We start from the raw sequence: 57671 nt of genomic DNA, 5'->3' as shown, positions 1-57671 counted from the left end.
ATAGTTTTCTAGAACCAAAAAAAATTGGTAATCAGGGTTTCACAGAAAAAAATAAGTTATTCCATTCTTTTATATAATTGAAACAATCACTGTAGATTCGTTTTACACGGTAATATTAAATAAAATAACAACTAAAAATATTTCTTTAGATAAGCATGTGTTATTACATTAAAAATTTCAAGAAGTCATGTATTATCACACTGTTGTGAACAATAATTAATACACAAAAGAACTAAACTATGGAACATTTAATTTACATAAATAATTGTACATCCTAATATGCATTTTTATTTTTCAACGATTACTTTTGAGGTTTATTCAAGTCTTACAAAGTTTCTACAAATAAACTTCCAACATCCAATACTTATTCTCAGCCATTAACTTGGAATAAATTGATCCGCGAAAAACAACACAGAAATAATAAACCTAATACATTTTATTACTTAAGTAGAGATAAAGGCTACAAAAAAATGCCTAGTTTTGATCTCTACGCAGGTTTTTTCGGTATTGTACAATCTCAAATGCCTTTTTAGTACTTCTTTATGCCAATCCTCTTCCGTTTTCCCATTAATCAATGCTTGTCTGGAATACTCTGTAGAAAACTCATGAATTGAATATAAATCATTAGATTGTATTTCTTTCTTAGTTGCACTTACAAAAAATCAATAAAGGTATCTGTGTTAATAGGAATTACATCCACAACCCCACCATATATTTTAGAATTCTGATGTGACAATGTGTAAAAGTGATGAACAACAGAATCATTTAACAAATTCGCTATAAACAATCCAAAGCTTGGTTTCTGACGTTGCTTCTCGCCAATATGTCTACTTACTGGTTCACCTTACATCTCATATTATTTTTTACCTGTTGAAAGCGTTACTTCAATCCCAATTTTAAAATTACCGTGATCATCAACGATATCGCTTTGTCCTCCAGATGCTGTGGAAATTAGTAGTCCTGTATCGTCAACAATAAAATTGCCTTGAATACGTCAATGATTAATCACTGACATAGCTCTCCAAACATTCCATTCAAATAGTGTTGGACGCATACTAGATGACTGAATTTGTTTGTCTCTAATTGCTTTAAATAATTCGAGAATATCATCTATATCTTTTTGACTTCGATTTCTAAGTCTGTTCGTTTGTTGAGTTATTTTCAATTTCCTTAAAGTTAACAGTCTTTTACTTAATACTTTTTCAAATCAAATACAGTTAGTCCCTTATCAACACTAACGAAATATATAGTAATTTCAAATTGAAAAAACTAAAAAAGAATAATATTTAAATTAAGGGAAAAAATAAATTCAGACAAATTTTATCACAGTTTTATCACAGTATATATTGTTTTAAACCATATTTTAGCAATTCAACTAAACTTAAATCTTGATATACAAATAAAAGTAATTCAAACTAATCTTTCTACTACAGAGTGGGAATAGCCTAAAATCACAAGGTTCAATAGAATCAAGGTTTTTTAAGGCGTTTGTAGAGGTATAAAACAGCTTAAAAACGGGTTAGTTCGGGTTAAGTGTCCCCGAACGGTCCCCAAAAACTAAAATAAAGAGCTTAGGACAAATGTCCCAAGCTCTTTAAAAATTTTATTCTAAATTAGCTTTATACTTTATATATATGTCTTCAAGCTAATACTAATATAGAAAATAGTAATTTAAACACTGACGATGAAAAAATAAATACTTTAGATGAAGAAAAGAAAAATATAGAAAGGGATAATGTTGAAAAAGAAAATAATACTACAAAAAAAGTGAATGATATAGATCTTTCGCATCTAGACACATCAATACACATCAATACAGCCTGAAGAAACACAGATACATGGAAAAAACTTAGTAAATACTATTGAGTAAAAAAAGTTAGAATATAATCAAAAGTTCACACTAATAACTTGTATCAATAGGTTAAAAAATATAGAAAAAGTCTATTTTCTGTAAAAAAAGCTCTTTGTAATAAAGATTAATGATTTATAAAAAATTAAATCTGGGACAGAATGAACCTTAATCTGTCTCATATTTTTAGGATATACATTTCATTGCCTTCTTACAGGTATTCTTCGCTTGTATAGTTTCATAAATTATAGATCCAACAAAAAAACGATTAGGTCCGACTAATCGTTTTTTTATATTTTCTGAGGAAAAATTTCCGCTTAAACTGAGTCGCTCACCAAAAGTTAGACCTAAAAATCTAACATGAAGCCCCTCTTTTATTACTAACACTGAAAACTATATTGATGGTAAGCTCGAATTAATGTTAGATAAAATTGAAGATAAAAAAATTTATCCAACAAACATCAATGATTATATTCCTATTCCACACATTATTGATGGATTCTATTTAACAATCAAGAGTTATGATGTTGATTAATAAAGAAAAAAATATTTGGCACAAATATAATAATATTTCAATCATTTTTTATGAAATGGATATCAGAAATTATTGATGATAAGTAAAAAAATAAGTGAATTAACTAATTTCACTTATTTTTTAGAAATGATGACCCCAAAATAGCCATATTCCATTTTATGATTTTAATCAGAAAGTCTTTAAGGATCTTGTTCCCTAAGGAATTGGGATTCACCATAGATTTTTCCAGATTTCAAGCTCTCTATAGAATAGCTTAAAATTTGAAAAGATTGTTGATAACTCACATATGTCTTAAAAATATCAACAAATTAAACTTTATTTTTTAAATTCGCCGATAGTAAAATTAAGCTAGACAACTAAATAAGTCATTTGTGCTACACTCAAAATAGTTCCAACCAAAGAATTATAAGGAGTGAAGACAAATGACCTATAATCATCTTACACCAAATGAACTCGTAATGATAGAAGCTTATTTTAATATGAGCCAACCTGTTACGATGGTCTCTAAGACTTTAAATCGTTCTAGACAGGCAATCTACAATGTTTACAACTTTCTGAAACAAGGAAAATCTATCCGTGACTATTACCAACAGTATAAAGAAAATAAAACGCGTTCCCATTCATTTGCCTACAGAACAGCATGATTACATTCAAACCATGGTGGCTCAGGGATGGACACCCGATGTGATTATTGGTCGAGCTGAGCTTCCTATTTTATGCTCTGTTAGAACACTTTATCGTCAGTTTAAAGCGAATCAATTTGATTGCTCAACCCTACCGATGAAAGGGAAACGAAAGCCCAACGGGCATAAAGAACGTCGCGGAAAGCAAGCGTTTAAACGCAATATTTCAGAACGATCTACTGACTACCCTGAATTCCAACAAGAATTTGGGCATTTAGAAGGTGACACAATTGTTGGCGTTCATCATAAAAGTACCATTATTACTCTAGTTGAACGCCTTTAAAAAGTGATTATTACATTAAAACCCGGAGGCAGGAAAACACGATATATTGAAAAAGCGACAATTGATTGGCTACAAAAGATTCCCAAAAACTTGTTCAAATCCATTACCTTTGATTGTGGAAAAGAATTCTCAAACTGGAAAAACGTAAGTAACGCCACTGATATTTCCATCTATTTTGCAGATCCAGAAGCACCCTCACAACGAGGGTTAAATGAGCATTCTAATGGCCTATTACGTAAAGACGGACTGCCTAAAACAATGGATTTCAACCAAGTTGACCAAGCGTTTGTTTCGGCTGTCGCCTCCAAAAGAAATCACCTGCCAAGGAAATCTTTGAATTACCGAAAACCATTAGAAGTATTTTTGAGTTACATAAATGAGACACAATTGTCTAGTTTAATTTGACAAATCAAAATTCTAAAAAAACAATTTAAACACCCGTTTGAAATCTTTATTTTCTGTATTACTCCATCCCAACCATCTGCTATACAAATTCATAGTCCTTTTTAAACGGGGGGTGCGGACATAATCCTGGACAATTCATAATAGGTTTATTTTTTAATAAGAAAAAATCCCAAAACAGTGCTCTATGGTATTAGTCTACTCATTTTATCTATTATTCCATTTTTCTTTTAACGTTATTGTGGGTAATTCCTGGAATTTTAGGTATTATTGCATGATTAATGCTTCTAATAAAAAAATCTTAATTAGATAATTTAGAAGACATGAAACGAAATAATCAATTAAAAACTAAATAAGTTTTGAGAAATGATAACTGTTAGTCAATGGAAGACACGTAGATAAGAAACTACGTGTCTTTTATTTTTTATAGCTTTTTCGAAAAAAAGCACTCTCTGATTGTTGTATTAGTGGAAAGGGGAAAAGAAGCATATTTATCATGTCACAAAACTACAATGAAATATCTATACAACACCAATTTGATGCCTACTGCAAAAAAGTATTACGAAATGAAGCCAAGTTTATTAGAAAACGAAATGCTAGAATAAAAGAAAATGAGAAACCACTGAATGCTGTAAATGAAGGTAAGTATTCACAAACTAATTTTGATTAACAAGTTATCTATTTCTTATTTGGAATGGAGATACTAGTTTAATATCAAAAGTTATCAGCAGTCATAATTAGTTATCCGATGTAAAAAGTACAAACAATAGTTGCTATGCAGAATAGTTTACGAAATATATTACATAATAAGAAAATAAGCGATTTTTTTGTGATCAGAACAACCATTTAATTTAAAAAGAATTAAAAGTTAAATATTTTTGAAATATTTTGGATGAGTAGCTAAAACAATATTTTGTTCATTAAGCATTAAATGAAGATGCAACGATGTTAAAAAGTTGGCTTCTTCAGGATCTTGTTTTGTTAATGCTTCAAATAGTTGATTATGTTGTTCCATAATTTTTTCCCACTTTAATCCTTCCGTTTTTACTCGTAGCCAACGAAATCGTTCTAAGTGTGTATTGTTATTTTCTAACCATTGCCATACTTCTTCTCGCTCTGCAATTTCAAAACAAGCTTTATGGAATAAATTATCATTATGAAAAAAACTACGAGCATTTTTTTGACTAACAGCTTTTTCTTGTTCTGAAATTATAGTTTCTAAAATCTGTTTTTTTTGGTTATTCATTTTGGCACAACACTCTAACATAATTTGTCGTTCCAAATGTTCTCTGACAAATCGAGCATTTTTGGCCGAATCTAGATCAATTAATGAGATATAATTTCCGCTTTGAGGAATTGTATCAACAAGCCCTTGTTGACGAAGTTTTATTAATGCTTCTCGTATTGGAGTACGCCCGATGGAGAGAGTACTTTCTAATTTTTTTTCTGAAACTTTTTTACCAGGTTTTAAGTCAGCATAAATAATTTGCCGACGAATAGATTGATAAGCTTGATTTTGGAGACTAGTTTTAGTTGTCATAGTTAAGGCCTCTCGAAATTTCATTTTTAAAACCGATGTTTTAGTTCTCTGTTTGTTATATAGTATCAAATTCAAAAGTAGTATACCAGTTGTTTTGAAAAGAATATTCAAATAGTTTGAAAGAGAAGTTGCTTTAATAATTTAGTTATAAAAAATACAACAATTCTGATATGGTAGAAAAACTCTTATTTTAGATATTTTTTCATTGACAACGGTTTCATTAACTCGTACAATGCAATTACAGGATAAACTAACATATCAGTTTAGGAGGGTAAGTATGATTTCAATTAAAAATTGGCAAGATTCTATCAAAGAATTAAATGAAATGCAGATTCAATTACCGTACTTTGATGTCAAGATGGTCAAGGAACAAGGACAGCAACATCCAGTGTGGCTTCATTTTGGAGGAGGAAATCTTTATCGAGGATTTCATGCAGAAATTGCTCAATGCTTAGCAGATAAAAATGAATTAGAATCCGGAGTAGTTGTGTGTGAAACATTTGATGAAGAAGTAGTAGAAAAAGCTTATCATGACTACAACAATGACATTTTGGAAATTGTTATGAGTGGAGATGGTGAACTCAAAAAAAGGCTTTTGGCAGTAACGGCTGATAGTTTATATTGCAATCCGAAGAATATAGCGGACTATCAAAGAGTGGTTAAATATTTTGAAGATCCTAAATTACAGTTTACAACGTTTACTATTACTGAAAAAGGATACAGTTTAAAAGATTCTAAAGGGCAATTCTTTTCGGTAGTTGAAGCTGATATCAAATCTGGACCTACCAATCCTCAACATACGATGAGTATTGTAACATCCTTGTTATATAGCAGATTTAATGCTGGAGAGTTACCGATAGCGATGGTTTCTACTGATAATTTCTCACAGAATGGTCAACGTTTTCAAGATAGTATTTTTACGATTGCAGAAGCTTGGCAAAAAGAAGGATATGTTTCTGAAAAATTTATTGCTTATTTAAAGGATAAAGAAAAAGTGACTTTTCCTTGGAGTATGATTGATCGAATTACGCCAAATCCTTCAGAAAATGTCAAGGAAGATCTATTGATGATGGGGTTCGAGGATTTAGATATCATTCACACAAAAAAACATACTAATATTGCTGCTTTCACTAATACTGAGGTAGTTCATTATTTAGTTATTGAAGATAGTTTTCCAAATGGCCGGCCTAAATTGGAAAAGGCTGGTGTGATTATGACAGATAGAGAGACGGTTGATAAAGCAGACATCATGAAGGTTACGACAAGCTTGAATCCACTTCATACGGCTTTGGCAGTAACAGGTTGTCTGCTAGGATATCAATCAATTTCAGCAGAGATGCAGGATGATGATTTGGTTGGTTTAATTAAAGGAATAGGTTATTTAGAAGGTTTATCAGTAGTTGAAAGTCCAGGCATTATTGATCCAAAACAATTTATTGATGAAGTAATCAATAAACGTTTGCCTAATCCCTATATTCCAGATACACCACAACGGATTGCAACAGATACTTCTCAAAAAGTAGCGATTCGCTATGGTGAAACAATTAAAAAGTATGTCGAAAAAGACGGAAATGCAGAAAATCTAACATTTATTCCTATCGCTATTGCTGCTTGGTTACGTTATTTACTGGCAGTCGATGATCAAGGGGAAAATTTTGTGCCAAGTCCTGATCCGTTATTGGTAGAGTTGCAGGATAAATTATCAGTATTGAAATTAGGTGAACAAGATCCTTCAAAGATTCATTGTGCGGTACAGGAAATTTTAGAAAATAAAGAAATCTTTGGTTTAGATTTATATCAAGTTGGGGTAGGAAAGAAAACTGAAAAAATCTTTTGCGAAATGTTAGTTGGTCCTCAAGCAGTTCGTAAAACAATCAATAAATATATAACAGAAGTTGGAGGAAAGTAACTATGGAAATGACTTTTAGATGGTATGGGGCAAATGAAGAAAAAATCTCACTACAAGAAATTCGTCAGATCCCAGCCATGAAAGGAATTGTTGGAACATTAATGGATATACCAGCCGGAGAGGTTTGGCCGAGAGAACGAATTAAATCTTTAAAAGATGAAGTCGAAGCCAATGGACTTACCTTGAAAGTTATTGAGAGTGTTAATGTTCATGATGATATCAAAATTGGTTTACCAACACGAGATCAATACATTGAGAATTATAAACAGACGATTCGCAATTTGGCAGAATTTGGGATTGAGGTTATCTGTTATAATTTTATGCCAGTCTTTGATTGGGTAAAATCAGATTTGGATTATCGTTTAGATGATGGGTCTTCTACGTTAGCCTATATTTCAAAAAATATCCCTACTGATCCAGAGGAAATTATTAGAAAAGTAGAAAATTCTACTAATAATTTTGAATTGCCGGGTTGGGAACCTCATCGGTTATCACAAATCAAGCAATTATTAGAAGCCTATAAAGAAGTTGATGAAGAGAAATTACGAGAGAACTTTGCATATTTTCTCAAAGCAATTATCCCGACATGTGAAGAAGTTGGGATTAAAATGGCAGTTCACCCAGATGATCCACCATATTCCATTTTCGGATTACCTCGTATTGTTAAAAATCGTGACGATTTAGATTGGTTGTGTAATGTAGTGGATTCTCCTTCTAATGGTATTACATTATGTACTGGAAGTATTGCAGAACGACCAGATAATGATGTTTATGAAATTCTATCTGAATTTTGTCAACGGGATCGGATTCCTTTTGCACATGTTCGTAATATCAAATATTTAAGTGACAATGGACTCGATTTTTACGAAGCGCCGCATAAATCAGAATATGGTTCTCTAGATATGTATAAGATATTAAAAACAATGTACGATAATGGATTTAATGGCTATATTCGTCCAGATCATGGTCGGATGATTTGGGGAGAAACCGGTAGACCTGGTTATGGATTATATGACCGAGCTCTAGGTGCAGTTTATTTAAATGGTATTTGGGAAGCACTTGAAAAGGGGGCGAGTAAATAATTATATAATGGAGTCTATTTAGAGGAAAAATTTTCTCTTCTAAAAACTAAGGAAAGGAGTGTTTAAATATGTTTTTAGATAAGAACTTTTTATTAGAGAATGAAATAGCTAAAAGACTTTTTCATAAATTTGCAGAACACCAACCAATCATCGATTACCATTGTCATTTAGACCCAGCATGTTTGTTAGAAAATAAGCAATACAAGAATTTGACTCAGGTATGGTTAAATGATAAAGGAGCTGGAGATCATTATAAATGGCGATTGATGCGAGCTAATGGGATAGAAGAAGAGTTGATCAGTGGTGCAGGTAATGATTATGAAAAATTTTTAGCTTTTGTAAAAACAGTGGAGAAGGCGCCAGGTAATCCTATTTTTGAATGGTCTCATTTGGAATTACAACGTTACTTTGATATTGATTTGACAATTTCTGAGAAGAATGCACCAGAAATTTGGCGACGTGCCAACGAAAAAATCCAAACGGATTCCTATCGCCCGAAAGAATTGTTGGAGATGATGGATGTGAAAGCCATCTGTACAACGGATGATCCTACAGATGACTTGCGGTATCATACTGAGCTTTCTAAACAGGATAATTCTTTCAAGGTATTACCTACTTTCCGTCCAGATAAGGTCTGGAGTATCAAATCACCAGGCTTTTCGAACTATATTTTAAAACTTAGTCAAGCAGCGGGTATATCAATCAAAAACTTTAATGGGTTGAAGCAAGCATTGAGCCAACGAGTGGATCATTTTCATCAAATTGGCTGTCGATTAGCAGATCACGGTTTGAATACTTATTTTTATGAAATAGCAGATGAAAAAATACTTGACAATCTGTTAATAAAAGCTTTAGCAGGAAAAACGGATTTCCATTTATCAGAAATTGCACAATTTGTTACAGGTATTCAATTACATTTGATGTCTGAGTATACAAGATATGGTTGGACGATGCAAATGCATTTAAATGCTTTAAGAAATAATTCAAGTATATTAAAGGAACAAATTGGAGTAGATGTCGGTGGTGATTCGATGGGGGATCAAGCTAGTTTGACACAAAATGTTGTAGCATTGTTCGATACCGCTGAAAAGAGTGGGTGCTTACCAAAAACAATTTTATATTCATTAAATCCAACTGATTGGCTTCCACTAGCAACAGCAATGCAAAGCTTCCAAGGGGGTATGATTCAAAAAATCCAATTGGGATGTGCTTGGTGGTTCAATGATACAGCTGAAGGAATGCGTCAACAGTTGACTACGATGGCGCAACAAAGTTTGTTGTCGAATTTTACAGGTATGTTGACTGATTCTCGAAGTTTTCTAAGCTATCCTCGTCATGAGTATTTCCGTCGAGTATTATGTCAATTACTAAGCGAGTGGGTTAAAGCAGGTCGAATTCCAGATGATGAAATGTATCTTAGTCAGATAGTGGAGAATATTTGTTATCGTAATGCGTATAATTATTTTAATTTTTTTGAATCGGAAGTAGAAAATAATACTTGAAATAAAAGCTTAAATTTATTCTTTGTAAGTTAGTACAACTAGATAAAGTATGTATCCATAAAAGAAGGAGATAGATATGAAAAAAGTAGAAATTTTAAGTAAGTTAGAAGCGGCTGGAGTCATTGCGGTTGTACGTGGGAAAAATAAGGATGAGGCCATTAAAGCAATAAATGCAATTATTGCGGGTGGAATTAAAGGGATTGAACTAACTTTTACAGTTCCGAATGCTGAAGAAATAATCAAAGAAATTGCTAAAAAATATGCTGATCAAAAAGATGTAATAATTGGAGCCGGTACGGTTTTAGATGCGTTTACTACTCGTATCGCAATTATGGCTGGAGCAGAATACATTGTTAGTCCATCTTTTGATCGTCAAACAGCTGAGATATGCAATTTATATCAAATTCCTTATCTACCAGGTTGCATGACAATTTCAGAAATGAAGGAAGCACTTAAAGCTGGAGCAGATATCATTAAATTATTCCCAGGTTCTGCTTTTGGTCCATCCATTGTAAAAAGTTATAAAGCACCATTTCCACAGCTGAATATTATGCCTACTGGAGGAGTAAGTCTAGATAATATAGTAGATTGGTTCAAAGTAGGTGTTGTTGCGGTTGGTGTAGGTGGTAACTTACTGGCTCCTGTTGAAAAAGGTGATTTTGAAGAAGTTACTCGAATAGCTAGTAAATATATGGATAAATTTCGTGAGATAAAGAACTATTAAATTTATGAATATTTTTTTCAAACAGGATTTAATAATGGATCTTTCCCCTACGTTCAATAAAAAAGTTTAGCATTTCTATTGACAATCTGCGGAATGCATTAAATGAAAACGGTTACCATAGAGAGGAGACAGGTTATATGGAAAAGAAATTTGGTCTACGAGATAAAATAGGTTATATGTTTGGAGATGTTGGGAATGACTTTACGTTCATTTTTGCTAGTTCATTCTTGATGATTTTTTATACAAAGGTTTTAGGTATAAGTGGTGCTGCGGTGGGTACTTTGTTTTTATTAGCTAGAGTTGTTGATGCATTTTCAGATTTAACTATGGGACGAATCGTTGATATTACAAAGTCAAAACCGCAAGGTAAATTTAAACCTTGGATTTTGAAAATGTGTGGACCGGTTGCATTGGCTAGCTTTTTAATGTATCAAACTGCGTTAGCACCAGCACCTATGAATGTAAAACTCATCTATATGTATATCACCTATCTTTTATGGGGCGGAGTTTTTTATACAGCTATTAATATTCCATATGGATCAATGGCATCAGCTATTACATCTAAGTCTGAAGAGAGAACATCTTTATCTACTTTTCGTAATATGGGAGCGACTTTAGCAAGTTTATTTATTGGGGTCTTAACACCATTATTTATTTATACAAAAGATGCTCAAGGAAATCAGATTGTTCGTGGCGGGTCAACTTTTACGATAATTGCTGGAGTATTTTCAATTTCTGCGGTAATTTGCTATTTGATTTGTTATAAATTAACCACGGAAAGAGTTAAAATTGAAGAATCTAAAGAAAAAGTGTCATTTGTTAAATCAATTAAACAATTATTAAAAAATAAGGCTCTCATTGCTATAATTTGTTCGGCTATTTTTCTTCTTTTAGCACAATTACTAATAATGAGTATGAACAACTATGTTTTCCCTGACTTTTACAATAATGCAAAAGGGATTATAATACTTAATTTTATTAATCCTATATTGATTTTAGTTTTAGTATCTCCAATGAGTGTTTACTTATGTAATAAATATGGAAAAAAAGAGATAGCCTCAATAGGAATGTTCTTTTCTGCTTGTGTATACTTGTTAATGTTTTTTTTGAAAATAGAAAATATGTATATTTTTTTATCATTAAGTGTACTCGGATTTGTTGGATTGGGAATTTTTAATATAGTTATATGGGCAAATATTACAGATGTAATTGATGATCAGGAAATAAAAACAGGTCAACGGCAAGATGGAACAATCTATTCATTTTACTCATTTGCAAGAAAAATTGGTCAAGCTTTAGCGGGTGGTATTGGTGGCTGGACATTATCAATTATAGGTTATGATTCGCTGGCAAAAGTACAAACAGGAGATGTTTTAGATAAGTTGTATAATTCTTCAACATTGATTCCAGCAATTTGTTTTCTTGTTGTAGGATTAATTTTATTTTTCCTCTATCCACTATCTAAAGAAAAAGTATTAGAAAATTCTGATCTATTAAAACAAAAACATAAATAGGAGGAAAATATGAGTAATTGGGTATTTTGTATTGATTCGGATGGTTGTGTCATGGATACAATGACTTATAAACATAACCTTTTTTTTGGTCCAATTGCTGCGGAAATTTTTGATATACATCAAAGAGAAAAATTTCTGAAAGACTGGAATAATATTAATTTATATTCGGAAACTCGTGGAATAAATCGATTCTTAGGTTTAATTAAAACATTAGAAAAAAATGATGTAACATCAATTGGTAGATTAAAGCAATGGGCATCTGGAACAAAAGAATTATCTAATCGATCTTTGAATAAAGAGATAGAACGATCTGAATCAGATGATTTACTAAAAGCTTTAAAGTGGTCAGAAGAAGTTAATCGACAGATCAGTGAATCTAATGGACTAGATAAACCATTTTTAAACGCTTTGAGTACCATAGAAAAATTAAAAAAATATGGAAAAGTAATTGTGGTAAGTTCTGCTAATAAAGAAGCGGTTCAAGAAGAATGGGAAAGACATGGATTGCTACAATTAGTTGATGAACTTTGTTGTCAAGATAAAGGAAAAAAAGAGGATATTATTCGAAGCGTAAAAGAAAAAGGATATGAGTTGGATAAAATATTGATGATTGGTGATTCACCTGGAGATTTAGAAGCTGCAAATAAGACTAAAGTTTTCTTTTATCCCATTTTAGTTAATAAAGAAAAAGAGTCATGGAAATATTTAAGTAATGAGGTTTTACCTGAATGCTTATCAGGAGACTATTTAAATAATGAACAAAAATATATAGATATTTTTTGGAAAAATCTTGAAAATAAATAGAGGAGAAAGAAAATGAATATAAAAGTAGATTTAAGAAACAAACCATATAATTTAGATGAGGAAGCAATTACTTGGGTTGAACAAACCATTGATTCAATGACCTTAGAAGAAAAAATTGGTCAATTATTCGTTAATATGGGTTCTAGTAGAGATAAAGGGTATTTAACAGACATGGTAAATCAATACCATATCGGGGCCGTACGTTATAATCCAGGAACTTCTGAAGAAGTATATGATCAAAACTTTATTCTGCAAACTGAAAGTAAAATTCCTTTATTAATTGCTGCTAACACAGAAGCAGGAGGGAATGGAGCTTGTACAGATGGAACAGAAGTGGGGGTAGAAGTTAAAATTGGTGCCACTAATGATGCTAAATACGCTTATGAAATGGGAAGAGTTTCAGGTGTGGAAGCTTCAGCAATTGGTTGTAACTGGAGTTTTGCTCCTATTGTAGATATTAATAAAAATTGGAGGAATCCTATTATATCTAGTCGATCTTTTGGACAAAGCCCTGATAAAGTTTTAGAACTTAGTTTAGCTTATATGAAAGGTATTCAAGAGACTGGAATTTTGCCCGCAGCTAAACATTTCCCTGGTGATGGTATTGACGAACGAGATCAACATCTATCTTTTAGTATTAACAGTTTAAGTACAGAAGAATGGGATAATTCTTTTGGAAAAGTATACTCGGGCTTAATAGAAGCTGGATTACCTTCAATTATGGCAGGTCATATCCATATGCCAGCTTATTCAAAACATTTTAATACTGATCTGAAAGATGAAGATTTACTTCCTGCAACTTTATCAAAAGAATTAATCACTGACTTACTTAGAGGAAAACTCGGATTTAATGGATTAGTAGTTACTGATGCTAGTCATATGTTAGGGCTGACTGGGGCAATGAAACGATCAGAATTATTGCCAACTTCTATTGCGGCTGGATGTGATCTATTTCTTTTTTTTAATGATCCAGATGAAGATTTTAATTATATGATTGAAGGCTATCACAAAGGAATTATTTCAGAAGAGCGTTTACTTGATGCATTAAGAAGAATTTTAGGATTAAAAGCTAAACTAGGTTTGCATAAAAAAGAAAAGAACAAAATTTTGTTACCAAAGCAAGAAGCTATGGAAAAAATTGGTTTAATTGAAAATAAATCCATTTTTAAAGAGGTAGCTGATCAAGCAATTACATTAGTTAAAGATAAACAAGATATTTGGCCTATTGTACCAGAAAAATATAAAAGGATTTTACTGGTAGATGTACATGGGGTAAAAGGTGGCTTTGGTGAAGTAGTTGCTGGAAATAGACCTCAGGCCATTGATTTATTGAAACAGATTTTGTCAGCAAAAGGATTTGAAGTTGAGAAATACATTTCACCTGAAGAAGAATTGATAGGATTATCACAAGAAGAAAAAATTAAAAATATAGCTGGAATATATGCTGCTAAGAGACCAATAAAAGATTTAACTGAAAAATATGACTTGATCATTAATGTGGCTAATGTTAACCCAGGTACAGTTCAAAGAATTTTTTGGCCAGCAAGTAAAGGTACTCCGGACATTCCATTTTATATTCATGAAATTACGACAATTTTTGTGTCTGTACAGTGCCCATTTCATTTAGCTGATGTACCTCAAGTAAAAACTTATATCAATACTTATGATGGAAAGCAAGAGACTTTAGAAGTATTAGTGGATAAACTAATGGGCTTTTCTGAATTCAAGGGAATAAGCCCAGTTGATGCTTATTGTGGTTTAAAAGATACATTTATTTAATATTTAGATAGGAGTGCTTTATATGTTATATCCCATTATGACAGAAACGAGGCAAGTAATTGATTTAAATGGTCTTTGGAGATTTAAATTGGATACAAATAATAAGTTACAAGAAGAACTTGCGTTAGAATCGATGGATGAAAAAGATAGTTATTCAATTTCAGTACCGTCTTCTTATAATGATTTATTTGAAACAGAGAGCATTAGAAATCATGTTGGATGGGTTTGGTATGAAAAAGAAGTGACTCTTCCAAAAAGATTATCAGAAGAAAGATTAGTTCTTCGTTTTGGATCTGCAACACATGAAGCAAAAGTTTTCTTTAATGGAAAGTTAATTAATCAACATAAAGGTGGGTTTACTCCATTTGAATCAGAAATTAATCAGTTTATAAAGGATGGAAGTAACAGAATTACAGTGGCCGTAAATAATATTATTGACGAAAGTACTTTACCTGTGGGTATTTACAAAGAAACGATACAGGAAAATGGAGACATAAAAAAAGAAAATTTGGTTAATTTTGATTTTTTTAATTATGCAGGCATTAATAGGCCTGTTAAACTATATACAACCCCAAAAGACTATATAAATGATGTCGCTATTAATACAAAGATAATTGATTCAGATGCAGATGTAGAATTTAAAATCGATACAGAATGGACCGGCAAAATCTTAATAGTAATCTATGACGAAGAGGGGCAACTTATAGCAGAGGTTAAGGGAAAAGAAGGATTGATTCGACTTAAGAATCCAAGACTTTGGGAACCTCTAAATGCTTACCTATATAGCATGAGAATTAGTCTAATTAACGAAAATACTGTGATTGATACGTACACAGAAGAATTTGGTATTCGCAGTGTTTATGTTTCAAATGGTAAATTTTTGATTAATAATAAACCTTTTTACTTTAAAGGATTTGGTAAGCATGAGGATACGTATATTAATGGTCGTGGTTTGAATGAGGCAGTAAATATTAAAGATTTTAATTTAATGAAATGGATTGGTGCTAATTCATTTAGAACTTCACATTATCCTTATTCAGAAGAAATTATGCGGTTAGCAGACCGAGAAGGTATGGTAGTTATTGATGAAGTACCTGCAGTAGGATTGCATTTGAATTTCATGGCTACTTTGTTAGACGATAACGCAGAAAAACATGACACGTGGAAAGAAATACGGACAGAAAATGCTCACGAAGCAGCGATTAAGGAATTAGTAGAACGCGATAAGAATCATCCGAGTGTCGTAATGTGGTCTATTGCAAATGAACCAGATTCGGATTCTGAAGGTGCTAAAGAATACTTTGAACCTTTAGTTGAATTGACTAAAAAACTTGACCCTCAGAAGAGACCTGTTACAATCGTTACTTATTTAAAATCAACACCAGATATTTGTAAAGTAGGAGATATTGTGGATGTTTTATGTTTAAATCGCTATTATGGATGGTATGTTTCAGGTGGAGATCTAACACATGCAAAATATCTGTTGAAGAAAGAGCTAGATGGATGGATGAAGAGATGTCCTGATACTCCAATAATGTTTACAGAATATGGTGCAGATACAGTAGCTGGACTCCATGACACAGTACCAACAATGTTTACAGAAGAATATCAAGTAGCCTATTATGAAGCAAATCATGAGGTAATAGACAAATGTGATCATTTTGTTGGTGAGCAAGTGTGGAATTTTGCGGATTTTGCAACAAGTCAAGGGATTTTAAGAGTGCAAGGAAATAAGAAAGGAATCTTTACTAGAGATAGAAAACCTAAAATGATTGCTCACTATCTAAAGAAACGATGGTTATCAATACCAAATTTCAGTTATAAAAAATAATTTAGCTTTTATAAGAACATTCAAAAAAACGATTAGCCTAATCTAATCGTTTTTTGTTTTTTTATAGAAAGGTTTTCTGTTTAAAGAAGGATGATTATTTTTGTGTTTTTTTCTAGTTTTTTCGAAAAAAAGGGGCTTTCTGATTGTTGTATTAGTGGAAAGGGGAAAAAGGAGCATATTTATCATGCAACGAAACTACAACGAGAAATCTATACAATATCAATTTGATGCCTACTGTAAAAAAGTATTACGAAACGAAGCTAAGTCTATTAGGAAAAGAAACACTAAAATAAAAGATAATGAGGAACCATTGACTGTTTCAAATGATGGCAAGTACTCCCAAACTCATTTTGATGAGCAAGATGTCTATTTCTTATTTGGAATGGAAATATTAGTTTCAGATCAAAAGTTATCAGCAGCAATTGATCAATTATCGGATATAAAAAGGAAGATTATCCTACTTTATTATTTTGCAGGTTTTAACGATACTGAAATTGGTAAAATTCTCAATATGAGTACGAGTGGTATCTGGTATCAACGAACGAGGGCAGTTGAACAATTGAAAATGGGGTATGACCTATGGTAGATAAGTCAAAAAAACGGCAGTACTCATTAGTTCCACTATCCATTATTCTATCTGCTCTAGAAGAAGATCCAATTTCGATGAATATGATACTCAAACATTATCATAGTTATATAGCTAAGTTATGTTTAACAAATGGATTTAATGAGGTGGGTCAATTTATTACCTATGTGGATGAGTATATGCTAAGACAGCTAGAAATTAAATTAATAGAAGCGATCTTAAAATTTAAAATTAACTAACTAAAAAAATCCCCTTTCCACTTTTTCTGTTTAAAAGAATCTTCTAATAGTTAAGAGATTAGTGGATTCTTTTAGGTAGAAAACCTATTGATCATTGAAAACTAAATACATTCTATCAGTACGTTAACACTTCAAGGAGCATATTTTAGTTGCGCCATGATTTCTTACTATCAAGAAGGAGCAATAAACATTCTAAAATGATTTTTATAGTCAATAAAAAGCGATGATTTGAAGTTGGGATAATGATACTTCCGTAAAGTTCGCCGTAAACTTGGGGAGAGGTGAAATTCCTATGTGCTTTTGACAAAAGCAGCTGATTAAGAATTACTTCCATATGTTGATTTCAACATTTTTTCTATTATTTTTAAGACCAAATTCAGTGAGACAAATAGCATCATGTAAATTTAGTTTTTCTATTAAACGTTCTCCACTTTTTAGTTTTTTTATAGTACTCAAATTTAATCCTGTATGTTTAGAGATCTCATTTGCAGTATGGTTTTGTAAAGTTTCCCGGATTATTGTTATATTAGCAATTTCATTATTCATAATTATGTTCCTTTCTTATCAAAAAAATCAATGACTACAGTGGGCTTTTAGTAAAAAAAAGGGGTACTACAGTCTCTTTTGAAAACAAAAAAATACAGTATATACGTTTTCTAAATGCTAAGCACCAACGTTTACACTGTATTTAAGGGTTTGGCACCCAATGGGCTGTGAGGGGCTCGAACCCGCGACCCGATGATTAAGAGTCATCTGCTCTACCAACTGAGCTAACAGCCCAAATTTAATACTTTGTTATTCTAACACCTAAAATAAAAAAGTGCAATACTTATTATCAGAATTGGGAGTGAATTTTATGGATTTTCAAGATTATGAAAAAATATTTGAAAGTTATCCATCGATAATGAAAATTACTGATTTAACTAAAATGTTGAATATTGGAAAAAACAAAGCTTATGATTTGCTAAGAGATAGATCAATAGAACATATAAAAATTGGAACAAGATATAAAATTCCTAAAAAAGCTGTCATTGATTATATATTAAAAACACAAGATACAGGTAAAAAGCATGCTATAATAGAATAGTCAAAATTTTGCCGATATTTTCAGTTTAAGAGGAGAGATTGAATTGAAATTAAGAGCAAACATAATTGAAAAAAGAGGAACATTACAAGTAGTTGTATCTTACAAAGACTCTAACGGAAAAATTAGACAAAAGTGGAAAGATACAAAATTAAAAAAGAAAGGAAATAAAAAACGAGCAGAAAAAATTAGAGATGAATTTTTACTAGAATTGGAGAGTCAATTAGCTATGGAATGTGAATGTGCTAATCCCAATTTATTGTTTTATGACTATTTACTTAATTATTTGGAAGTGTCAAAAAAACAAGTAGCATTTAACACATATGTTGGGTATAAGCATTACGTCCATAATCGAATTTACAAGTTTTTCTATCCTAAAAAAATTAAACTAATTAGGTTAAAGCCTTATCATTTACAAGATTTTTATCAATATATGCTTAATGATGACTGTACAGCTAATACGGTTATTCATTATCACGCATTTATACGTAAAGCTCTTCAAGAGGCTTTTATTACAGAATTGATAAGTACAAATGTAGCAGATAAAGTAAGCAAGCCAAAAAAGAAACAATTTGTTTCGCAAGTTTATAATCAACAAGAAATCTTGGAATTACTTGATATTTTGTCAGAAGAAAAGCTCTATTTAGTAGTTCTTTTAACAGCATTTTATGGATTGCGAAGAAGTGAAGTTTTAGGATTAAAATGGTCTGCTATTGATTTTTTTAACAAAAAAATCGTGATCAACCATGTAATCATAGAAAATCCAGAGAATATGTCCCAGTTAATAAAGAAAGATCAAACAAAGAACTCTTCCAGCTATCGTACGTTGCCTTTGGTTGAAACGATTGAACGAGCATTAGTAAATCAAGCTAAATGGCAACAAGATAATCGTATTCTTTTAGGAGATGATTATATTTTAGAAGATAATGAGTACGTATTTACTATGGAGGATGGACGTTTGATGAAACCTCAATATGTAACACATCGTTTGAGTAAGTTGATTAAGAAAAATGGATTGAAAAAAATTCGATTTCATGACTTGCGTCATTCTAATGCTTCAATAATGTTAGATAGTGGGCAGAATATGAAATCCATTCAAGAATGGTTGGGACATGCATCATATTCGACAACTGCTAATTTATATACGCATTTAACCGCAGGAGTAAAAGATCGTGCAGCAGAAGCTTTAGAAAACGCATTTGGGTTTAAAGAATAAAAAAACAAGAAACAATATCTTTGTGGTATCGTTTCTTGTTTTTAGACTTTTTTTCGTTGGCAATTTGTTGGCAATATATTGCCAACAAAAAATTCACAAACTAAAAACCTATTTATAAAGCTTTATAAATCTTTTTTCACAAGCAGAGCATTTGGTTAAGAGTCAGATGCTCTAACCAACTGAGCTATGCCCCCGTTGTATAAAATGGCTTTTCAGCTACCTCAATATTGTAGCACTCCGCTATTATTTATACAAGAGGGAATTTTTTTCAGTTGTTATTCTTGTGAAGATTGTTCTTTTTTTACAGGACAAGCTGTTTGACAATCTTCACAACTTTCCCCTTTTTTGATTCGTCGATAGGTGATGATTCCTGCTGTTCCAAAAATTAAAATGGATAAAATAATTGTTGCCATCCGTTATTACCCTCTTTCTAAAGAAGTGATTGCTTGGACACTTTCTTTGCCTGGCTTTGGTTTTCTTATAAGGAAATAAAATCCAGCTAAAACAACACCCATCGCTAAAAAAGTCCCCAGAGTTAGTGTGCCTTTTTCGACTAACACATGGCCTAATTGATAAATCACAAAACTGACCATATAAGCCAAACCGCATTGATAACCAATGGCTCCTAATGTCCATTTGAGGTCTCCCATTTCACGACGAATTGCGCCAATTGCAGCAAAACAAGGTGCACATAATAAGTTAAAAGTTAAGAACGAATAGGCCGCGACTGGCGTAAAGGTGTGTTGCAGTGCGCCCCAGACTTCTACCCCGTTTTCAGAAACATCTTTCACATTGCCAAATAAAATACCTAAGGTACCAATAATATTTTCTTTCGCTATCAATCCTGTAATTGTGGCAACTGCCCCTTGCCAATTACCCCAGCCTAATGGGATAAATAGCACCGCCAACCCTTTACCTAGAAATGCTAGAATACTTTGACTTTCTGGAACGGGTTGAAACGTCACAGAATAATGTGACATGAACCAAATGAGAATACTGGAAACAAAAATAATCGTACCTGCTTTTTTTACAAATGAGCGACATCGTTCATAGGCATGCCGAACCACACTTCTAAGCTGTGGCAAATGATAGGCGGGAAGTTCCATAATGAATGGTGCTGGATCTCCCGAAAAATGCTTGGTCTTTTTTAAAGCAATTCCTGATAACACAATGGAAGCAACCCCTAAGAAATAAGCAGAGGGCGAGACCCAACTTTGGTTAGGAAAAAATGCACCTGCAATCAGAGCGATAATTGGCAACTTCGCCGAACATGGCATAAAAGTCGTGACCATAATAGTCATTCGCCGATCGCGTTCGTTTTCAATCGTTCGACTAGCCATCACGCCTGGGACCCCACAACCTGTCGCAATTAACATTGGAATAAACGACTTACCAGATAGGCCGAATTTCCGAAACAAGCGATCCATGACAAAGGCAATCCGGGCCATATAGCCACAATCTTCTAAAAAACCTAAACATAAAAACAGGACGGCCAGTTGTGGTAAAAATCCTAACACCGCCCCAACACCTGCAATGATCCCATCTAAAATTAAACTTTGCATCCATGGCGCTACTTGCCATTGCGCCAACCAATTTCCCACAAATTGAGGAACCCATTCCCCAAAAAAGACATCATTTAACCAGTCTGTCCCCATTGTACCAACCGTTTGAATAGATAAGTAATAGACCAACCACATCACAAACGCAAAGATTGGCAACGCCAACCACCGATTGGTTACCACTCGGTCAATCTTATCACTGTGAGTAAATGTCATTTCTGTTTTTTTCGTCGCACACAAAGCAATTAATCGAGCAATAAAGGCATAGCGTTCATTAATGATAATCGCTTCACTTTCATCTTGAAAGATTTTTTCAGTAATTTGAATGACTTCTTCAATTTCTTTTTCTTGAAAAGAACTCAATAATAATTGCTCTTTGGTTCGAACATCTCGTTCAAAAAGTTTTAAACTATACCAACGCTGTTGCGTTTCAGGAACAGTATTCCCTAAAATATCAACAATTTCAGCAAGTGCTGCTTCTAAGCGATTATCATAAGAAGGATAAATAACCTCTGTCTCTATGGCATTCGCTCGCTGCTTACTTTGTTTTAAAGCATGATCCAACCCACGATTCTTCAAAGCACTAATCTCAACAACAGGCACGCCTAAGCCATAACTTAACTTTTCACTATTCAATGTTTGGCCGTTTTTTTCCAACAAATCCATCATATTTAACGCACAAACAACCGGTAATCCAGTTTCAATTAATTGTGTTGTTAAATAAAGATTCCGTTCCAAATTGGTCACATCGAGAATATTCAAAATCACTGAAGGTTGGTCCTCCAAAAGATAATCTCGTGCCACAATTTCTTCAGGCGTATAAGGAGAAAGAGAGTAAATCCCTGGCAAATCTTGAATAATGAGTGTCTTATCTTTCTTTGCCACCCCCTCTTTGCGTTCCACAGTCACCCCTGGCCAGTTTCCAACATATTGGTTGGCTCCTGTTAACATATTGAACGTTGTCGTTTTACCGCTATTAGGGTTGCCGGCTAGTGCAATTTGCTGAGTCATTCGCTTTCCTCCTTTTCAACCAAGATTAGTTCCGCTTCACTTTTTCGTAACGTTAGTTCGTAGCCACGTACATTGATTTCAATTGGATCAGCTAAAGGAGCTACTTTGCGAATAAAAATTACTGTTCCTTTTGTTAAGCCCATGTCCATCAACCGACGTTTCACCGCTCCTTGTCCGTGGATACCTACTATTGTAGCGCGTTCTCCAACTTTCAAGGTATCTAAGGAGACCCAAACTTTCTCATTCGCCGAGCGCTCCTCCACATGAATCGCTTGTAAAATCGTATCTGTCAGCGCAATTCGACTATTATGTAATAAAACAATACCATTTTGATTCTGATAATTGACAAGGACAACTGCTTGGCCTGCAACGACACCTAAATTGTTCAGATGTTTCTTTGTCTGAATATCTGCTTGGACGCTTTCGACTGTATAGACTTTCCCAACTTCTGCCTGCGCTAACGTAATCATTTACTTTCCTCCATGTGAAAAAGTTTCAAACGAAAATGAGAATCGTTCTCAATTAAAAGAATACGCTTGCTTACACGGAAAGTCAATGAATTTCTGGATGTATCTCCTGTTTTCTTCTATTTTCCTTCTATATAGAGACACTTTTTTCAGGTTACTATTTTTGAAAAAAGTCAGCTCTTGTTTTTTATGTTACTAGCTACTATAAAATTCCACTCATTCAATAACAAATCCGCTTATTTTTTCTTCTTGTGCCTAACTCAAATGTCAACACAATATTTAGTGTTTTTTCACTAAATGTTCTCTTTCAAAATTTTAATTTTTTTGTTTGTCAAACACTGACCAATGTGTTTTTTCTCCTAAAAACGAGGATTCACGTGTTTTCATTTTTCTTTCAAAAACACAAAAACTAGTATTATGAGAAAAACGCACCACAATATATAGTGTTAAAGTGTTGACTTTTTTCTACATAGATTTATACTAGTCTATGTAGAAAAAAAGAGGAGGAACTTTCAATGAACGTAAAAATCTTTTCAAAAAATAACTGTATCCAATGTAAAATGGCGAAACGTTTCCTAAGTGAAAATAACATCGCTTTTGAAGAAATCAATATCGACGCACAACCAGATGCTATCGACTGGTTAAAAGAACAAGGGTTCCAAAGCGTACCGGTAATCACATCTGAAGCAACAACCGTTGTTGGCTTCCGTCCAGACCAATTAAAACAATTGGCTAGCTAAGATGAAACTTGTTTATTTTTCAGTCACCGGTCAAACAAGGCGCTTTATTAAAAAATTGGATTTGCCTGCTTATGAACTTGAGCCAGCGAATCCTTTTTTTGAAATAAATGAGCCTTTTATTCTTGTCATTCCTACCTATGATGCAGAAATTACAGAGGTAGTGAATGACTTTCTTGATTATAAAAGTAACCAAAAACTGTTAGTTGGTGTAGCTGGTGGGGGCAACCGTAATTTTGCTGAATTATTTGTCTATACCGCCAAAGATATTGCCCGCGATTACCACGTTCCGCTTCTATACTCCTTTGAGTTTAGCGGAACAGACGAAGACGTGGAGACCTTTAAGAAAGTAGTGGAAGAAATTGAGTCTAAAAGAAATTAAAGATGTCAGCTATTTCAAACTGAATAACGAGATTAACCGTCCTGTTGATGGTCAAATCCCTTTAAATAAAGATAAAGAAGCACTCGCAGCCTTCTTTAAAGAAAATGTAGAACCGAATACACGTAAATTCAGCTCTGCTGAAGAAAAAATCAACTTTTTAATGAAAGAAGATTTTATTGAAACTGAATTCATCAAAAAATATTCAATGGACTTTATTGAAAAATTATATGCTTTCTTAGATGAACAACATTTCCAATTCAAGTCTTTCATGGCGGCTTATAAATTTTATTCTCAATACGCTTTAAAGAACAACGCCGGAACAGAGTATTTAGAAACATATGAAGATCGAGTTGCCTTTAATGCCTTGTATTTTGCGGATGGCGATGAAGAGTTGGCTTTAACATTGGCGGATGAAATGATCCATCAACGGTATCAACCAGCCACACCTTCTTTCTTAAACGCTGGGCGTAAACGTCGAGGTGAATTGGTTTCTTGTTTCTTAGTTCAAGTAACAGATGATATGAACAGCATTGGGCGTTCAATTAATTCTGCCCTTCAATTATCACGAATCGGCGGCGGCGTAGGAATTACTCTTTCCAACTTACGTGAAGCGGGCGCACCAATCAAAGGTTATGATGGCGCAGCAAGTGGTGTTGTCCCTGTTATGAAATTATTTGAAGATAGCTTTAGCTACTCTAACCAACTAGGTCAACGTCAAGGTGCTGGTGTGGTTTATCTAAATGTCTTCCATCCAGATATTGAAATGTTCTTATCTGCTAAAAAAGAAAACGCTGATGAAAAAATCCGTGTAAAAACGTTGTCTCTTGGTGTTATTGTTCCAGATAAATTTTACGAATTAACACGTAACAACGAAGATATGTATTTATTTAGTCCTTATAGTGTGGAACGTGAATATGGTGTGCCTTATTCCTATGTAGATATTACCAAAGAATATGATAACCTAGTGGCCAATCCAAACATACGTAAACGTAAAATTAAAGCCCGTGACTTAGAAAATGAAATTTCTAAATTACAACAAGAATCTGGCTATCCTTATATCATCAATATTGATACAGCTAACAAAAACAATCCGATTGATGGCAAGATTATCATGAGTAACTTATGTTCTGAAATTCTTCAAGTTCAAACGCCTTCTGTTATTAATGGGAAACAAGAATATGAAGTTTTAGGAACAGATATTAGTTGTAACTTAGGTTCAACTAACATTGTTAATTTAATGGAAAGTCCTGACTTTGGAAAATCTGTCCGCGCTATGACGCGTGCGTTAACTTTTGTAACAGATGCTTCTGAAATTGATGTCGTGCCAACTATCCAAAATGGAAATCGTTTAAGCCATACAATCGGACTAGGCGCAATGGGCTTACACACCTTCTTCGCTAAAAATCATATGGAATACGGCTCTGAAGAATCATTAGACTTTACAGACATTTATTTCATGTTATTAAATTACTGGACTTTAATGGAAAGTAACCAAATTGCGAAAGAACGTAACCAAGTCTTCCATAATTTTGAAAAATCAGATTATGCTTCTGGTGCTTACTTCGATAAATATATTGAAGGCAACTTTACACCAAAATTTGATAAAGTGAAAGAAATCTTCAAAGACATTCAGATTCCAACGGCTGAAGATTGGGCTGCGTTACGCGATGCTGTGAAAAAAGATGGTCTTTATCATCAAAATCGTTTAGCCGTAGCGCCAAATGGTTCAATTTCATATATTAATGATACTAGTGCCAGCATTCATCCAATTACTCGCATGATTGAAGAACGTCAAGAGAAGAAAATTGGTAAGATTTACTATCCAGCGCCTTATTTAGCTAATGATACAATCCCTTACTATACTTCTGCTTACGACATGGATATGCGCAAAGTGATTGATGTCTACGCAACAGCGCAACAACACGTTGATCAAGGAATGAGTTTAACCTTGTTTATGCGTTCAGAAATCCCTGAAGGCTTGTATGAATGGAAAGAAACACCAAAACAAACAACCCGTGACTTAAACATTTTACGTCATTATGCGTTCAACAAAGGGATTAAATCAATTTACTATATTCGTACATTTACAGATGATGCTGAAGAAATTGGCAGCAATCAATGTGAGTCTTGCGTGATTTAATGAAAAGCACTTAAATAAGGCGTTCTGCTTGAGCGTCTTATTTTTTAGGAATGTTCTCTTTTTAAACAGGACATTTTCAGATATACTGGACAAAGAAGAACGGCTGCATGCTCCTATTTGGACTCTGTAGAACGTTTTAAGCGAAGAAACGAGACAACTAGTCAAACAGACTGCTGTCCCAGCATACAGGAGGAATAACCATGGCAACGTATTATGAAGCAATTAACTGGAACGCCATTGAAGACGTCATTGATAAATCCACTTGGGAAAAATTAACCGAACAATTTTGGTTAGATACACGGATTCCGTTATCCAATGACTTAGATGATTGGCGGACTCTTTCCGATTTAGAAAAAACTACTGTCGGCTACGTTTTCGGCGGTTTAACTTTATTAGATACTGTTCAATCAGAAAGCGGCATGGATCAACTGAGAAATGATGTGCGGACGCCCCATGAAGAAGCCGTCTTAAATAACATCCAATTCATGGAATCTGTCCATGCCAAAAGTTATTCTTCTATCTTCAGTACATTAAATACAAAAAAAGAGATTGATGATATTTTTGAGTGGACAAATACCAACAAACATCTGCAATATAAAGCAGAACGGATTAACGAAATTTATAAAAACGGTACTCCGTTAGAGAAAAAAATTGCTAGTGTATTTTTAGAAACGTTTTTATTCTATTCTGGGTTTTACACTCCTCTTTACTATTTAGGAAACAATAAACTAGCGAACGTCGCTGAAATTATTAAATTGATTATCCGTGATGAATCAGTGCACGGCACGTATATTGGCTATAAATTCCAATTAGGATTTAATGAATTACCAGAAGATGAGCAAGATAAACTAAAAGACTGGATGTATAATTTACTTTACGAATTGTACGAAAACGAAGAACGTTATACAGAAGAATTATATGATGACTTAGGTTGGACCGAAGAAGTAAAAACCTTTTTACGTTACAACGCCAACAAAGCTTTAATGAACTTAGGTATGGATCCCTTATTTGCGGATACAGCCAATGATGTGAACCCGATTGTAATGAATGGTATTTCGACAGGAACTAGCAACCATGACTTCTTCTCCCAAGTAGGAAATGGCTATTTACTAGGAACAGTTGAAGCCATGAAAGATGATGACTATCTTTACGGTTTAGATAAATAGCAAAAAGCTAGAAACGATCAACGTTTCTAGCTTTTTATTTTACCAACTTCCTGAGGCACCGCCACCGCCGAATGAGCCGCCACCGAATGAACCACCACTGCCGCTACCAGAACTACTATGATTAGACGGATTGTATTGTGAGTTTAAATAAGCATACGTCAAAACACTACCATCATAACTATATAAAGTATCTCCTACTAATAAACGCCCAAAAGATTGTTTTTTTGCATTTGGATATATACTTAGTAAAGAACCACGCTTTGTGGCACGTCTTATTTTCCCTTTTGTGGCAAATAACGTTGCTCCATTAAGATATAAACAATAAAAAGAAGTCTTTTTCATCTTATTTAATACTTTCTTTGTCTGTTCTGAGTTATTTAGGACAGCCTTTGTTGGTAAACAATTCAAATAATCTTGATACATTTTTTTAACAAGTTTTCTTGTTCTTAAAATTTGTAAAATATAAACAGCACAAATGAGCATCCCAGCAATACTTGCCATTAAAAGAACATTTCTTTTCGTTGTGTTAGTGTTTAACTCTGCTTGTATATTTGTTAATTCATTATCCACTTGTGCGGTTTTTGAATTGATTGCAGCCGATACTTGATCAATAATTTTATTGAGACCTGTATTATAATCCTCGTCTCTAAAAGCCTCTTTTACTTCTTCATTATTAATAATATCATCCGCATAGCTATCCGTTAAAATACTCTCTAAGCCATATCCAACTTCCAAGCGAGACTCGCGATCCTCAATTGCCATTAGAAAAACCACACCATTATTTTTTTCACGATCCCCTACACCTAATTGATTAGCAATCTTATTGCTGTAAGATTCAACAGATTCCCCACTAGGTAACGCAGGAACGGTAATAAGCATAAATTGTGCGCCATTCGCATTTTCCAACAATTGTTGATTCAATTGAAACATTTTCTGTTTAAGTTGATTTGAGACAATACCTGCATTATCTGAAACATAGATATTAGCATCATTAATGTTCAACTGCCCATTCGTTCCAGTAATTGTCACTAATTCATTTTCACCAGTTATTTCTTGTTTAGAAAAGTTATTTATTGTTGTCTGGGTTGACGCTTCAGTCATTTTCCCTGCTAAAATATCGTCTCTCTTTTTTTGTAAGGCATGTTGCTTCTCTCTCAGTGCAGTTTGTTTTGCTTCATAGGAGATTCCCTTTCCTTCATACCAAGCAGCCATTCCTAATATTAAAATCATACTTAAACTAATTACCACAACAATCGTTGTATTCCGCTGATGCTTTTTATAAAACAAACGAACTTTTTCTTGAATTTTTTCGACTTTTTTATCCAACCTTCCTCACTTCTTTCTTTTTAACCCAAATTTTCTACAAATTTTTTATTTAAATTCCACTTGTGGTACTTCTTTTCCCTGCTCTGTCGCAACATAGTTAGTTTTCTTCTCAAATCCTAAAAGTTTTGCAATTATTTTATCAGGGAATTTTGAAATCTGTTGGTTATATGTTTCAACAGCTTGTATATAGTTACGGCGTTCAACAGAAATTCGATTTTCAGATCCTTCTAATTGAGTCATTAAGGTTTTGACATTTTCAGAAGAAGCTAACTTTGGGTAATCTTCATTCAATACTGTAACAAAATTACCTAATCCTTTTTCAATTTGCTCATTTGCTTGCCCTTTTTCAGAAGAAGATTTTGCTCCTGCGTATGCTTTACGTGCTTCCGTTATTTCTTTTAAAACTTCTTTTTCTTGAGTCATACTGCCTTGAACACTACTGACAAGATTCGGAATTAAATCAGCCCGTCTTTGCATTACATTCTCTACTTGTGACCATTCTGCTTCGACTTTATTATCTAAAGTAATCAATTGATTATAAGCTTTCATCACAAATGCACCAATAATCACAACGACAACAACAATAATACTAAGAAATTTATTTTTTTTATTCATCTTACTTATCACCTTTCTTTCTAACTCGTAATACAATCATAACTCTTTTGTAATCTTTTTGAAATATTAAACTTAAAAAATCAGTCCTAGGTACTAGAAGAAAACCGCCATAAGCATTTTAACTTATAGCGGTTGTCATTAATTATAAATAGATGTTTCTACACATTAATCAATCGTAATTTTGTTACATTATTTGAAACAGATAGATCTTCGATAACATCGGCATACGTTAGGCCTTTAGGCAAATCAATAGTATAGATATTCGTATAGATTTTTGTATCATCCACCCAAGAAACATTGAAATTCACATCATAAATTTCAATATGTTTTTCTTCAAAATACTGATTAATAAATTCTTTGGTTTCTTGTTTATGTTGATAGCGAATTTCTAATTTTTTGATTGTTGGTACGTGAATAATTCGTTTGACAATGGTTAAGGCAAATAATACACCGATAAAACTTGTTAAGGCAATCGTATAGTAGCCCATGCCCACCGCGATCCCTAAACCAGCAACGGTCCATAGTGACGCTGCTGTCGTCAATCCGGTGACACTTTGTTTCGTTACAATGATGGTTCCAGCACCTAAAAAGCCGATTCCACTTACAACTTGTGCAATCAACCTTGCTTGATCTGAACGAATGACCCCCGTCAAAGCCGGATTAGCTAACGCATCTTTCAATGCATTGATTGCAATTTGCGACTGAATTAACGCAATAATAGCCGCGCCCATACAAACTAAAATGTGAGTGCGCATCCCTGCTGGGCGATTCTTATATTGTCTTTCAAAACCAATTGCGCCACCCATCACCATCGCTAGGACTAACCGTAAAATAATTTCTGGAATTGTTAGCTGTAACATCCTTTTCACCTCTTCTTCTATTACTTCCAGTATAACAAAAAAAGAACTTGAAACATAAGGAAATCCTTATGTTTCAAGTTCTTTTTCATCAACGATTATAATTTACTTGCAGCTGCATCATCAATGATTACAACAACATCTTGATGGTTTTGTAATGCACTTGCTGGCATGTCTGTTGTTACTGGTCCGTCAATCATTCCTTTAATGGCCTCTGCTTTTGCTTCGCCATAAGCCATTAAAATCATTTTTTTACCTTTCATGATTGAGCCAATCCCCATAGAAACAGCACGTGTTGGGACATCTTCTACTTTGTCAAAATAACGTTTGTTTGCGTTGATTGTTGATTCAGTCAACTCAACGACATGTGTTAAGCTATCTAGAGGTGTGCCTGGTTCGTTGAAACCAATATGTCCATTTTGACCAATACCTAAGATTTGGATATCTACTGGATGTGCATCAATAATTTTTTCATATTCTGCGGAAGCAGCATCTAAATCTTCTGCTTTACCATTTGGTACAAATGTTTCTTTAAATGGTTTTTTGTCAAATAAGTGTTTGTTCATGAAATAACGGTAACTTTGCTCATCTTCGCCACCTAAACCAACATATTCATCTAAGTTTACAGAAGTCATTTCTGTAAAGTCGACATCACTTGCTGTCATTTCTTTATATAATGTTTCTGGTGTACTACCTGTTGCTAAGCCTAAAACTTTCGCACCATTGTTCATACCTTCTTTAATTAATTCAAACGCTTTTTTGCCGCCTTCTTCTGCATTTGCTACACGGATAATTTGCATTTTGACACGCTCCTTACGGTTTATTTTGGTATAGTCCAATTATAACACCTTCTGAAAAAAATTTCTAGAATAAAAGAAAAAAACTTCTATTTCCATCAGAAATAGAAGTTTTCGAGCTTGTTTAACAGATTAATATTGTGGTGCGTTGGGATCCACATACGTATTTGGATCAGCATAAGCGTTTGGATCTGTGTACGTATTTGGGTCAACGTACGTATTCGGATCATAGGCTCCTTCTGCTGCTTGTTGCGTATTGCCGTTGTATTCTGTTTGTCCGGCTGTGGTGTCCGCTGTGCTACTCGAACTAGTAGAGCTATTGACACTTGAATCACCAGATTCACCAATCAGTGCAGTATCTGTAACAGCATAGCTAAACTGATTATAAAAGGCTAAATCTTTTTCACGTTCAGAAGCATGTTCTTTTAAACCAAGTTGTTTTCTAAGTGTTGTTTGTGTTTTGTATAAACTATTTGGATCTAGGACTTGATAATAAATATCATCAATAGTTGCACTGTATCCTTGTAATTGTTCAGAGTCAATTGTTTTAAAGGCAGACAAATATTTTGATTGGATGTCCATCATGTCATCCCAAGTTAAGTCTGTTTTTACATTGGCTTCAACAGCATCAAGAATTTTTCGATATTTTGAAACACCGTCAAAACTCATGACTTTGCGCACAATTTTCTCAACAACTTCTCGTTGGCGGCGTTGACGACCCACATCTCCTTCAGGATCTTCGTGACGCATCCGCGCATAAGCCAAACCTGTCGTGCCATCTAACTTGATTTTACCTGCTGGAACAGTAATACCGTCCAACGTAAATTCACCAATCGTATTATCTACTTCAATACCGCCTACCGCATCAATCAGGTCTTTTAACCCTTTCATATTGATGGATACATAATGATGGATGGGAATATCCAGTAATTCTTGGACTGTATTAATCGCCATTTCGGCGCCACCAAATGCATAGGCATGGTTCAATTTGTCTTGTGTGTCATTTCCAACAATATCTGTTAGAATATCTCTATCCAAACTGATCATTGTGGACTTGTTTTCTTTCGGGTTGATGGTTACAACCATTGTAGTATCTGAACGACCTTGTTCTGTTCGGCCTAAATCGCCTGTGTCAATCCCCATTAAAAGAACAGAGAATGGTTCTTGCGCATCAATATTGGCCGTGGCTCCTTTATTGGACTTACGGTTAACTGATTGATAGATCCCATTAATTGTTGAATTGGCATCTGAATACATCTTAATCCCGTAAGCACATACCCCAGCTACTACCACTAGCAAGACGCTCAAGAAGCCCAGTACTACTTTTTTCCATAGTTTCATAAGACACTTCCTCGTTTATCTAAGAATAATTCTTAATTCATGCCCTTTATTTTCTCATAGTTTGCTTATTCAAGCAATATTTTTTATTTTTTGGAACAAGAACTTAACACAATTGTAAAATAAAAGAGCGCTTTATCAAGGAACAATTGTTATTTTTGAGAAAGTGTTTGCAGAAATTCTTGATAATGTTTCTGTTCATTCGTTTCAGTGATAGTTATTTTCTCAAATGCACCATTTAGTAAATCAGTCAGTGATCCTTCAATCAAATGCGTAATCGTGGCATTCCCAATTAATTCCATCCAATAACTGCCATCAGACGTTTCGTGGACGACTGTTTTCACCATACCTCCAGCATTTTTGACGGTTATTTCTTCATAAAAAACACCATCTTTCAATAACGTATAAAGTAAACTACTTGCGCACATAGCTGTCCCACAAGCACTTGTAAAACCTACACCACGTTCATACGTTCGAACAAATAGTTGATTTTTGCCAAGAATTTCAACAAAACTCACATTTATCCCTTCTGGAAAATATGGATTTTCATTATTTACATAGGTAGCGATTCGTTCAAATTCTGGACCATTTAAGGTTTCGTGATCCACAAATGCTACAAGGTGCGGATTAGGCACTGCTACCGCTGTAAAGCGAATGGTGTTAGATAAGGCTGGTACGATTTCATCAATTAATGTTTGGACCCCTAAATGCATTGGGATAGTGACTGCTTCAAAACTTACTGGTGAAATTTCCACTTGGTAAGTCGCTACTTCTTCAGCTAAATTGGGGGCTTGACGTACTTTCAAATCTGCAAACATTGTTTCAACTGTAAATGATTTTTCTTGGTTTTTTTCAGATAAATAACGGGCAACCGTACGCAAGCCGTTCCCGCACATGCTTGCTTCACTACCATCGCTGTTAATCACTCGCATTCTAGCATTGGACGTGCCGTGAGTCCCTTCTCCTACCAAAAGTAACCCATCTGCTCCCGCCAATAATCCTGTTTCCCGCGAACATAACTGGATGCGCAATTGCTCAATTTCCTCAGCGGTTAAAGAACGCTCAAACTGTGTTTCATCCAATAAAAAGAAATCATTTTCTGACCCGTGTACTTTTTGCATCATAACATTCATTTTTTTAGCTCCTTCTTTATGTATCCGTTATCTTTCCCTACTTACTTTAGTATGCCATAAACGAACAACTATTTCGACCCTGGATTTGTAAAAGGAAAGAGTCAAATGACGGCTGTCATTTGACTCTTTCCTTCACAATTGGCAAACTTATTTTGCTGCTGCAAAAAGTTCGTTTACTTTATCCCAGTTAACAACGTTCCAGAATGCTTCAATGTAATCTGGACGAACGTTTTTATATTTTAAGTAATACGCATGTTCCCAAACGTCAAGACCTAAAACAGGTGTTTGGCCATCCATTAATGGTGAATCTTGGTTTGGTGTTGAAGTGATTTCTAATTTACCGTTATTCACAACTAACCAAGCCCAACCTGAACCAAAGCGGCCAGTTGCAGCTGTTTTGAAAGCAGCTTTCATTTCATCAAAGCTACCAAATGTTTCATCGATTGCTTCTTTAATAGCGCCAGTTGGTTGACCACCAGCATTTGGTGCCATAATTTCCCAGAAGAATGTATGGTTTGCGTGACCGCCACCATTGTTACGAACGGCTGTGCGGATATCTTCAGGAATAGCATTCATATCTGAAATTAGGTCTTCTACAGATTTTTCGCCTAATTCTGGATGTTTTTCAATCGCTGCGTTTAAGTTAGTCACATAAGTGTTGTGGTGTTTATCATGGTGTAAGTGCATTGTTTCCACGTCAATGTAAGGTTCTAATGCATCATAAGCATATGGTAATTCTGGTAATGTATAAGTCATTTTTTAAATCCCCCTATTTTTTAGTATGTAACATACGTCTTTCATACAACTATTATGATAACAGAGTGAACCGCTTTCTACAAAATAGTTTGCTTGCCAAAAGAAAAGTTTTACAAAAGAGGGAGATTACCTTGTGTTTCCCTCATAAATTCGCTAGAATGACCTGTAGAAGAACGATGTGAGGAGTAAATAAATGAATACATTGCAATTATTTAAGCAGGCCTTTTTTTCAGTTTCAGAATTACGGCATGCGAAAAAAATGGCGTTTTGGAAAGTAATTCTCTATGCTGTTTTTTTAAGTGCTATTTTAGCACTACCTATTACCAAACAAGTCTTTTCTGTGCTACAAGAGGTGCAACAAGATGGCCAAAAAATTGCAGAAAAGTTGCCTGACTTTTCTATTGAAAATGGCACGTTGCAAACAAAGGCCAAAGAATCTGGCTTTATTTATCAAACCGACTCGATTATTTTTACGTTTGATCCAGATGGAAAGCGTACAGCCGCTGATGTCCAAAAAGATTTAATTGGTAATGCGTTTGGTTTGGCTTTTTTACAAGATGAATTTGTAGTCGCCTTACCAAATTCAGGCGCAACTGAATCAATTCTAGGCACCGACCAATTTATCTTCCCCTATAGTAAAGGAACCTTAGATGGCGTTAACGCTCAGAGTATCAAGACTGCGCTAAGTGAAGCAGCGATCCCCTGGTGGACAAAACTTATTGTCTTTTTAGTGGCTATCTACCCTGTTCTAATCGGTTTAGTTTTAGACTTACTGATTGCCGCTATCGGTGCATCTCTCTATTCAAAATTACGTTTTTATTCTTTACGTTTGATTGATTGTTTAAAAATTATTACGTATTGTGCTACCGTGCCAGTTATCTTAAGTGCTATTTTAAACTTCGTAAATCCGATGTTTAACGATGGCATCCTAGTTATTTTACTGAGTCTATTCTTTTTCTTTGTCACAACCAAAAACGAACCACGGAATATCCCTGGTTCTTAAAAAAAGGTGTTGTCTTTGAGACAACACCTTTTTGCTATTCTTCAAATTCTTCTTCATCTGTTAATTCAGGTAAGTCAATCGTGGTCACCGCAGATTGGCCAATTTGCGTTAAATATGCAGCTAATTCATCCACATTTTCCACAGGTGAGACGGCTGCTTCAATTGCCATTGCTAAATTAAGTCCAGCGACTACTCGCAATTGCGGATAAGTGCCCATGGCCATCATAGCCACATTACAAGGTGTTCCTCCTTTTAAATCAGCTAATACAAGCGTCGGGACATTGCCAGCTTCTTTTAAGATTGCTGCCAGTTTTGCTTGCGTGCCGCTCAAGCCATCTTCTGCGGTCATTGACACAATCGCAGCATCTGCTAATTCCCCGACAATCATTTGAGTAGAAGCTAAGGTTTCTTCTGCCATCCGTCCATGGCTCATTAAAATTAATTTTGGTTTCATCATATCCTCCTAAAAATACTGCTGATAAATTTTTGTTCGTGCTTTCAGAAAGCCACGTTCTTCACGAGTGGGATGAATCCGATTCGTCAACAAAATTAGGGCTTCTTTGGTCTCTTTTTTCATACCAATCGCCGTTCCAGTAAAGCCAGTATGATACAAATAGTCTGCCCCTGCTTGCGTCTTTTTCACTTCCCAACCAAATGTACGTCCCCCTTGATTCATAGACCAGAGAGCAGTGAACATTTTTTCAGAAAATAATGGTTTGCCAGACGGGTAGCGATTGTTCATAAAACACTGAACAAAAGTGAGTAAATCTGGTAAAGTTGCAAATAACCCTGCACTGCCAATTGGCGCTTTCAGTTGATAGGCTTTCGAATCGTGGACCACTCCCTGAATAACGCCGCGTTGTTTTGTAATCTCTGTGGGCACTGCCTGGGCAAAATCGCTGACCGTAAAACTTGTATGCTGTAGGTTCATTGGTTGAAATAAGTATGTTTGAAAGCTCTCTTCTAATGAGCAGCGATCCAATACTTGAATAATTTCTCCCAATAAGTAATACCCTAAATCAGAATAAGTGGTTTTCCCTCGTTCAGATAACGAATGCGTTAAAATGATTTCTTGCAAGCTTTTTTTTGTGACATTTTTCTTATCGACAACATCAGCTGGCAGTCCGCTCTGATGCAGTAGAAGCTCCCCAATCGAACAAGATAGTCCTTGATAATCAGGTAGGATTTCCCCCACAGTGGTTGAAAAAGTAAGCTGATTTGTATCGATTAATTGTAACATTCGATTTGTTGTCCCAAAAACTTTCGTTAAGGACGCTAAATCATACAGGCTAGCTGATGAAACCTTTTGTCTTGCAAATGGACCAGTATTACCTAAAAAGCCCGTATACTGTTCTGATAAGCTATCTTCTGTGATCGTCCCCCAAGCGACACCCGGAACGACTTGCTGATTAATCAGTCTCTGAATTGTTTCTTGAATTGCGATTTGATTCATTGTTCACCACTTCTATGCTAAAACTTCTGAAATCCGTCCGTCATGTTCTGCTAATAGTTGTTTGGCTTTTTGAAAATCAACGTGGGCTTTCGCCATTACAATGGCTGGTGCCACTTCTAGCTGTGCTGCCTCCAAGTATTCTTTGGCTTGCGATTCCTCGATTTCTGCTGCTTCTTTAATGATATTCGTGGCACGTTGCATTAATTTTTCGTTCGTTGGTTGTACGTTGACCATCAAATTTTGATAGATATTCCCTACTTTAACCATAATTCCTGTTGAAAACATATTTAAAACCATTTTCTGTGCTGAACCCGCTTTCATTCTAGTTGACCCTGTAATGACTTCCGGTCCTACAATTGGCGCAATCCCAATTTCCGCCAATTGATTCATCGGACTTTGATTATTACAGGTAACTGAAATGGTTAGAGCGCCCACTTTTTTTCCGTATTCAATTGCGGAAACAGCATATGGTGTCCGACCACTAGCAGCAATCGCAATTACGACATCTCGGGCAGTCAATTGATGTTGTGTTAAATCTTCGATAGCTAATTCTTTCGAGTCTTCAGCGCCTTCAATTGCTTGATACATTGCTTTTTCACCACCAGCTAAAATACCAAATGCGCGTTCTGGCGACACACTATATGTGGGCGTTAATTCAATCGCATCCAAAGCACCTAAACGTCCAGACGTTCCTGCACCACAATAGATTAAACGGCCCCCTTTTTTAAATCGTTCTGCCGCTGCATCAATTGCTGCAGCAATCTGCGGAAGCACCTTTTCAATTGCTTGTGCTACCTTTTGGTCTTCTTGATTTATTAAAGTTACCATTTCTAATGTTGACACTTGGTCAATCTTTTTAGTCGCTTCATTTCTGGCTTCTGTCGTTAATCCTTCTAAGTTCATTTGCTTGCACACCCCTACTTCTCTTTTAGACGGCTGACAAGTTGACTCGTTTCAATCATATTGCGTTCAATTTCTGTGTCTAAATCATCTTGAATTGAACCTAAATACAGAACATCGCCAATTGCCATTGACGAAGCAATCGATGAAATAGCCCCAACTCGAATGAGGTGCTCATTATTGGGGACTAAAAGAACTTCATCGCTCAATGATCGCACGTTTTCTCCATCGTTACTGGTAATAAAAATAACCGTTGCGCCTCTATTTTTGGCAATTTCACAGGCGATTAAGGCTTCTTTTGTCAAACCACTATAGGAGACCGTGATCAAAATGTCTTGTGCCGTTGCATAATTTAAAAACTCCAACATCATGTGACTATCATAATTAAAAATTGCTTGGCGACCAGCGCGGTTAAACTTGTGATAAAGATTATAAGTCGTTAAAGAAGAGGCACCAATTCCAACCAAATGAATTTTTTCCGCTTTTTTAACATGCGCGATTGCTCGTTCCAAGGCTTGTTTATCCACTGTATAAAATAAATCCTCAATCGTAGCATTTAATAAAGATTCCACTTTCATACAAATAGTATCCACCGAATCATCCGCCGCTACAATTGGATCAATATCTTTTTTACCGTTACTGGCAGCTTGTACCGCTGCAATGGATAGTTTTAACTCTTCCCAGCTGTCAAACCCTAATTGTTTAGAAAAACGGGTAACTGATGCTGGAGAAGTTTCGCTATTGCTAGCAATTTCGTTTGCTGTTAATGAGAGAAGACGGGTCGGATCCTTCAGTATATAGTCTGCGATTCTCTTATTTACTTTGGAAAAGTCCTTATATTTTTGTCTGATTGAACGGATTGGCTCCATCTTCTCATCTCCATTTCTATTTTATGAAAGTTAAAATTGCTTCGTTTGGTTCAGAAGGGATCATCTGTGCGGTAATAGTCACCCCATTATCTGTTAAACGACGAACGGTTTGAATATCTTCATCGGTTAATGCAACAGATTTTTTAATTGCTCGACTGCCTTCTTTTTGAGAAATATTGCCGACATTGAAGCTCTGCAACGGAACACCGCCATCAATTAAAGCCGCCATATCTGCAATGTCTTTCGTAATTAAAAAGACTTTTTCTTCATCATAATTGCCTGCTAAAATTTTTTCAATCGCTTTACGTTTTGATAAAATGGATAATTTAACTCCTGCAGGCTTAGCCATTTTTAAGGCACCAATTTGTAATTGATCTTTGACAGCGGCATCATTTACTACCATGATTCTTTGTGCGCCAACCGTATTCGTCCAAACAGTTGCAACTTGTCCGTGAATTAAACGCTCATCTACTCTTGCATGTACAATTGTCATAATAAATCTCTCCTATTATATACTATTTTTTTAAAATAAACCGCCAACCCAAGCCAACATTGGTTGTAAATTGCCTAAAACCATGCCAATTAAAATTAAAACAAAGATTAGCCGTGTTGAATTCATTTTCTTTTTCCCTAGTAACCAATAGGATAAAAGAACAATCCCTAAAGGAATTAATGCGGGTAAAATTTTATCCAACATTTCTTGAACAGATAATGTTACATCTCCCATTTTATAAGTTAAATCTAATTTGTAAGTAATTACCGAAGGAATCAAACCGCCGACCACCGTTAACCCTAAAATAGCTGCACCTTGCGTAAACAATTTCATTTTATCCGCAAATTCTGTCGCAATTTTTTTCCCTTGATGGTAACCAATCCAAGTGAATTTATAGCGAACCCATAGGACCACTGCTCCGGCAATTAACGGGATCAGTAACCCAACAACCTGGCCCCCTTGCGCCATGTAAGCTGCAATCGAAAAAACAATCGCACGATAAATCGCGATAAAAATGGTATCACCAACACCAGCAAACGGACCCATTAGACCTGTTTTCAAACCAGTAATGGCCGTTTCATCTTCAATGCCGACTTCTTCTTCCAAAGCCATATCAGCTCCGACAATTAAGTGCGACATGGCTGGCGTTGTATTCATAAAGCCAAGATGTGTCTTCAAGGCTTTCTTCATAGCTACTGGATCTTCACTGTATAGTCGCTTTAATGCAGGCATCATCACCCAAGCGTAACCAAGTCCTTGCATTTTTTCATAGTTCCAGCCCCACTGATAGCCAAAAAGATTACGGACGTAAACTTTATTAATATCCTTTTTTGTTAATTTGTTAGTCATCAATCTCAACCTCCTCATCATCTTCGTAAATAACCGTGCCACTTGTTGTAGCTGCGCCGCCTTTGTTATGATTCATCACATAAATCGCTGCTAAAGCCAAGCCAACCAGTGCGACACCTAAAACTGAGAAGAATTGGGCCCCATAAGCAAGTAACACGAACCCAATAATAAAATAGGGCCAGTATGTTTTAATTGGTAAGTAACGCATTAAAATAGCAATCCCCATCGCTGGTAAAATAGCGCCTGCTGCTTTTAACCCATTCATCACCCAAATAGGAATCCAATTATTGATAGCGTTTACAACTTGTTCACCAAAAGCTAGGCCAATAAAAACTGGGATGACACGAGAAATCGTCCAAGGAAAAATTCCTAAAACATTGCAACGCTCGACCCCTTTATAATTGCCTTCTTCCGCATAGCGATCTGCTTTGTGTTGGAAAAACGTATTAGCCATTCTGCCTAAAATATCTAGTTGTGTTAATAATAACCCAATCGGAACCGCAACTCCGATACCATACTCTGCCCCTTTCCCTGAAATGATTGCATAAGCCGTTCCCATAATGGCCCCCGAAAGAAAGTCTGGGACTGTTGCTCCTCCATAAGTCGCTACACCTAATGTCATCAATTGAAGCGTTGCCCCAATCATCAAACCTGTTTGAACATCCCCTAAGACTAGGCCAGTAAACGTTGCAGCAAACAATGGTGTATATGGACCAATCTGAATAGAAATTTGGTCAAGTACACCAACAACTGTGTAAAGACATAAAATCAAAATAATACCAATCGATACTGTCATGCTTTCTCATCCTCCTTGAATGCGTTTTCTTTTTTGTATTTGTAGAATACCATTAAAGAAATATCATTTCAAGTTCTTTTTAAAAATATTTTTAAATGAAATTACATTTCTTATATAATTTTTGTGCTATACTAAAAGAAAACGGTTTAGGAGTGATTATGTGCGGGTTTTGCTGATTTATTTCATAACTATTTTTCTATCCAATACAGTTGGGGCGCTCTCTGGGATGGGTGGAGGCGTCATTATTAAGCCTGTTTTGGATTTTCTTGGGTTCCATTCGTTAAATAGTATTGCGTTCTATTCAAGTGTCGCTGTTTTTGTCATGTCCATTTCTTCGACTTATAAACAGTATCAAAATGGTGTCCAAATTGAATGGAAAAAAGCCGCGAGTATTTCGTTTGGTTCCTTAGTCGGCGGCATGTTAGGTGATTTACTTCTTAATCAGGCGATTGCACTAGCGCCAAATGAAGAAAAAGTACAACTAATCCAATATATCATCATGTTGCTGACCTTGGTTTTGGTTCTTCTCTACAATCAATTTTCCAACTGGCACTTACACCTCAACGGATTGAGCATTTTTCTGATTGTTGGATTAGGCTTAGGGATTCTGTCAACCTTTTTAGGCATCGGTGGCGGTCCCATTAATGTAGCTTGCCTTATTCTCTTTTTTGGAATGGATATCAAATCAGCAACTGTCTATTCCATCATTACTATTTTTTTCTCCCAACTCGCCAAACTTGGCAATATCGGCTTGACCACAGGGTTTGCGGTTTTTGATTTGACAATGCTTTGGGCTATTATTCCTGCCGCTTTATTCGGTGGTTATGTCGGAGGTCTTTTCAGTAAAAAATTATCCCAACAACGGGTCGCCCAAATTTATAGTTTAGTTGTTTTTTTAGTTATTTTGTTAAATATGTATAATTTGTGGACTGTTATCTAAAAAAGAAGCGCTTTGTCGTATAGACAAAACGCTTCTTTTTTAATTAAATCACTGTTAATTTAACATCTATATTATTTCTTGTTGCTTTAGAATATGGGCAAATTTCGTGGGCTTTTTTAACAAGTTCTTCTGCTTTAGCTTGATCTACCCCATCAATATGAACTTCTAATTCAGCACCAACGCTAAATCCATCTTCTCCTTGGAATAAGGATACACGTGCAGTTACTGTACTTTTACCTTCGACTTTTTCTTGATCCATCACTAATTCTAATGCACCGTTAAAACAAGCACTGTAAGCCGCTGCGAATAATTGTTCTGGATTTGTTGTATTTTCTTTCTTAACACCTGGCGAAGCAACCGCATAAGAAAATGATTTATCCGGTGAGTGAACTTCTCCTGCACGTCCACCCGTATTAATGATAGTTGTTTCATAGATTTTTTTCATGTAAATTCCTCTCCTTTGTAAAGTTTTACACTTCTGAGAACTTGTTACTTACATAATTATTGTAGGAAACTTTGCCAGATACAGCAAACGTTGTGCTTGTGAATAATAAAAAATAACATTTAACGTTGTATTTTTGACGTAGAAAAAGAACCCATTCTATGATAGGATAAAGTGAACTTGTACATTTGTACACAAACTATTTTACAAAGGAGACTTTCCCTTGACACACTTACTTGATTATCAACCATTAAACCTCTATACAAACTATCAAGAAGCCGCAGAAAAAACACCAACTGTTCCAATTATTTTTGATGAATCTTTGCCTGCTTTTCCTGCACTTGGCTTAGAAACAACTTATGGTGAAAGCCATCAAGAAATTTTGAAACGGGCATATCAATTAGCCACTTTAGGTGTAAAAAAAGGCGACAAAATTATTATTTATAAAAGTCCTAAATTCGACACGTATTTACTAGCTGTTGCAGCCTCATATCTAGCAGCCGTTCCTGTAATGGTTTCATACCATTTACCTTTTGAAACAATTGAAGTATTCGTTGATCGTTTAGAAGATCCTTATATTTTATTTGATGATGTGACTGCTGAAAAAGTTCAAGCTGTTCGTAATAGCTCTGCCAATAAAAAACTTTCGGTTGCTTCTCTTTTAGAAGCTGATGCCACGGAAGTTCCTCAAGACGAACTGACTAAAGACGAAATTGCCTACATGACCCACACCTCTGGAACAACAGGTATTCCTAAACTTATCTGTCATTCCAATCACTCTATGGGTTGGCGTACAAAATGGCAAAAAACCATTTTTACAAAAATTGCTGAAAAGAAATTAGTTGGCTTTCATATTTCGCCAGTTCATTCTCGTTTTAACATTGGCGTGTCTTCTTTAATGGCCATGGGCTTCCCTATGATGCCTTTAGCAAATGCTTCGAGCGAAAAAGTCGCTGAAATGTTCAGCACCTATCAACCAATCGCTGTAGAAACACACCCCAATAACTTCGTTCAATGGGTTCGTTTGGCCAAAGAAAAACCTGAAGCTTTCGCTAGTGTCCATTATTATCATTCTACTTTTGATGCAATTAACAACGCTACAATGGTGGCTTTCTTAAAAGCATCTGCTGCCAATGAACCAATTTTCCTACAAGTTTATGGACAAAGTGAATGCGGGCCAATGATCTTACGAGCGCATACTTTAGAATCCCTAAAAGATTCAGATGCTCGTGACATGGGCGTTGGTTTAGAGGATTTAACACAAGCTCGAATTACCGATGAAAAAGGACAAGTTTTACCTGCGATGACGGACGGCCATATCCAATTCTTATCAAAAGGACGGGCCTTAACATATTACAAAGAAGATGCCCGCTTTGCAGAAAATGTCTATGGCGAATGGTGGGACAGCGGCGATTACGGAATGTTAGATGAACGCGGCCACTTATTCTTGAAAGATCGCCAAGTAGATCTAATTGAAAACATCGACAGTAATTTAGCTATTGAAGATCATTTATTGGATGCATTAGATTTCTTAGAAGAAGTGATTATTGTCCGTGGCAAAGAAAATGAACCTCAGCCAATTTTAGCGGTTGTCCCTGGGGAAGAAATGGATTGGGACGCTTGGTGGACACAAGTAGCCGATTTACCACATTTAAACGAACCTATCATTATGGCTTTTGACGAAATCCCTCACACAGCTACTATGAAAGTGCAACGTTTACAACTAGAAAAATGGTTAAAAGAACAATAAAATAAAATTCTTTGTTAAACAGTGTTGGTCAAAAGAACGTTTAGACCAGCGTTGGAGCAAGTGGAGCAGAAAGCTAAAAAGTTAACTCGTTGTAGGTTATCTTAAGCTTTAAAAAGAGGGGTAGTCGTCGTTTTGACGGCTGCTCCTCTTTCTTTTGCATACCGTTAATTAAATCCTTTTTGTGAAGAGCTTGACATGGGATGGTTCCCACAAATTATACTTAGCTTATTCAAAGAATGGAGTGAGCAAGTATGAAAATTTTAATTAAACAAGATTTCGACACGATGAGCGAATGGGCAAAAATGTTACTTCTAAGCACGATGAGCCAAGATAAACGAGTGAATTTATCAATTACCGCTGGTAAAACGCCAGCACTTGTTTACCAAAAATTAGCCTCGATTGTGAAAAATTCATCTGACTTTGATAATGTTCATTATTATAACTTTGATGAAATCCCCGTTCCTCATCAAAAGGAAGGCATTACTCTGACAGATTTGCGGACGCTGTATTTGACACCTGCGGAAATATCCGAGCAAAACATCCATCCATTAACTGTGGAAAACTTTCAACAACAAGAACAACGGATTGCTGACGCAGGCGGCTTAGATTTGATGTTAATTGGCTTAGGAGCAGATGGTCATTTTTGTGGGAACATGCCCACTACCACTCATTTTAAAAATGAAACCTATCAAGTGACCGTCACTGGTTCAGAGCCTTGGTTTGTTCCTGAAATGATGCAGCCAGGCATGACCTTTGTTACGATGGGGCCAGCCAGCATCATGAAAGTTAAGCACCTTGTCCTAATTGTAAATGGTGAACAAAAAGCTCAGATGGTCAAACAAGTGCTCCAAGGACCTGTCACAGAAACGTATCCTGCTTCTATTCTTCAACTCCACCCAAATTTAACGGTTCTCTTGGATGAAGCCGCAGCGAGTCAATTAGAAAAATAAAAAATTGCGCCTATATTATGCTTCTCTGCATAGTCATAGGCGCAATTTTGTTATCATTACATGATTTTTTGATACTGACTGTATTTTAGCAAATTCGTCTGGGAAAGTGTAACACCAATACCAAGTCCCTGAGGCACGGTCATTGTCCCTTTCTCTAAAACAAAAGGTTCAGTGATGATATCTTCATAAAAATAGCGTTCCGTGGCTGAAATATCACCTGGAAAGGAAAAGGTAGGCTGTGACGCAAATTGCAAATTCAATGCGCGACCAACACCAGACTCAAACATACCACCTAACCAAACCAATAAATCATTTTCTTGGCAAAATGTGGCAATCTTCAACGCCTCGTGAATCCCACCTACACGAGGAATCTTCAAATTGATACTACGGCAACTGCCCAATGCTAACGCCACTTGGCAGTCTTTGAGACTACGAATATTTTCATCCAAACAAATTCTTGTCTTCAGTTCTCTTTGTAATTGTGCGTGATCTAAAAAATCATCTGCAGCAAAAGGCTGTTCAATCATCGCTAATTGATAGTGATCTAAACGTTGTAATTGAGGCAAATCAGCCAATGTATACGCTGAATTGGCATCGACCATTAAAGGCAAGTTAGGAAAATGCTGACGAATCAAAGCAACGGGTTCCACATCATAACCGGGACGAATTTTCAGCTTCACTCGTTGATACCCTTTTTCTACAGCTAACTGAACTTGTTTAAGTAATTGAGGTAAGTCTTCTTGAATCCCTAAACTAATCCCTACAGGAATTTTCCTCCGCGTTGGTCCAAAAAATTCAGTTAAACTCTTCTGTTGCCGTTTGGCATATAAATCCCAGATGGCAGTTTCTAACGCAGCTTTTCCCATCCAATGTCCTTTAACTTCTTCAAAAATTGTTGAAACCTCTTGCGGCTGTTCAAGCGCTCCTGTTAAAAGTAACGGAATTAAATGCTGTTGGATGATGAAGCGTTCGGTTACCAACGTTTCTTGCACATAATCAGGTTGCTCAAAAGCCACTAATTCGCCAAACCCTTGATTTCCTTGCTCATCCGTTATTACAAATAGATCAAACGCTTTTTCTTCCAGGCGACCATAGCTCGTGACAAACGGCGTTTTTAAAGGCAAACGAACCTGATAGGTTTCAATTGATTGAATGTTCATTCAGATGGCTCCTTCCAATAACGCTGTCACCTTTTCATAGAAAATCGTTGGTTGTTCCAAATGGATACAATGTCCTGCTTCAGGAAAAATTGTCAGCCTCAACAACGGTTGACGTGCCTGCATTTTTTTCGCAATCCCAATAAATTTTTGATCTTCGCCGCCTACCAATAAATCGGTAGGAATCGGCTGCAATTCTGCTAGACGTTCCCAGTAACTCTCTTGCGCTCCTGTACCCATATACCACAAACTACTAGCCAACCCAAAGGCCGATTGGCTCAAACGTTCCTGACGAATGGCCATTTGCTGTGCCACAGACAAGGCTTTTTGCGTTTGAAATAACGGTAATTCTTGCCAAAAATCAATAAAATCCACCAGCGGTTCCTCTAAGAGACGTTCCGCCAAACGATGATCTTGACAGATACGAGTCTGACGTTCTGCGGCGGTGGCCAAACCTGGTGATCCACTTTCCAATAAAAGATGCTGTACCTTTTGTGGATAATGTAATGCAAAACCTAAAGCTGTTCGAGCGCCCATTGAATAGCCTAATAAACAAAAGCAAGGCAAATTTAGCGATTCGGTTAGTTCAGCAAGATCATGGCAAACCTGTTTCATGGTATAACGCTCTGGTGCTACCAAACTAGCAGTCGCGCCATGCCCAGGTAAATCAATGCCTAAAACGTTATAAGGTGTTTGACTGGGAAAAACGGCTGCAAACGTGGCTAACGTTCCTGTGAAACCGTGTAAACAGACTACTGTCGTTCGCTTTGCATCAAAAGGTGTTAACCATTGATAATGGTACTGCATCCCCCGAATTAACCGTTCCATGAAATCCCCTGTCTTTCTACTCGTCTACCAATTTCAGCTAAAATTGATTCGTACAAATGAACATTCTCTTGACGATTTCCTTTGACTTCGATCACTTGAAATTGTGGTTCTTCAGCCGCTGCTTGTAAAGTTTGCTTGAGCTCCGCGATTGTTTTGACTTCTTGATACGAAGCACCGTAAAGTTCAGCAACTAACGAAAAATCTAAATCAAGCGGTGTTCCAAATAAAGGCTCGAAATCGTCCTCACGTAAAGTTCGTTGAGATAGAAAAGAGAAAATCCCGCCACCATTGTTATTTAATAAAACAATTGTTAACGGCAACTGATAACGTTTAGCCAAAAATAAACCATTCATATCATGATATAGCGCTAAATCACCAATCAGTAGAACGTTTTGCTGTGTCGGTGCTACGGCACTCATTCCTAAAGCAGTTGAAACAATCCCATCAATCCCGTTGATGCCGCGATTTCCAAACATCCGATAAGGGCGACTATCCATAAATCGATCTAAGTAGCGGATAGCCATACTATTAGATACAAATAACTGACCGTTCTCTTTCATTGTTTGGTGAACAGCTAAGCTGGCTGTTGTTTCATTTAATTCTGTCGCGTTCAGCGTTTCTAGAAGAACTTCAGAGACCGTTTTTTCCAGCAGGAGCCATTGTGCTAACCAAGTCGCTTCTGTTGGTTTGACAACCGTTAGCAGTTGTTCTACAAACGTGGTTTCCTTTGCCTGAATAACTGTTTGTGATTTTTTCAATTGCTCTTGCCATTGCCCATTTTCGTCCACAAAATAAAAAGCAGTCTCTGTCGTTGCTAAGCGTTTCAACCATAACATGATGTTTTTAGAAATTGGCAGCGAACCAAAACGCACTACCACTTCTGGTTCTTGTGGCAAGGTCGCCACATTTAGAAACAGATCACTGTGTGCAATAACAACTTCACTATTTTGCCCATGTGTCACAATGTTTGCTAAAGGATCCGCTAGTAACGGCCATTTCAAAGCTTCGGCTAATTGAATAAATAACGCCGCTTCTTCCTCTGTATGACTGCCACCGACAACCAAAACGCCGTTTTTCTGGTACCATTGATCCGCTAGCTGTTGCACTTGTTCTGTAGAAAGGATTGATTGACCAGCGAATAAAGCCGTTTGTTGAGAACTCTTTGTTTTTCTCTCTAAGTCAGGTAATAATGGTTCCCGCAAAGGAAAATTCAAATGAACAGGTGCTGCAGGCGTTTGTTGCGCGAATGCTGCTCCTTTAGCGCCTTGCCAATAGGCGTAATTCAACATCTCTTCTGTTGCTTCTGGCAAAGCCATTTCAACAAATAATTTCACGTGATTTTGATACATTTGTAATTGGTCCATGGCTTGAGGAGCACCAACTTGACGTAACTCATGCGGCCGATCCGTTGTTAAAACAACTAAGGGTACATGGCTAATATTGGCTTCGCAAATTGCTGGATAATAGTTTGCAGCTGCTGTTCCAGAGGTACAAAGTAAGACCACTGGTTTTTGACTCGCTTTACTTAATCCTAAAGCAAAAAAAGCAGCGGAACGTTCATCGACATCGACAAATGTTTGGATTGCGGTTTCCCGATGAAGTAATAAAGCCAGTGGTGTGGAACGGGACCCTGGACTAATGACTGCTTGTTCAACCCCACTATTTTTTAAGCCTTCAATAAAGGCCGTTAAATAATCGGTCATTGTTTCTTGATGATTCATTAAACCTGCCCTCCAATTCCTCGTAACATCGGTTGAAATTTTATTTTCGTTTCTTCTCTTTCTAGCTCTGCTTGGGAATCCGCAACAATACCACAACCTGCATAAAGAACGCCTTGCTGACCAGCAAAGACACCTGAACGCAAGGCCACAGCAAACTCGCCACTATCATCATTCCCTGAAATCCAACCGATTGGCGCACCATATAACCCACGACTCCCTGGCTCATATTGTCGAATCCATTCGACTGCCAACTCTTTGGGCTCACCGCCTAAAGCTGGCGTTGGGTGTAGTTGCATCACACTTTCCAAGAACGAAATTCCCGGCTTACGTTGACCCGAGATTGGCACATAAAGATGTTGTACATCTCGATTTTCCAAAATAATGGGTGCTTGAATACTGTTTTCAGAAGTCGTCATCTTCGCCAACTCTTTCGCTAAACGTTCCACCACAATTTGGTGTTCTCCGGTATTTTTGCGGTCTTGTAAAAGTTGTGCTCCTAAAGTTTTCGTTTCTTCTGGTGTTTGACCCGTTTTAATGGTTCCTGCAATACAAGCGGTCGCAAACGTTTCTTTAGTACCCAACAGAAGTCGTTCTGGTGTTGCACCAATGAAACTTGTGTCTTTGGCTTCTAAAGCAAACAAATACGTATTTTGTTGTTGTGCCATTAAATTAACGAGCACTTGGTTACTTCGAATTTTTTCAGGACTGCTCACAGCAAGTTGTCGAGCCAAAACCACTTTTTTTAAAGGGCCATCTTCTCTTAAGACTGCTACTGTTTCGTTGACAGCTTGTAGCCATTCAGTCACGGCAACTTCTTCCTTGTCAATCTTTGTTTCCGCTACAGCTGGCAACTCCTCACAGGTAGCTAACAAGCGATCAAACTGAGCCACCAAAGTCGACCAACGTTCCTCGACTTCTTGTTCACTAGAACCTGAAAAGTTCAGCGTTCCATAAATACGTGAACCTGAAAAAGTAAATAGAATACTTGGTAGATAAAACCAACCTTCCCCTAACTCTCCCCAGGCCTCAGTAGGCGTTTGTTCTGTATCAAAAGGCAAACCGCCAAACAGAAGGGCCCCCGTACCAGAAATAGACATATTTTGAAAACGAGTTGCCGCCTCTTTTTTTAAAAAGTTGTTCAATTGATGCGTTTCTGTTTCTGCGCCTTTTAAGATAGTTTCATATCCGAAGCCAACCAAAGCAAAATCTTTTTTCGGCGTTTGCCAAAAAAAACGTTCTCCTTGGTATGCCTTTTCACCAGCGGCAAAAATTGCCAAGGCTGTTTGTTCTGTTTCTAATGGAAAAACCCAACTGAACTGACGGGCATTCTTCTGATAGGCTTGTCGTAATTCATCAGGCAATTTCATCTGATTAAAAACGCCTCTCTTTCTTCTGTCATGAAACGATGTTTGGCAATCTTTCCACTTGCTGTTTGCGGGAAAGAATGACAAAAATAAATGCGTTTCGGTCGTTTATATTTTGCCAGTTTTCGTGAACACTGGTCTTGAATTTGCGCTAAGGTGATTTCTTGGTCACTAATCACATATGCAACTGGGACGGCTCCCCATTGCGCATCTGGTTCTCCTACAACTGCCGCTGCTTTAATTCCTGTTATCGCCTGTAACACCTGTTCAACCTCAGTGGGGTAAATATTTTCACCACCAGAGATAATGAGTTCACTTAAACGACTAACCAAATACAGGTAACTTTGTGCATCTAAATAGCCCATGTCGCCTGTTTTAAACCAACCATCTGCTGTCCATTTTTCAGGTTGACGCTGGTTAAGGTAACCTGAAACAACGTTTGGTCCCTTAAGTAAAATTTCCCCGACTTGCTTTTCTGGCTGTTCTTGTCCTAGTTCATCAACAATTTTGATTTGCATATCTTTTAACGGTTGTCCAGCAGAGCCGATTTTCAGTGCCGCATCTTCAAATTTCAAGGCAACAACTTGCGAACACGTTTCCGTCATCCCGTAAGATTGAATGACTGGAATCCCTTTTTCCTCACACTGCGCTAATTTATCCGGAGCAATCGGTCCGCCGCCTAATAGCATTCCTTTAAAGCTGGCGCTGTAGCCAGCTTCAGGATAGACAGACAATAATTGTTGTAACATTGTCGCAACCACTGAAATGACGGTTCCACGGCCTTCTTGTAAATCTTGTGTCACTTGCTGTTCATCAAATTTATCGTAAAGGCGAATACTACAACCTAAGACGAGTTGTCGAACAACAATCGACAATCCGCTAATGTGAAATAATGGGACTGCACACAACCAACAATCTTCAGCAGTAATCCCCATATTTTCTTGAGTGCCTCTAGCACTGGCCAAATGATTTTTAAACCGTTGCAAGACCCCTTTAGGCTGTCCTGTAGTTCCAGATGTATACATAATAGAAGCCACCGACTCTAAGTCACTTGGCTGTTGAAACTCCTGATGTGAAAGACTATGCTGTTTTTTAATCATTGGCTGAACGTCGACAAAAGAAATTTCTTCTAACAAAGCCTGCGTTTCAGGCGCACCAATAATCGTTTTAACTTGCGCATCTTTTAACTGAAAAGTCAGTTCAGCAAGTGTCAAATGCGTATTTAAAAATAATAACTCTTTCCCCAATTCCCATAAGGCTAGAATTGAAAAATACAACTCTTTGCTGTTCTTACTGAATAAAGCCACACGTTTTTCTTCTGGTGCAAGCACCTGTTGATATGTGGCTACCCAATGGCTGACTTCTTGTTGCACTTCTAAAAACGTCCAAGATTCATCCTGAAAATAAAAAGCAGGATGATCGGGACGTTTTTGTACTTGTTTATTTAACCAAGTCATTGGTTTATGGGAATTTAGGGAATTGATCGAAATCTGGTGTCCGTTTTTCTTTAAATGCATCTCGGCCTTCTTGTGCTTCAGCCATTGTATAGTAAAGAAGTGTCGCATCACCAGCTAATTGTTGCACACCAGCCAAGCCATCTGTATCGGCATTTAAAGAGGCTTTAATCATCCGTAAAGCAATCGGGCTTTTGGTTAACATTTCTTCTGCCCACTCCATTGTCACATCTTCTACTTGTTCCAATGGAACAACTGTATTAATCCAGCCCATATCTAAAGCTTCTTGAGCAGAATACTGTTTACACATAAACCAAACTTCTTTTGCTTTTTTATGGCCGATAACACGCGCTAAGTAACCTGAGCCGTATCCACCATCAAAGCTACCGACATTTGGTCCTGTTTGCCCAAACTTAGCATTTTCCGCCGCAATTGTTAAATCACAAACTAATTGTAAAACATTGCCGCCACCAATGGACCAGCCTTTCACCATTGCGATGACTGGTTTGGGAATGACACGGATTAACCGTTGTAAATCTAACACATTTAAACGTGGAATGTTGTCTTCGCCAACGTAACCACCATTACCTCGAACTTTTTGATCGCCACCAGAACAGAATGCTTGGTCACCTGCGCCTGTTAAAATAATAACCCCGACATCTTCTTTATCACGACTAATGTTGAATGCATCAATCATTTCCATGACTGTTTTTGGTGTGAATGCGTTGTGAACATGCGGGCGGTTGATAGTAATTTTTGCTACTTTGCCTGCTTGCTCAAATAAAATTTCATCATATTCTTTAATTGTTGTCCAGTTTCTCATTAGGAAACCTCCTTCATTAATCTCATCTTTTCTATTATACACAAGAATCGGCACTTTAGAGAAAAAGTCGCTTGAATTTTAAGAAAAAACATGGCTATTTCAAATTTTCTTCATTCCTGTATAATAAATAAAAAACCTTTTATTCTCTCTTTTATTAGAAAGGACTGATTACTATTCATCTTTTAGAGTATTTAGGCATCACGATTCAACAGGTTTCTGCTGAGAAATGTCAGCTTACTTTAACGGTAAAAGACGTGCATAAACAACCCTATGGCCTTGTCCACGGGGGCTTAAACGGCGTCTTAATTGAAACTGCCTGTAGTTTAGGTGCGAACGAAAACGTTCCTGAAAACACTTTTGCTGTCGGCATAGACTTACAAGTAAATCATCTTCGTAGTGTCCATGATGGTAGCCTTACCGTGATTGCGACGCCCGATCACTCGGGAAAGACCCTTCAAGTTTGGGAAGCAAAAATTTATAACGCAGACCACCAATTGACGAGCGTGGGGCGTTGTACCTTAACAAATCGACAAAAAAAACAGTAATCTTTACAGGTTACTGTTTTTTTGTTTATGGTTTTTAATAAGTAATTAGATTACTTCGTTTATTTAATTTTAGTACCAACCATTTGCTAACCAGAATGATTTAGCTGCATCCCATGAACCATAGCGACCTGCTACGTACTGATCTGCCACGCGTTCTTGGTTGGCAGGTGAATAGTCACCATTTAAATAAGAGGCAGATAATTGGTAACGACCGATATACTGGCCGTTTGTTGCATCGTAAGAACCACTAGATTCACGTTGTGCGATCCACTCTTTTGCATCACTGCTTGCGGCAGGTGCTGCTGGTTGCGCTACTTCTTGAGCAACAGGTTGTTGTACTTCTTGTTGTACTGGTTGTGCAACAGGTTGTTCAACTACTTGTTGAACTGGTGCAACTTCTACAGCTGGTGCTGGAGTATTAGCAACTTCTTTTTCTGAACGAATAACTAATTGTTCTCCTTCAAAAATTAAATCAAGGTTTGGCAATTTGTTATCAGAAGCAATTTTTTGAATTAAGCTATTGTCTCCTACAAATTGATGAGAAATTGTTGATAAAGTATCTCCTGCTTTAACTGTATATAAGCTTTCTGCGTTTGCGTCTGTTCCTAAGAATAATCCTAAACCTGCGGCCAAAGTTGTTCCAAGTAAAATCGTTTTGATTGATTTCATGTATGTTTCTCCTTTGTAATTAAAAATATTTGATTGTTGCTCTTAGCTCTCGGCAACAACCACGTCTGCTTCGCTTTATCGAAACGACTTCACATACTTTATCATCGAATGGCCGGCCGTAGGTGAATATCTCGTGACAATTTATTACTAGAATGTCGATTTTGTTACATTTTGTAATAAAAAGCTGCTGGAAGCTTGATATTATCCTGTTTATATTTTGCGAAAAAAAGTTAAAAAAACAGGATTTTATTTTCGAGAAACCGTTTTCTAACCCTTGATTAGCCATTAAATGTCGGTTTTTTTACATTCGTTTCAGTCAAAAAGTAACAAAATGTTAAAGATACTAGACATGAGAATGTTTTTTTCAAAAATTCACGCCTAAAAAGAACAGGTGTTTTCTTTGAATTTTTTTATCATTCACTATTTTTATTTTTCCTTCTATTATATAGTTAAATTTTTTGTCGTATTCATTTTTTGATTCTGAAAAAACACTAAGCACTTCCTATTGAAACAAAAAGAGTTAAACAAAAAAATCTTATATTTTGCTTGTTATTTATTCATTTTAATCTTATTCAAAAAAAGAACAGCTAAAACGACTATGAAAACAAATTATTGAAAGTAAAGCAGAATAAATATTCATTTTTATCATAATTCACGAATAAAAAACAAACAATCGCTCGAACGCTTGTTATTTAAAAACATAATCAGTTTTTTCTCTTTCTATTTTCCAATCTATGAGTAATAAAATATATGAATCTACATTTAAGTCATTTTATTATCAAATATTCTGAATATTATAAGAATTGGAGTTTTATCTATGAGTGACAAAGAACAACTTGAGAAATTAGACAAATCCTTTCTGGGACAACCGAAAGGACTAGCAACACTGTTCTTCACAGAAATGTGGGAACGTTTCAGTTACTACGGCATGCGTGCTATTCTAATGTATTACATTTACGATACCGTAGCCAATGGCGGTTTAGGTCTCCCCAAAGCAACTGCCTTAGCCATCATGTCCATTTATGGATCAATGGTTTTCATGTCCAGTATCATTGGCGGTTGGGTCTCTGACCGTGTCTTAGGTTCAAGGAAAACTGTTTTTATTGGTGGTTTGCTAATCATTGCTGGACATATTGTTCTCGCTACCCCATTTGGTGTCCCCGCCTTATTCGTTTCTATTATGTTGATTGTGTTTGGGACTGGGATGTTAAAACCAAACGTTTCAGGGATGGTTGGCCATCTTTATTCAAAAACTGACTTACGTAGAGATGCAGGCTTCTCCATTTTTTACATGGGGATTAATATCGGAGCCTTAATCGCTCCCCTTGTTGTCGGAACTTTAGGACAAGAATATAATTATCATTTAGGCTTTTCAGTTGCCGCAGTAGGGATGTTCTTCGGGCTACTACAATATTATTTCCAAGGACGTAAATCTCTTGCTGGGATTGGTCAGGCCCCAACTAATCCAATGTCTAAAGAAGAGCAAAAGAAATTTGCTAAAGCATTTATGTTGGCAATTGTCGTTGCTTTACTTATTTTTGGTGGCGCCTATGTCACAGGACATTTAACAATTGATTTCTTTATTAATACCATCAGCGTGTTAGGAATCCTGTTACCAGTTTATTATTTCAGCAAAATGTTAACGTCTAAAGATGTCACTGCTGAAGAAAAACCAAAAGTTCTGGCTTATTTGCCATTATTCTTAGCAGCAATTGTTTTCTGGTCATTGGAAGAACAAGGTTCGTCTATTCTTGCTCTATTTGCAAATGAACGGACGCAAACGAGTTTGTTTGGCTTCCCGATTGCCGCTAGCTGGTTCCAATCATTAAATCCTGTATTCGTAGTTATTTTGACCCCTATTTTTGTTACATTATGGACAAAACTAGGTAAACGTCAACCATCAACAGTTGTGAAGTTTTCACTAGGGCTAGTCTTTGCTGGTCTTTCCTTCGTCTTATTAATGTTGCCAGGTCTACTTTATGGTACCGAAGGACGGGTGAGTCCACTTTGGTTATTCTTTAGTTTCTTCATTATGATTGTCGGAGAAATGTGTTTATCTCCCGTTGGCTTATCGATTACTACAAAATTAGCACCGAAAGCTTTCGAAGCTCAAACCGTTGCTATTTGGTTATTAGCAGATGCCGCTTCACAAGCCATTAACGCTCAAATTGCTCGTTTCTATACACCTGGAACAGAGTCAGCATATTTTGGGATTGTCGGACTTGTAGCTGTCGTTGCTGGGATTCTCTTATTCATTGTGAAAAAACCAATCCAAAACTTAATGGGTGACGTCCGTTAAACCGTCAAAAAAGTTGCCTTTCTCTTTTTTGAAAGGCAACTTTTTTATACAGCGTTTTGATAACGTTTTCATCAAGTGGTATACTAAATAGAAGGAGGACGAGGACATGCGTTACTTAATTGGCGGTATTTTTTTATTGATTAGTATCTGGCAATTCATTGTTACTGGACGAACATTTTCCTACTTAAAGAAAGAGGGCGGCAAAAGAACCTCACCATTTATTCTGTTAGGACTATGGAGTAGCTTAGTGTTTGCTATTATTTCATTTGCTGTGGCGATTGCTTCTTTCTTTTATGTGAGTTTTTAAGGCAAGTATATTTTATATTTTTTCTTATTAAGCAACGAAAAACATCTCAAAAAATCGAGATGTTTTTTGTTGCACATTTTTATCTAAATGGAATGATATTGCGAAACTTTTTGATAGGCACTTGCTATTTTTTCAAATGGTGTTTCCTCAAAAATAGTGAACAGTCCGGGCTTATGTTTATTCAAAAATTGAATGGTTTCTTTAAGAGGTACCTGCCCTTCGCCAATGGCTACCGGAAATATCTTCTGATTTCTTATAATGAAATCTTTCAAATGAAAAGCAACGATTTTTTCACCAAAACACTCAAACGCTTCTTCTACTATTTCCAAATACGTTTTATCTATATCTACTCGAATTAAGTTGGTAGGATCCAAAATAATACCTAAATTAGTTGAAGCAACCTCGTCAATCAATCGTTGCATTTTTTCAATTGTATGAATTGGATGATTGATTCCTGGTTCAATCCCAACAATTATCCCATACTTTTCAGCTTCTCGACATAATCTTCTAACAGAAAATAAAACTTCTTCGTAGGCTTCTTCTGTATAATTATCTTCAGTGTAATAAATCGTTTCATATATACTGCCTGTTTCAGTTGCAACGATTTTTGCCCCAAACATTGAAGCGTAACGAATGTATGTTTCAAATTGATGCAGTCGTTTTTCTCGCTCTTCTAAATCTGGATGAATCAGATTAATATAACAACTTAGGACACTAATCGTAATCTTTTCATCTTCGAAAATATTCTTCAATTGACTTCCTAGTCCTGGAGATAGAACAGCAGCACTTGCATATTCTGGATAAGAAATACCTAAGGCAAATTGAATTGAAGTTATGTTCGTTTCAGCAATTTTTTTAGCCAATTCCACAGGAGATATTTTGGTGCCAACATCATGGGCACGTACTGCAAGTGTCAACATTTTATTCAAGCCTCACTTTCTTTATAGATTCTTCGTAATGATCAAAATGAATGATCTGATTATTCTTATGTTGCACCAAAAATTCTTTTGGTGTCATATTAAACTCTTTTTTAAAGGACTTCAAAAAGTGTGGATATGATTTAAATCCACATTTCAGGTAAACATCACTAGCACTGCGATATTCTTTTAATAACTGTTTAGCGTAAAGTAGTTTCTTTTTCAGCACAAATTGATGGAAAGTAAATCCTGTATGTTTCTTAAATTCCCGCGTTACATAATACTTAGTCACAAAAAAATTTTTTTCCATCTGTTCTAAGGTTAATGGTTGATCCAAATTTTGAGAAATGTAGGTAATCATTGCTTCAATTCGTTCATTTTCAATCATTTGTTTTGGTTGGCTCTCATTCTCTTCTTTCAGAACTAATTGATTTAAGTAAATTAAAAAGTCTAACAGTTGTTGTTCATAACGAACATCCGCACCATATTCTTCTGGCAAAGGAGAATGATCTAACGGGGTCAAGTAGTTTGCTAATTTTGCTACATCCACTTTGATAACTTTACTACGACGCTGACCAAAATGTTGAAAACAAGCAGACAAGTTTGTCCGTTTACTAGATCGTTGTTGTAAAAAATCAGGTGTTAAAAAAATATACATCCGTTCAAAATCATCAGTACTCTGCTTAATAATTCGATGTAAATCATGATAATGAATGAGTAAAACGGTTCCTGCTTCAACATCAAATTGATGTCCATCTAAAAAGAACGTTGCTACCCCTTTTAACGTACAATGGACTTCATAAAAATCGTGGTAATGATAGATGGTTTTTTCTGGACTAACCATATCTTTTACATGAAAGATCTCATATTGATCTGAAATCATACTATTTACTTGTGATTTCCGGATTTCTTTTACACTCTTCAACAAGATTCACCTCTTTTTTTAGAAGTTAACTATTTTTTGAATAAACAGTTACAGCTAATGTTGGTACAATTTATTACTTTCTGGAACAGGCGTTACCACAAAGGCTTTCTTTGTAAGTTCCAGAACAATTTCTTAAAATCAATTCCACTCAAGTAAGTTGTTTTGTGTACAATCATACGATTCACTATAACAAACTGTTCTATTTTAAATTATAGTTCAAAAACTTTTCTTAATTCAGTCGTCATCGGCGAGCAATCAGGATTTGTTTCCATAATATCTTCCATATAGTTCCACCATTTTTGATTGATTGGTGTCAGTGCTATTTGCTCCCAGCGAGCTTCATCTTCTATTTCTAAATAACCAAAAAGTGT

Annotated in this window: 53 protein-coding genes, 1 tRNA gene and 3 pseudogenes (1 of these 57 running past the window's edge); 25 read left to right on the top strand and 32 right to left on the bottom strand. The window is 35.9% G+C overall.

Translation table 11 applies throughout. The annotated features are described in order from the left end of the window. Positions 1-652: 652 nt before the first annotated feature. A pseudogene (locus IGI80_RS05620) lies at positions 653-976 on the bottom strand (AlwI family type II restriction endonuclease). 1830 nt (positions 977-2806) lie between these two features. Here IGI80_RS05620 and IGI80_RS05615 point away from each other — a divergent pair. Together IGI80_RS05615 and IGI80_RS05610 are read left to right on the top strand one after the other, a co-directional pair. Further along, positions 2807-3755, top strand: a pseudogene (locus IGI80_RS05615) (IS30 family transposase). A 493-nt stretch (positions 3756-4248) separates the two neighbouring features. Further along, positions 4249-4419 (top strand): annotated as a pseudogene (locus IGI80_RS05610) (RNA polymerase sigma factor); the annotation flags it as partial. Between the two features lie 201 nt (positions 4420-4620). Here IGI80_RS05610 and IGI80_RS05605 read toward each other — a convergent pair. After that, the gene (locus tag IGI80_RS05605; RefSeq protein WP_438722790.1) at positions 4621-5292 is read right to left on the bottom strand and encodes a GntR family transcriptional regulator; all 672 of its coding nucleotides are present in this window, start codon (positions 5290-5292) and stop codon (positions 4621-4623) included. Positions 5293-5569: 277 nt separating this feature from the next. On the opposite strand from IGI80_RS05605, the gene IGI80_RS05600 reads away from it, so the two are divergent. The 10 genes from IGI80_RS05600 (at position 5570) to IGI80_RS05555 (ending at position 17262) form a co-directional block, all read left to right on the top strand. After that, the gene (locus IGI80_RS05600; protein WP_438722789.1) at positions 5570-7201 is read left to right on the top strand and encodes a mannitol dehydrogenase family protein; all 1632 of its coding nucleotides are present in this window, start codon (positions 5570-5572) and stop codon (positions 7199-7201) included. Positions 7202-7203: 2 nt separating this feature from the next. Continuing rightward, positions 7204-8283, top strand: a complete 1080-nt coding sequence (gene uxuA / locus IGI80_RS05595; RefSeq protein ID WP_020944917.1) for a mannonate dehydratase — start codon at positions 7204-7206, stop codon at positions 8281-8283. A gap of 68 nt (positions 8284-8351) precedes the next feature. Beyond that, positions 8352-9785, top strand: a complete 1434-nt coding sequence (gene uxaC, locus IGI80_RS05590; RefSeq protein ID WP_438722787.1) for a glucuronate isomerase — start codon at positions 8352-8354, stop codon at positions 9783-9785. Between the two features lie 76 nt (positions 9786-9861). Beyond that, on the top strand, positions 9862-10509 hold the full coding sequence (locus tag IGI80_RS05585; protein ID WP_438722785.1) for a bifunctional 2-keto-4-hydroxyglutarate aldolase/2-keto-3-deoxy-6-phosphogluconate aldolase: 648 nt from the start codon (positions 9862-9864) through the stop codon (positions 10507-10509). A gap of 137 nt (positions 10510-10646) precedes the next feature. Beyond that, entirely contained in the window at positions 10647-12023 is a 1377-nt protein-coding gene (locus IGI80_RS05580; RefSeq protein ID WP_438722784.1) for an MFS transporter, read from the top strand. A 9-nt stretch (positions 12024-12032) separates the two neighbouring features. Further along, positions 12033-12827, top strand: a complete 795-nt coding sequence (locus IGI80_RS05575; protein ID WP_438722783.1) for an HAD family hydrolase — start codon at positions 12033-12035, stop codon at positions 12825-12827. 12 nt (positions 12828-12839) lie between these two features. Further along, the gene (locus IGI80_RS05570) at positions 12840-14606 is read left to right on the top strand and encodes a glycoside hydrolase family 3 protein (RefSeq protein WP_438722781.1); all 1767 of its coding nucleotides are present in this window, start codon (positions 12840-12842) and stop codon (positions 14604-14606) included. Between the two features lie 22 nt (positions 14607-14628). Continuing rightward, a complete protein-coding gene (gene uidA, locus IGI80_RS05565) occupies positions 14629-16437 on the top strand; it encodes a beta-glucuronidase (protein WP_438722779.1) in 1809 nt (602 codons plus the stop codon). 184 nt (positions 16438-16621) lie between these two features. Further along, positions 16622-17023, top strand: coding sequence for an RNA polymerase sigma factor (locus IGI80_RS05560; RefSeq protein WP_438722777.1), 402 nt, complete (start codon positions 16622-16624; stop codon positions 17021-17023). Next, positions 17017-17262 (top strand): helix-turn-helix domain-containing protein, encoded by a 246-nt coding sequence (locus IGI80_RS05555; protein WP_438722775.1) that lies wholly within the window; start codon positions 17017-17019, stop codon positions 17260-17262. Before IGI80_RS05560 ends, IGI80_RS05555 begins: the two co-directional genes overlap by 7 nt. A 324-nt stretch (positions 17263-17586) precedes the next feature. Here IGI80_RS05555 and IGI80_RS05550 read toward each other — a convergent pair whose 3' ends face one another. Both IGI80_RS05550 and IGI80_RS05545 read right to left on the bottom strand, forming a co-directional pair. After that, positions 17587-17808 (bottom strand): hypothetical protein, encoded by a 222-nt coding sequence (locus tag IGI80_RS05550; RefSeq protein WP_438722774.1) that lies wholly within the window; start codon positions 17806-17808, stop codon positions 17587-17589. Positions 17809-17969: 161 nt separating this feature from the next. Further along, positions 17970-18042 (bottom strand) — tRNA-Lys (locus IGI80_RS05545). A 76-nt stretch (positions 18043-18118) separates the two neighbouring features. Between IGI80_RS05545 and IGI80_RS05540 the strand changes: the two genes are divergently transcribed. Together IGI80_RS05540 and IGI80_RS05535 are read left to right on the top strand one after the other, a co-directional pair. Next, positions 18119-18349 carry a helix-turn-helix domain-containing protein gene (locus tag IGI80_RS05540; RefSeq protein ID WP_438722772.1) on the top strand — a complete coding sequence of 77 codons (231 nt, stop codon included), beginning with the start codon at positions 18119-18121 and terminating at the stop codon, positions 18347-18349. Positions 18350-18392: 43 nt separating this feature from the next. Continuing rightward, positions 18393-19562, top strand: coding sequence for a tyrosine-type recombinase/integrase (locus tag IGI80_RS05535; RefSeq protein ID WP_438722770.1), 1170 nt, complete (start codon positions 18393-18395; stop codon positions 19560-19562). 275 nt (positions 19563-19837) lie between these two features. Here IGI80_RS05535 and IGI80_RS05530 read toward each other — a convergent pair whose 3' ends face one another. Genes IGI80_RS05530 through IGI80_RS05520 form a run of 3 tightly spaced genes read right to left on the bottom strand, consistent with a single transcriptional unit; the run spans position 19838 to position 22602 of the window. Further along, positions 19838-19975, bottom strand: a complete 138-nt coding sequence (locus IGI80_RS05530) for a hypothetical protein (RefSeq protein WP_002355364.1) — start codon at positions 19973-19975, stop codon at positions 19838-19840. Positions 19976-19981: 6 nt separating this feature from the next. Next, on the bottom strand, positions 19982-22132 hold the full coding sequence (feoB, locus tag IGI80_RS05525; RefSeq protein WP_002355363.1) for a ferrous iron transport protein B: 2151 nt from the start codon (positions 22130-22132) through the stop codon (positions 19982-19984). Beyond that, complete coding sequence (locus tag IGI80_RS05520; RefSeq protein ID WP_002387693.1) at positions 22129-22602, bottom strand: ferrous iron transport protein A; 474 nt, start codon at positions 22600-22602, stop codon at positions 22129-22131. The genes feoB and IGI80_RS05520 overlap by 4 nt, the downstream gene beginning before the upstream one ends. Before the next feature lie 512 nt (positions 22603-23114). Here IGI80_RS05520 and IGI80_RS05515 point away from each other — a divergent pair. The 4 genes from IGI80_RS05515 to nrdF all read left to right on the top strand — a co-directional run bounded on the left by IGI80_RS05515 (position 23115) and on the right by nrdF (position 27024). Beyond that, the gene (locus tag IGI80_RS05515; RefSeq protein WP_002355360.1) at positions 23115-23339 is read left to right on the top strand and encodes a redoxin NrdH; all 225 of its coding nucleotides are present in this window, start codon (positions 23115-23117) and stop codon (positions 23337-23339) included. 1 nt (position 23340) lies between these two features. Next, entirely contained in the window at positions 23341-23718 is a 378-nt protein-coding gene (gene nrdI, locus IGI80_RS05510) for a class Ib ribonucleoside-diphosphate reductase assembly flavoprotein NrdI (protein ID WP_104890976.1), read from the top strand. Then, the gene (nrdE, locus tag IGI80_RS05505) at positions 23699-25858 is read left to right on the top strand and encodes a class 1b ribonucleoside-diphosphate reductase subunit alpha (protein WP_002358443.1); all 2160 of its coding nucleotides are present in this window, start codon (positions 23699-23701) and stop codon (positions 25856-25858) included. Before nrdI ends, nrdE begins: the two co-directional genes overlap by 20 nt. 200 nt (positions 25859-26058) lie before the next feature. Next, a complete protein-coding gene (gene nrdF / locus IGI80_RS05500; RefSeq protein WP_002355357.1) occupies positions 26059-27024 on the top strand; it encodes a class 1b ribonucleoside-diphosphate reductase subunit beta in 966 nt (321 codons plus the stop codon). Between the two features lie 39 nt (positions 27025-27063). Here nrdF and IGI80_RS05495 read toward each other — a convergent pair whose 3' ends face one another. The 7 genes from IGI80_RS05495 to IGI80_RS05465 form a co-directional block, all read right to left on the bottom strand. Beyond that, a complete protein-coding gene (locus IGI80_RS05495; protein WP_002385313.1) occupies positions 27064-28350 on the bottom strand; it encodes a TPM domain-containing protein in 1287 nt (428 codons plus the stop codon). 45 nt (positions 28351-28395) lie between these two features. Beyond that, positions 28396-28965 carry a LemA family protein gene (locus IGI80_RS05490; RefSeq protein ID WP_002386098.1) on the bottom strand — a complete coding sequence of 190 codons (570 nt, stop codon included), beginning with the start codon at positions 28963-28965 and terminating at the stop codon, positions 28396-28398. Positions 28966-29123: 158 nt separating this feature from the next. After that, positions 29124-29825, bottom strand: coding sequence for an MgtC/SapB family protein (locus IGI80_RS05485; RefSeq protein ID WP_002355354.1), 702 nt, complete (start codon positions 29823-29825; stop codon positions 29124-29126). Positions 29826-29920: 95 nt separating this feature from the next. Beyond that, positions 29921-30622, bottom strand: a complete 702-nt coding sequence (nagB, locus tag IGI80_RS05480) for a glucosamine-6-phosphate deaminase (RefSeq protein ID WP_002355352.1) — start codon at positions 30620-30622, stop codon at positions 29921-29923. A 129-nt stretch (positions 30623-30751) separates the two neighbouring features. Beyond that, positions 30752-31960 carry an LCP family glycopolymer transferase gene (locus tag IGI80_RS05475; RefSeq protein ID WP_002393688.1) on the bottom strand — a complete coding sequence of 403 codons (1209 nt, stop codon included), beginning with the start codon at positions 31958-31960 and terminating at the stop codon, positions 30752-30754. A gap of 149 nt (positions 31961-32109) precedes the next feature. Beyond that, on the bottom strand, positions 32110-33090 hold the full coding sequence (gene dapF / locus IGI80_RS05470) for a diaminopimelate epimerase (RefSeq protein ID WP_002377925.1): 981 nt from the start codon (positions 33088-33090) through the stop codon (positions 32110-32112). Between the two features lie 147 nt (positions 33091-33237). Further along, positions 33238-33846 (bottom strand): superoxide dismutase, encoded by a 609-nt coding sequence (locus IGI80_RS05465; RefSeq protein WP_002361201.1) that lies wholly within the window; start codon positions 33844-33846, stop codon positions 33238-33240. 193 nt (positions 33847-34039) lie between these two features. Here IGI80_RS05465 and IGI80_RS05460 point away from each other — a divergent pair, with 193 nt between their 5' ends. Next, positions 34040-34849 carry a DUF1189 domain-containing protein gene (locus tag IGI80_RS05460; RefSeq protein ID WP_002355344.1) on the top strand — a complete coding sequence of 270 codons (810 nt, stop codon included), beginning with the start codon at positions 34040-34042 and terminating at the stop codon, positions 34847-34849. A gap of 34 nt (positions 34850-34883) precedes the next feature. Here IGI80_RS05460 and IGI80_RS05455 read toward each other — a convergent pair whose 3' ends face one another. Genes IGI80_RS05455 through IGI80_RS05425 form a run of 7 tightly spaced genes read right to left on the bottom strand, consistent with a single transcriptional unit; the run spans position 34884 to position 40209 of the window. Then, positions 34884-35303, bottom strand: a complete 420-nt coding sequence (locus IGI80_RS05455) for a PTS sugar transporter subunit IIA (protein WP_002363016.1) — start codon at positions 35301-35303, stop codon at positions 34884-34886. A 9-nt stretch (positions 35304-35312) separates the two neighbouring features. Further along, on the bottom strand, positions 35313-36302 hold the full coding sequence (locus IGI80_RS05450) for a serine hydrolase domain-containing protein (RefSeq protein ID WP_096397521.1): 990 nt from the start codon (positions 36300-36302) through the stop codon (positions 35313-35315). 12 nt (positions 36303-36314) lie between these two features. After that, positions 36315-37205 carry an N-acetylmuramic acid 6-phosphate etherase gene (gene murQ / locus IGI80_RS05445; protein WP_002361198.1) on the bottom strand — a complete coding sequence of 297 codons (891 nt, stop codon included), beginning with the start codon at positions 37203-37205 and terminating at the stop codon, positions 36315-36317. A 14-nt stretch (positions 37206-37219) separates the two neighbouring features. Further along, positions 37220-38071: a MurR/RpiR family transcriptional regulator gene (locus tag IGI80_RS05440; RefSeq protein ID WP_002355339.1), complete on the bottom strand. Its 852-nt coding sequence runs from the start codon at positions 38069-38071 to the stop codon at positions 37220-37222. Positions 38072-38087: 16 nt separating this feature from the next. Then, the gene (locus tag IGI80_RS05435; RefSeq protein ID WP_002355337.1) at positions 38088-38564 is read right to left on the bottom strand and encodes a PTS system mannose/fructose/N-acetylgalactosamine-transporter subunit IIB; all 477 of its coding nucleotides are present in this window, start codon (positions 38562-38564) and stop codon (positions 38088-38090) included. Positions 38565-38594: 30 nt separating this feature from the next. Then, positions 38595-39413: a PTS system mannose/fructose/sorbose family transporter subunit IID gene (locus tag IGI80_RS05430; RefSeq protein WP_002355336.1), complete on the bottom strand. Its 819-nt coding sequence runs from the start codon at positions 39411-39413 to the stop codon at positions 38595-38597. After that, entirely contained in the window at positions 39406-40209 is an 804-nt protein-coding gene (locus IGI80_RS05425) for a PTS mannose/fructose/sorbose/N-acetylgalactosamine transporter subunit IIC (RefSeq protein WP_002358431.1), read from the bottom strand. Before IGI80_RS05425 ends, IGI80_RS05430 begins: the two co-directional genes overlap by 8 nt. A gap of 169 nt (positions 40210-40378) precedes the next feature. Here IGI80_RS05425 and IGI80_RS05420 point away from each other — a divergent pair, with 169 nt between their 5' ends. Next, entirely contained in the window at positions 40379-41149 is a 771-nt protein-coding gene (locus IGI80_RS05420; RefSeq protein WP_225581367.1) for a sulfite exporter TauE/SafE family protein, read from the top strand. A 43-nt stretch (positions 41150-41192) separates the two neighbouring features. On the opposite strand, the gene IGI80_RS05415 is transcribed toward IGI80_RS05420, so the two are convergent. Further along, entirely contained in the window at positions 41193-41594 is a 402-nt protein-coding gene (locus IGI80_RS05415) for an organic hydroperoxide resistance protein (RefSeq protein ID WP_002355332.1), read from the bottom strand. 220 nt (positions 41595-41814) lie between these two features. Here IGI80_RS05415 and IGI80_RS05410 point away from each other — a divergent pair, with 220 nt between their 5' ends. Both IGI80_RS05410 and IGI80_RS05405 read left to right on the top strand, forming a co-directional pair. Beyond that, the gene (locus tag IGI80_RS05410) at positions 41815-43341 is read left to right on the top strand and encodes an AMP-binding protein (RefSeq protein ID WP_002355329.1); all 1527 of its coding nucleotides are present in this window, start codon (positions 41815-41817) and stop codon (positions 43339-43341) included. A 251-nt stretch (positions 43342-43592) separates the two neighbouring features. Continuing rightward, entirely contained in the window at positions 43593-44291 is a 699-nt protein-coding gene (locus tag IGI80_RS05405) for a glucosamine-6-phosphate deaminase (protein ID WP_002355326.1), read from the top strand. Between the two features lie 56 nt (positions 44292-44347). On the opposite strand, the gene menC is transcribed toward IGI80_RS05405, so the two are convergent. From menC to menB, 6 genes are read right to left on the bottom strand one after another with little or no spacing between them, the layout of a single operon-like run. Then, a complete protein-coding gene (menC, locus tag IGI80_RS05400; RefSeq protein WP_010820637.1) occupies positions 44348-45451 on the bottom strand; it encodes an o-succinylbenzoate synthase in 1104 nt (367 codons plus the stop codon). Further along, positions 45452-46276: a 2-succinyl-6-hydroxy-2,4-cyclohexadiene-1-carboxylate synthase gene (menH, locus tag IGI80_RS05395; protein ID WP_010819179.1), complete on the bottom strand. Its 825-nt coding sequence runs from the start codon at positions 46274-46276 to the stop codon at positions 45452-45454. Further along, entirely contained in the window at positions 46264-47997 is a 1734-nt protein-coding gene (gene menD, locus IGI80_RS05390) for a 2-succinyl-5-enolpyruvyl-6-hydroxy-3-cyclohexene-1-carboxylic-acid synthase (protein ID WP_202562973.1), read from the bottom strand. Before menD ends, menH begins: the two co-directional genes overlap by 13 nt. After that, the gene (locus IGI80_RS05385) at positions 47997-49364 is read right to left on the bottom strand and encodes an isochorismate synthase (protein WP_002364946.1); all 1368 of its coding nucleotides are present in this window, start codon (positions 49362-49364) and stop codon (positions 47997-47999) included. Before IGI80_RS05385 ends, menD begins: the two co-directional genes overlap by 1 nt. Then, complete coding sequence (locus tag IGI80_RS05380; protein ID WP_002387679.1) at positions 49361-50818, bottom strand: o-succinylbenzoate--CoA ligase; 1458 nt, start codon at positions 50816-50818, stop codon at positions 49361-49363. Before IGI80_RS05380 ends, IGI80_RS05385 begins: the two co-directional genes overlap by 4 nt. A 4-nt stretch (positions 50819-50822) precedes the next feature. Then, positions 50823-51692 carry a 1,4-dihydroxy-2-naphthoyl-CoA synthase gene (gene menB / locus IGI80_RS05375; protein WP_002385329.1) on the bottom strand — a complete coding sequence of 290 codons (870 nt, stop codon included), beginning with the start codon at positions 51690-51692 and terminating at the stop codon, positions 50823-50825. Between the two features lie 110 nt (positions 51693-51802). Between menB and IGI80_RS05370 the strand changes: the two genes are divergently transcribed. Then, positions 51803-52183, top strand: a complete 381-nt coding sequence (locus IGI80_RS05370) for a PaaI family thioesterase (protein ID WP_002355318.1) — start codon at positions 51803-51805, stop codon at positions 52181-52183. Between the two features lie 69 nt (positions 52184-52252). On the opposite strand, the gene IGI80_RS05365 is transcribed toward IGI80_RS05370, so the two are convergent. Further along, positions 52253-52852 (bottom strand): LysM peptidoglycan-binding domain-containing protein, encoded by a 600-nt coding sequence (locus tag IGI80_RS05365; protein ID WP_438722766.1) that lies wholly within the window; start codon positions 52850-52852, stop codon positions 52253-52255. 817 nt (positions 52853-53669) lie between these two features. On the opposite strand from IGI80_RS05365, the gene IGI80_RS05360 reads away from it, so the two are divergent. Both IGI80_RS05360 and IGI80_RS05355 read left to right on the top strand, forming a co-directional pair. Beyond that, positions 53670-55151 (top strand): peptide MFS transporter, encoded by a 1482-nt coding sequence (locus IGI80_RS05360; protein ID WP_002355315.1) that lies wholly within the window; start codon positions 53670-53672, stop codon positions 55149-55151. Positions 55152-55257: 106 nt separating this feature from the next. After that, positions 55258-55458, top strand: coding sequence for a hypothetical protein (locus IGI80_RS05355; RefSeq protein ID WP_002355314.1), 201 nt, complete (start codon positions 55258-55260; stop codon positions 55456-55458). Positions 55459-55541: 83 nt separating this feature from the next. On the opposite strand, the gene IGI80_RS05350 is transcribed toward IGI80_RS05355, so the two are convergent. The 3 genes from IGI80_RS05350 to rhaM all read right to left on the bottom strand — a co-directional run. Continuing rightward, a complete protein-coding gene (locus IGI80_RS05350; RefSeq protein ID WP_002413484.1) occupies positions 55542-56378 on the bottom strand; it encodes a sugar phosphate isomerase/epimerase family protein in 837 nt (278 codons plus the stop codon). A gap of 1 nt (position 56379) precedes the next feature. Beyond that, complete coding sequence (locus IGI80_RS05345) at positions 56380-57258, bottom strand: AraC family transcriptional regulator (RefSeq protein WP_002358417.1); 879 nt, start codon at positions 57256-57258, stop codon at positions 56380-56382. Positions 57259-57509: 251 nt separating this feature from the next. Next, positions 57510-57671: the 3' portion of an L-rhamnose mutarotase gene (gene rhaM / locus IGI80_RS05340; RefSeq protein ID WP_002375840.1), read on the bottom strand. 150 nt of this gene lie beyond the right edge of the window; the window shows 162 of its 312 coding nt (coding positions 151-312); the start codon falls outside the window, past its right edge — the gene reads right to left on this strand; it ends in the stop codon at positions 57510-57512.

It is taken from the genome of Enterococcus sp. DIV1420a (assembly GCF_051712165.1).
GTDB lineage: Bacteria > Bacillota > Bacilli > Lactobacillales > Enterococcaceae > Enterococcus > Enterococcus faecalis.
This window is presented reverse-complemented; position numbering and strand designations above follow the sequence as displayed.

Excerpts from the sequence above, each read along its gene's own strand:
- IGI80_RS05605 (WP_438722790.1), bottom strand. The coding sequence starts at position 5,292 with ATGACAACTAAAACTAGTCTCCAAAATCAAGCTTATCAATCTATTCGT.
- IGI80_RS05600 (WP_438722789.1), top strand. The coding sequence starts at position 5,570 with ATGATTTCAATTAAAAATTGGCAAGATTCTATCAAAGAATTAAATGAA.
- uxuA (WP_020944917.1), top strand. The coding sequence starts at position 7,204 with ATGGAAATGACTTTTAGATGGTATGGGGCAAATGAAGAAAAAATCTCA.
- uxaC (WP_438722787.1), top strand. The coding sequence starts at position 8,352 with ATGTTTTTAGATAAGAACTTTTTATTAGAGAATGAAATAGCTAAAAGA.
- IGI80_RS05585 (WP_438722785.1), top strand. The coding sequence starts at position 9,862 with ATGAAAAAAGTAGAAATTTTAAGTAAGTTAGAAGCGGCTGGAGTCATT.
- IGI80_RS05580 (WP_438722784.1), top strand. The coding sequence starts at position 10,647 with ATGGAAAAGAAATTTGGTCTACGAGATAAAATAGGTTATATGTTTGGA.
- IGI80_RS05575 (WP_438722783.1), top strand. The coding sequence starts at position 12,033 with ATGAGTAATTGGGTATTTTGTATTGATTCGGATGGTTGTGTCATGGAT.
- IGI80_RS05570 (WP_438722781.1), top strand. The coding sequence starts at position 12,840 with ATGAATATAAAAGTAGATTTAAGAAACAAACCATATAATTTAGATGAG.
- uidA (WP_438722779.1), top strand. The coding sequence starts at position 14,629 with ATGTTATATCCCATTATGACAGAAACGAGGCAAGTAATTGATTTAAAT.
- IGI80_RS05560 (WP_438722777.1), top strand. The coding sequence starts at position 16,622 with ATGCAACGAAACTACAACGAGAAATCTATACAATATCAATTTGATGCC.
- IGI80_RS05555 (WP_438722775.1), top strand. The coding sequence starts at position 17,017 with ATGGTAGATAAGTCAAAAAAACGGCAGTACTCATTAGTTCCACTATCC.
- IGI80_RS05550 (WP_438722774.1), bottom strand. The coding sequence starts at position 17,808 with ATGAATAATGAAATTGCTAATATAACAATAATCCGGGAAACTTTACAA.
- IGI80_RS05540 (WP_438722772.1), top strand. The coding sequence starts at position 18,119 with ATGGATTTTCAAGATTATGAAAAAATATTTGAAAGTTATCCATCGATA.
- IGI80_RS05530 (WP_002355364.1), bottom strand. The coding sequence starts at position 19,975 with ATGGCAACAATTATTTTATCCATTTTAATTTTTGGAACAGCAGGAATC.
- feoB (WP_002355363.1), bottom strand. The coding sequence starts at position 22,132 with ATGACTCAGCAAATTGCACTAGCCGGCAACCCTAATAGCGGTAAAACG.
- IGI80_RS05520 (WP_002387693.1), bottom strand. The coding sequence starts at position 22,602 with ATGATTACGTTAGCGCAGGCAGAAGTTGGGAAAGTCTATACAGTCGAA.
- IGI80_RS05515 (WP_002355360.1), top strand. The coding sequence starts at position 23,115 with ATGAACGTAAAAATCTTTTCAAAAAATAACTGTATCCAATGTAAAATG.
- nrdI (WP_104890976.1), top strand. The coding sequence starts at position 23,341 with ATGAAACTTGTTTATTTTTCAGTCACCGGTCAAACAAGGCGCTTTATT.
- nrdF (WP_002355357.1), top strand. The coding sequence starts at position 26,059 with ATGGCAACGTATTATGAAGCAATTAACTGGAACGCCATTGAAGACGTC.
- IGI80_RS05490 (WP_002386098.1), bottom strand. The coding sequence starts at position 28,965 with ATGAATAAAAAAAATAAATTTCTTAGTATTATTGTTGTTGTCGTTGTG.
- IGI80_RS05485 (WP_002355354.1), bottom strand. The coding sequence starts at position 29,825 with ATGTTACAGCTAACAATTCCAGAAATTATTTTACGGTTAGTCCTAGCG.
- nagB (WP_002355352.1), bottom strand. The coding sequence starts at position 30,622 with ATGCAAATTATCCGTGTAGCAAATGCAGAAGAAGGCGGCAAAAAAGCG.
- IGI80_RS05475 (WP_002393688.1), bottom strand. The coding sequence starts at position 31,960 with ATGAAACTATGGAAAAAAGTAGTACTGGGCTTCTTGAGCGTCTTGCTA.
- dapF (WP_002377925.1), bottom strand. The coding sequence starts at position 33,090 with ATGAATGTTATGATGCAAAAAGTACACGGGTCAGAAAATGATTTCTTT.
- IGI80_RS05465 (WP_002361201.1), bottom strand. The coding sequence starts at position 33,846 with ATGACTTATACATTACCAGAATTACCATATGCTTATGATGCATTAGAA.
- IGI80_RS05460 (WP_002355344.1), top strand. The coding sequence starts at position 34,040 with ATGAATACATTGCAATTATTTAAGCAGGCCTTTTTTTCAGTTTCAGAA.
- IGI80_RS05455 (WP_002363016.1), bottom strand. The coding sequence starts at position 35,303 with ATGAAACCAAAATTAATTTTAATGAGCCATGGACGGATGGCAGAAGAA.
- IGI80_RS05450 (WP_096397521.1), bottom strand. The coding sequence starts at position 36,302 with ATGAATCAAATCGCAATTCAAGAAACAATTCAGAGACTGATTAATCAG.
- murQ (WP_002361198.1), bottom strand. The coding sequence starts at position 37,205 with ATGAACTTAGAAGGATTAACGACAGAAGCCAGAAATGAAGCGACTAAA.
- IGI80_RS05440 (WP_002355339.1), bottom strand. The coding sequence starts at position 38,071 with ATGGAGCCAATCCGTTCAATCAGACAAAAATATAAGGACTTTTCCAAA.
- IGI80_RS05435 (WP_002355337.1), bottom strand. The coding sequence starts at position 38,564 with ATGACAATTGTACATGCAAGAGTAGATGAGCGTTTAATTCACGGACAA.
- IGI80_RS05430 (WP_002355336.1), bottom strand. The coding sequence starts at position 39,413 with ATGACTAACAAATTAACAAAAAAGGATATTAATAAAGTTTACGTCCGT.
- IGI80_RS05425 (WP_002358431.1), bottom strand. The coding sequence starts at position 40,209 with ATGACAGTATCGATTGGTATTATTTTGATTTTATGTCTTTACACAGTT.
- IGI80_RS05415 (WP_002355332.1), bottom strand. The coding sequence starts at position 41,594 with ATGAAAAAAATCTATGAAACAACTATCATTAATACGGGTGGACGTGCA.
- IGI80_RS05405 (WP_002355326.1), top strand. The coding sequence starts at position 43,593 with ATGAAAATTTTAATTAAACAAGATTTCGACACGATGAGCGAATGGGCA.
- menC (WP_010820637.1), bottom strand. The coding sequence starts at position 45,451 with ATGAACATTCAATCAATTGAAACCTATCAGGTTCGTTTGCCTTTAAAA.
- menH (WP_010819179.1), bottom strand. The coding sequence starts at position 46,276 with ATGGAACGGTTAATTCGGGGGATGCAGTACCATTATCAATGGTTAACA.
- menD (WP_202562973.1), bottom strand. The coding sequence starts at position 47,997 with ATGAATCATCAAGAAACAATGACCGATTATTTAACGGCCTTTATTGAA.
- IGI80_RS05385 (WP_002364946.1), bottom strand. The coding sequence starts at position 49,364 with ATGAAATTGCCTGATGAATTACGACAAGCCTATCAGAAGAATGCCCGT.
- IGI80_RS05380 (WP_002387679.1), bottom strand. The coding sequence starts at position 50,818 with ATGACTTGGTTAAATAAACAAGTACAAAAACGTCCCGATCATCCTGCT.
- IGI80_RS05365 (WP_438722766.1), bottom strand. The coding sequence starts at position 52,852 with ATGAAATCAATCAAAACGATTTTACTTGGAACAACTTTGGCCGCAGGT.
- IGI80_RS05360 (WP_002355315.1), top strand. The coding sequence starts at position 53,670 with ATGAGTGACAAAGAACAACTTGAGAAATTAGACAAATCCTTTCTGGGA.
- IGI80_RS05355 (WP_002355314.1), top strand. The coding sequence starts at position 55,258 with ATGCGTTACTTAATTGGCGGTATTTTTTTATTGATTAGTATCTGGCAA.
- IGI80_RS05350 (WP_002413484.1), bottom strand. The coding sequence starts at position 56,378 with ATGTTGACACTTGCAGTACGTGCCCATGATGTTGGCACCAAAATATCT.
- IGI80_RS05345 (WP_002358417.1), bottom strand. The coding sequence starts at position 57,258 with ATGATTTCAGATCAATATGAGATCTTTCATGTAAAAGATATGGTTAGT.